Annotated in this window: 51 protein-coding genes and 2 pseudogenes (1 of these 53 cut by a window edge); 30 read left to right on the top strand and 23 right to left on the bottom strand. The window is 72.8% G+C overall.

Translation table 11 applies throughout. From position 1 onward, the window contains the following. Positions 1-598: the start of a phosphoenolpyruvate carboxykinase (GTP) gene (locus ACWCV3_RS17870; RefSeq protein ID WP_451224463.1), read on the bottom strand. Its footprint begins 1,235 nt before the window's first position; only the first 598 of its 1,833 coding nucleotides appear in the window; it begins with the start codon at positions 596-598; the stop codon falls past the left edge of the window. Positions 599-974: 376 nt separating this feature from the next. Between ACWCV3_RS17870 and trhA the strand changes: the two genes are divergently transcribed. Together trhA and ACWCV3_RS17860 are read left to right on the top strand one after the other, a co-directional pair. Continuing rightward, a complete protein-coding gene (gene trhA / locus ACWCV3_RS17865) occupies positions 975-1,658 on the top strand; it encodes a PAQR family membrane homeostasis protein TrhA (RefSeq protein WP_451224460.1) in 684 nt (227 codons plus the stop codon). Positions 1,659-1,690: 32 nt separating this feature from the next. Beyond that, positions 1,691-2,422 carry a Mut7-C RNAse domain-containing protein gene (locus tag ACWCV3_RS17860; RefSeq protein ID WP_451224457.1) on the top strand — a complete coding sequence of 244 codons (732 nt, stop codon included), beginning with the start codon at positions 1,691-1,693 and terminating at the stop codon, positions 2,420-2,422. Positions 2,423-2,485: 63 nt separating this feature from the next. On the opposite strand, the gene ACWCV3_RS17855 is transcribed toward ACWCV3_RS17860, so the two are convergent. The 3 genes and pseudogenes from ACWCV3_RS17855 to ACWCV3_RS17845 form a co-directional block, all read right to left on the bottom strand. After that, complete coding sequence (locus ACWCV3_RS17855; protein ID WP_451224454.1) at positions 2,486-3,373, bottom strand: prohibitin family protein; 888 nt, start codon at positions 3,371-3,373, stop codon at positions 2,486-2,488. A 103-nt stretch (positions 3,374-3,476) separates the two neighbouring features. Continuing rightward, positions 3,477-5,510: a thioredoxin domain-containing protein gene (locus tag ACWCV3_RS17850; protein ID WP_451224451.1), complete on the bottom strand. Its 2,034-nt coding sequence runs from the start codon at positions 5,508-5,510 to the stop codon at positions 3,477-3,479. 181 nt (positions 5,511-5,691) lie between these two features. Next, positions 5,692-5,817 (bottom strand): annotated as a pseudogene (locus ACWCV3_RS17845) (Uma2 family endonuclease); the annotation flags it as partial. 113 nt (positions 5,818-5,930) lie between these two features. On the opposite strand from ACWCV3_RS17845, the gene ACWCV3_RS17840 reads away from it, so the two are divergent. Continuing rightward, a complete protein-coding gene (locus ACWCV3_RS17840) occupies positions 5,931-9,134 on the top strand; it encodes a tetratricopeptide repeat protein (RefSeq protein ID WP_451224448.1) in 3,204 nt (1,067 codons plus the stop codon). 65 nt (positions 9,135-9,199) lie between these two features. Here the strand turns inward: ACWCV3_RS17840 and ACWCV3_RS17835 are convergent, their stop codons facing one another. Continuing rightward, positions 9,200-9,439, bottom strand: coding sequence for a hypothetical protein (locus ACWCV3_RS17835; RefSeq protein ID WP_451224445.1), 240 nt, complete (start codon positions 9,437-9,439; stop codon positions 9,200-9,202). After that, positions 9,432-10,313 (bottom strand): mycothiol conjugate amidase Mca, encoded by an 882-nt coding sequence (gene mca, locus ACWCV3_RS17830; RefSeq protein WP_451224442.1) that lies wholly within the window; start codon positions 10,311-10,313, stop codon positions 9,432-9,434. The genes ACWCV3_RS17835 and mca overlap by 8 nt, the downstream gene beginning before the upstream one ends. A gap of 157 nt (positions 10,314-10,470) precedes the next feature. Here mca and ACWCV3_RS17825 point away from each other — a divergent pair, with 157 nt between their 5' ends. Then, entirely contained in the window at positions 10,471-10,869 is a 399-nt protein-coding gene (locus ACWCV3_RS17825) for a DUF4307 domain-containing protein (protein ID WP_451224439.1), read from the top strand. A 171-nt stretch (positions 10,870-11,040) separates the two neighbouring features. Further along, the gene (greA, locus tag ACWCV3_RS17820; RefSeq protein ID WP_451224436.1) at positions 11,041-11,541 is read left to right on the top strand and encodes a transcription elongation factor GreA; all 501 of its coding nucleotides are present in this window, start codon (positions 11,041-11,043) and stop codon (positions 11,539-11,541) included. Between the two features lie 81 nt (positions 11,542-11,622). Here greA and ACWCV3_RS17815 read toward each other — a convergent pair whose 3' ends face one another. From ACWCV3_RS17815 to ilvA, 3 genes are all read right to left on the bottom strand, one after another. Beyond that, the gene (locus ACWCV3_RS17815) at positions 11,623-12,480 is read right to left on the bottom strand and encodes an ABC transporter permease (protein WP_451224433.1); all 858 of its coding nucleotides are present in this window, start codon (positions 12,478-12,480) and stop codon (positions 11,623-11,625) included. Further along, positions 12,477-13,475 (bottom strand): ATP-binding cassette domain-containing protein, encoded by a 999-nt coding sequence (locus ACWCV3_RS17810; protein ID WP_451224563.1) that lies wholly within the window; start codon positions 13,473-13,475, stop codon positions 12,477-12,479. Before ACWCV3_RS17810 ends, ACWCV3_RS17815 begins: the two co-directional genes overlap by 4 nt. A gap of 183 nt (positions 13,476-13,658) precedes the next feature. Further along, positions 13,659-14,888 (bottom strand): threonine ammonia-lyase, encoded by a 1,230-nt coding sequence (gene ilvA, locus ACWCV3_RS17805; RefSeq protein ID WP_451224430.1) that lies wholly within the window; start codon positions 14,886-14,888, stop codon positions 13,659-13,661. A 165-nt stretch (positions 14,889-15,053) separates the two neighbouring features. Here ilvA and ACWCV3_RS17800 point away from each other — a divergent pair, with 165 nt between their 5' ends. From ACWCV3_RS17800 to ACWCV3_RS17790, 3 genes are all read left to right on the top strand, one after another. Next, complete coding sequence (locus tag ACWCV3_RS17800) at positions 15,054-15,548, top strand: MarR family winged helix-turn-helix transcriptional regulator (protein ID WP_451224560.1); 495 nt, start codon at positions 15,054-15,056, stop codon at positions 15,546-15,548. 190 nt (positions 15,549-15,738) lie between these two features. Next, positions 15,739-16,224 (top strand): sigma factor-like helix-turn-helix DNA-binding protein, encoded by a 486-nt coding sequence (locus ACWCV3_RS17795; protein ID WP_451224427.1) that lies wholly within the window; start codon positions 15,739-15,741, stop codon positions 16,222-16,224. 35 nt (positions 16,225-16,259) lie between these two features. After that, on the top strand, positions 16,260-16,469 hold the full coding sequence (locus tag ACWCV3_RS17790; protein WP_451224557.1) for a hypothetical protein: 210 nt from the start codon (positions 16,260-16,262) through the stop codon (positions 16,467-16,469). A 19-nt stretch (positions 16,470-16,488) separates the two neighbouring features. Here the strand turns inward: ACWCV3_RS17790 and ACWCV3_RS17785 are convergent, their stop codons facing one another. Next, positions 16,489-17,646 (bottom strand): cystathionine gamma-synthase, encoded by a 1,158-nt coding sequence (locus ACWCV3_RS17785; RefSeq protein WP_451224425.1) that lies wholly within the window; start codon positions 17,644-17,646, stop codon positions 16,489-16,491. Between the two features lie 129 nt (positions 17,647-17,775). Between ACWCV3_RS17785 and ACWCV3_RS17780 the strand changes: the two genes are divergently transcribed. The 4 genes from ACWCV3_RS17780 (at position 17,776) to msrA (ending at position 22,620) form a co-directional block, all read left to right on the top strand. Then, positions 17,776-18,894: a hypothetical protein gene (locus ACWCV3_RS17780; RefSeq protein WP_451224422.1), complete on the top strand. Its 1,119-nt coding sequence runs from the start codon at positions 17,776-17,778 to the stop codon at positions 18,892-18,894. Positions 18,895-19,097: 203 nt separating this feature from the next. Then, on the top strand, positions 19,098-20,732 hold the full coding sequence (locus ACWCV3_RS17775) for a M48 family metalloprotease (protein ID WP_451224419.1): 1,635 nt from the start codon (positions 19,098-19,100) through the stop codon (positions 20,730-20,732). Positions 20,733-20,775: 43 nt separating this feature from the next. Continuing rightward, entirely contained in the window at positions 20,776-21,915 is a 1,140-nt protein-coding gene (locus ACWCV3_RS17770; protein WP_451224416.1) for a hypothetical protein, read from the top strand. 39 nt (positions 21,916-21,954) lie between these two features. Next, positions 21,955-22,620, top strand: a complete 666-nt coding sequence (gene msrA, locus ACWCV3_RS17765) for a peptide-methionine (S)-S-oxide reductase MsrA (protein WP_451224555.1) — start codon at positions 21,955-21,957, stop codon at positions 22,618-22,620. Between the two features lie 52 nt (positions 22,621-22,672). Here the strand turns inward: msrA and ACWCV3_RS17760 are convergent, their stop codons facing one another. Next, positions 22,673-23,716 (bottom strand): NAD(P)-dependent alcohol dehydrogenase, encoded by a 1,044-nt coding sequence (locus ACWCV3_RS17760; protein WP_451224414.1) that lies wholly within the window; start codon positions 23,714-23,716, stop codon positions 22,673-22,675. A 177-nt stretch (positions 23,717-23,893) separates the two neighbouring features. Here ACWCV3_RS17760 and ACWCV3_RS17755 point away from each other — a divergent pair, with 177 nt between their 5' ends. After that, complete coding sequence (locus ACWCV3_RS17755) at positions 23,894-24,781, top strand: helix-turn-helix domain-containing protein (protein ID WP_451224411.1); 888 nt, start codon at positions 23,894-23,896, stop codon at positions 24,779-24,781. Between the two features lie 63 nt (positions 24,782-24,844). Here the strand turns inward: ACWCV3_RS17755 and ACWCV3_RS17750 are convergent, their stop codons facing one another. After that, positions 24,845-26,107, bottom strand: coding sequence for a L,D-transpeptidase (locus ACWCV3_RS17750; protein WP_451224408.1), 1,263 nt, complete (start codon positions 26,105-26,107; stop codon positions 24,845-24,847). 659 nt (positions 26,108-26,766) lie between these two features. On the opposite strand from ACWCV3_RS17750, the gene ACWCV3_RS17745 reads away from it, so the two are divergent. Further along, complete coding sequence (locus ACWCV3_RS17745) at positions 26,767-27,132, top strand: hypothetical protein (RefSeq protein WP_451224406.1); 366 nt, start codon at positions 26,767-26,769, stop codon at positions 27,130-27,132. Between the two features lie 54 nt (positions 27,133-27,186). On the opposite strand, the gene hutH is transcribed toward ACWCV3_RS17745, so the two are convergent. The 3 genes from hutH to ACWCV3_RS17730 all read right to left on the bottom strand — a co-directional run bounded on the left by hutH (position 27,187) and on the right by ACWCV3_RS17730 (position 30,808). Beyond that, on the bottom strand, positions 27,187-28,725 hold the full coding sequence (hutH, locus tag ACWCV3_RS17740; protein WP_451224552.1) for a histidine ammonia-lyase: 1,539 nt from the start codon (positions 28,723-28,725) through the stop codon (positions 27,187-27,189). Between the two features lie 64 nt (positions 28,726-28,789). Beyond that, positions 28,790-29,944 (bottom strand): diguanylate cyclase domain-containing protein, encoded by a 1,155-nt coding sequence (locus tag ACWCV3_RS17735; RefSeq protein WP_451224403.1) that lies wholly within the window; start codon positions 29,942-29,944, stop codon positions 28,790-28,792. A gap of 69 nt (positions 29,945-30,013) precedes the next feature. Then, positions 30,014-30,808 carry an enoyl-CoA hydratase/isomerase family protein gene (locus tag ACWCV3_RS17730; RefSeq protein WP_451224400.1) on the bottom strand — a complete coding sequence of 265 codons (795 nt, stop codon included), beginning with the start codon at positions 30,806-30,808 and terminating at the stop codon, positions 30,014-30,016. 415 nt (positions 30,809-31,223) lie between these two features. Between ACWCV3_RS17730 and ACWCV3_RS17725 the strand changes: the two genes are divergently transcribed. Then, positions 31,224-31,883, top strand: a complete 660-nt coding sequence (locus ACWCV3_RS17725) for a hypothetical protein (protein ID WP_451224397.1) — start codon at positions 31,224-31,226, stop codon at positions 31,881-31,883. A 5-nt stretch (positions 31,884-31,888) separates the two neighbouring features. Here the strand turns inward: ACWCV3_RS17725 and ACWCV3_RS17720 are convergent, their stop codons facing one another. Further along, positions 31,889-33,013, bottom strand: coding sequence for an adenylate/guanylate cyclase domain-containing protein (locus tag ACWCV3_RS17720; protein WP_451224394.1), 1,125 nt, complete (start codon positions 33,011-33,013; stop codon positions 31,889-31,891). A 226-nt stretch (positions 33,014-33,239) separates the two neighbouring features. After that, positions 33,240-34,100 (bottom strand): biotin--[acetyl-CoA-carboxylase] ligase, encoded by an 861-nt coding sequence (locus tag ACWCV3_RS17715; protein ID WP_451224391.1) that lies wholly within the window; start codon positions 34,098-34,100, stop codon positions 33,240-33,242. Positions 34,101-34,210: 110 nt separating this feature from the next. On the opposite strand from ACWCV3_RS17715, the gene ACWCV3_RS17710 reads away from it, so the two are divergent. Genes ACWCV3_RS17710 through ACWCV3_RS17695 form a run of 4 tightly spaced genes read left to right on the top strand, consistent with a single transcriptional unit; the run spans position 34,211 to position 36,896 of the window. After that, positions 34,211-35,812 carry an acyl-CoA carboxylase subunit beta gene (locus ACWCV3_RS17710; protein WP_451224388.1) on the top strand — a complete coding sequence of 534 codons (1,602 nt, stop codon included), beginning with the start codon at positions 34,211-34,213 and terminating at the stop codon, positions 35,810-35,812. A 22-nt stretch (positions 35,813-35,834) separates the two neighbouring features. Next, entirely contained in the window at positions 35,835-36,044 is a 210-nt protein-coding gene (locus tag ACWCV3_RS17705) for an acyl-CoA carboxylase epsilon subunit (RefSeq protein WP_451224385.1), read from the top strand. A 60-nt stretch (positions 36,045-36,104) separates the two neighbouring features. Then, a complete protein-coding gene (gene mmpB / locus ACWCV3_RS17700; RefSeq protein ID WP_086693449.1) occupies positions 36,105-36,233 on the top strand; it encodes a morphogenic membrane protein MmpB in 129 nt (42 codons plus the stop codon). 48 nt (positions 36,234-36,281) lie between these two features. Further along, on the top strand, positions 36,282-36,896 hold the full coding sequence (locus tag ACWCV3_RS17695) for a Maf family protein (protein WP_451224381.1): 615 nt from the start codon (positions 36,282-36,284) through the stop codon (positions 36,894-36,896). On the opposite strand, the gene ACWCV3_RS17690 is transcribed toward ACWCV3_RS17695, so the two are convergent. After that, positions 36,868-37,410: a hypothetical protein gene (locus ACWCV3_RS17690; protein ID WP_451224378.1), complete on the bottom strand. Its 543-nt coding sequence runs from the start codon at positions 37,408-37,410 to the stop codon at positions 36,868-36,870. The two genes, ACWCV3_RS17695 and ACWCV3_RS17690, sit on opposite strands and share 29 nt — an antisense overlap. 376 nt (positions 37,411-37,786) lie before the next feature. On the opposite strand from ACWCV3_RS17690, the gene ACWCV3_RS17685 reads away from it, so the two are divergent. Next, on the top strand, positions 37,787-39,559 hold the full coding sequence (locus ACWCV3_RS17685; protein ID WP_451224375.1) for an acetyl/propionyl/methylcrotonyl-CoA carboxylase subunit alpha: 1,773 nt from the start codon (positions 37,787-37,789) through the stop codon (positions 39,557-39,559). A gap of 189 nt (positions 39,560-39,748) precedes the next feature. On the opposite strand, the gene ACWCV3_RS17680 is transcribed toward ACWCV3_RS17685, so the two are convergent. Together ACWCV3_RS17680 and ACWCV3_RS17675 are read right to left on the bottom strand one after the other, a co-directional pair. Beyond that, the gene (locus ACWCV3_RS17680; RefSeq protein ID WP_451224372.1) at positions 39,749-40,690 is read right to left on the bottom strand and encodes a DeoR/GlpR family DNA-binding transcription regulator; all 942 of its coding nucleotides are present in this window, start codon (positions 40,688-40,690) and stop codon (positions 39,749-39,751) included. Positions 40,691-40,833: 143 nt separating this feature from the next. Beyond that, complete coding sequence (locus ACWCV3_RS17675) at positions 40,834-42,282, bottom strand: NAD(P)H-quinone dehydrogenase (RefSeq protein WP_451224369.1); 1,449 nt, start codon at positions 42,280-42,282, stop codon at positions 40,834-40,836. 221 nt (positions 42,283-42,503) lie between these two features. Between ACWCV3_RS17675 and ACWCV3_RS17670 the strand changes: the two genes are divergently transcribed. Continuing rightward, positions 42,504-43,328 carry a purine-nucleoside phosphorylase gene (locus tag ACWCV3_RS17670; protein WP_451224366.1) on the top strand — a complete coding sequence of 275 codons (825 nt, stop codon included), beginning with the start codon at positions 42,504-42,506 and terminating at the stop codon, positions 43,326-43,328. A gap of 45 nt (positions 43,329-43,373) precedes the next feature. Then, positions 43,374-45,005: a phospho-sugar mutase gene (locus ACWCV3_RS17665; protein ID WP_451224363.1), complete on the top strand. Its 1,632-nt coding sequence runs from the start codon at positions 43,374-43,376 to the stop codon at positions 45,003-45,005. 456 nt (positions 45,006-45,461) lie between these two features. Here the strand turns inward: ACWCV3_RS17665 and ACWCV3_RS17660 are convergent, their stop codons facing one another. Next, positions 45,462-46,154 carry a PH domain-containing protein gene (locus tag ACWCV3_RS17660; RefSeq protein WP_451224360.1) on the bottom strand — a complete coding sequence of 231 codons (693 nt, stop codon included), beginning with the start codon at positions 46,152-46,154 and terminating at the stop codon, positions 45,462-45,464. Between the two features lie 148 nt (positions 46,155-46,302). Here ACWCV3_RS17660 and deoC point away from each other — a divergent pair, with 148 nt between their 5' ends. Genes deoC through ACWCV3_RS17645 form a run of 3 tightly spaced genes read left to right on the top strand, consistent with a single transcriptional unit; the run spans position 46,303 to position 49,620 of the window. Continuing rightward, the gene (gene deoC / locus ACWCV3_RS17655; RefSeq protein ID WP_451224549.1) at positions 46,303-47,301 is read left to right on the top strand and encodes a deoxyribose-phosphate aldolase; all 999 of its coding nucleotides are present in this window, start codon (positions 46,303-46,305) and stop codon (positions 47,299-47,301) included. Positions 47,302-47,306: 5 nt separating this feature from the next. Further along, a complete protein-coding gene (locus tag ACWCV3_RS17650; RefSeq protein WP_451224357.1) occupies positions 47,307-48,743 on the top strand; it encodes an aldehyde dehydrogenase family protein in 1,437 nt (478 codons plus the stop codon). Further along, complete coding sequence (locus ACWCV3_RS17645) at positions 48,736-49,620, top strand: aldehyde dehydrogenase family protein (RefSeq protein WP_451224354.1); 885 nt, start codon at positions 48,736-48,738, stop codon at positions 49,618-49,620. Before ACWCV3_RS17650 ends, ACWCV3_RS17645 begins: the two co-directional genes overlap by 8 nt. Before the next feature lie 58 nt (positions 49,621-49,678). Here ACWCV3_RS17645 and ACWCV3_RS17640 read toward each other — a convergent pair whose 3' ends face one another. After that, positions 49,679-50,101 carry a hypothetical protein gene (locus tag ACWCV3_RS17640; RefSeq protein ID WP_451224351.1) on the bottom strand — a complete coding sequence of 141 codons (423 nt, stop codon included), beginning with the start codon at positions 50,099-50,101 and terminating at the stop codon, positions 49,679-49,681. A gap of 160 nt (positions 50,102-50,261) precedes the next feature. Between ACWCV3_RS17640 and ACWCV3_RS17635 the strand changes: the two genes are divergently transcribed. Beyond that, positions 50,262-50,864 (top strand): uridine kinase, encoded by a 603-nt coding sequence (locus ACWCV3_RS17635; protein WP_451224546.1) that lies wholly within the window; start codon positions 50,262-50,264, stop codon positions 50,862-50,864. Positions 50,865-51,072: 208 nt separating this feature from the next. Here the strand turns inward: ACWCV3_RS17635 and ACWCV3_RS17630 are convergent, their stop codons facing one another. Beyond that, positions 51,073-51,861 carry a SigE family RNA polymerase sigma factor gene (locus ACWCV3_RS17630; RefSeq protein ID WP_451224348.1) on the bottom strand — a complete coding sequence of 263 codons (789 nt, stop codon included), beginning with the start codon at positions 51,859-51,861 and terminating at the stop codon, positions 51,073-51,075. Positions 51,862-52,133: 272 nt separating this feature from the next. Here ACWCV3_RS17630 and afsQ1 point away from each other — a divergent pair, with 272 nt between their 5' ends. From afsQ1 to ACWCV3_RS17610, 4 genes and pseudogenes are all read left to right on the top strand, one after another. After that, a complete protein-coding gene (afsQ1, locus tag ACWCV3_RS17625; RefSeq protein WP_158707462.1) occupies positions 52,134-52,811 on the top strand; it encodes a two-component system response regulator AfsQ1 in 678 nt (225 codons plus the stop codon). After that, positions 52,808-54,379, top strand: a complete 1,572-nt coding sequence (locus ACWCV3_RS17620; protein WP_451224344.1) for an ATP-binding protein — start codon at positions 52,808-52,810, stop codon at positions 54,377-54,379. Before afsQ1 ends, ACWCV3_RS17620 begins: the two co-directional genes overlap by 4 nt. Beyond that, the gene (locus tag ACWCV3_RS17615; protein WP_451224341.1) at positions 54,376-54,987 is read left to right on the top strand and encodes a hypothetical protein; all 612 of its coding nucleotides are present in this window, start codon (positions 54,376-54,378) and stop codon (positions 54,985-54,987) included. Before ACWCV3_RS17620 ends, ACWCV3_RS17615 begins: the two co-directional genes overlap by 4 nt. A gap of 92 nt (positions 54,988-55,079) precedes the next feature. Further along, positions 55,080-55,547: pseudogene (locus ACWCV3_RS17610) on the top strand (VanZ family protein); the annotation flags it as partial. Between the last annotated feature and the right edge of the window lie 154 nt (positions 55,548-55,701).

Below are 55,701 nucleotides of genomic sequence, written 5' to 3'. Positions count from 1 at the left end.
GCACGTCCTGCTCGCCCGCCGCCAGCGGGGCGCCCAGGGTGTGCACGGCCTTGACGAACTCGCCGTCCTCGCCCAGCTGCTCCAGCACGGCGCTGCCCATGCGGGTCATGGTGCGCATCGAGGCGGCGACGTAGGCGGAGTCGGTGATCTCCACGCCGAGCGCGGAAAGCGGGGAGCCGAGCGGGCCCATGCAGAAGGGCACGACGTACATCGTGCGGCCGCGCATCGAGCCGCGGAACAGGCCGCCCTCGCCGCCCGCCCCCTGGAAGATCTCCCGCATCTCGGCGGGGTCCTTCCAGTGGTTGGTCGGGCCCGCGTCGGCCTCCTTCGCGGAGCAGATGAAGGTCCGGTCCTCGACCCGCGCGACGTCGGTCGGGTCGGAGGCCGCGTAGTACGAGTGCGGACGCTTGACGGGGTCGAGCCGGGTGAAGGTGCCCTTGGCGACGAGTTCCTCGCACAGGCGCTCGTACTCGGCCTCGGAGCCGTCACACCAGACCACGTTGTCCGGCTGGGTCAGTTCGGCGATCTCGTCGACCCACGAGATCAGTTCCTGATGAGTGGTCGGGATGACGGTGGGAGCCGCGTTGTCGCGCGCCACGATCGCTCCTAAGTGAGGGTTTACGGCCCTGGATGAGGGATTCTCTCGGCCCCTTGGGGGCTGCGGCCCGGATGCCGCGCGGCGACCCCGGTCGGGGTCGACGCTCATCCGGTACCGACCGCACTCATTTGATCATCCGGTATCGAGTGCGCATATGTCCAGAGGGCGTCACAGGTGAGCGAGTACCCCCGGAACGGCGCGTTCCCGCGTCCGGCCTGCTTGCAAGCGCACATCTTTACGCGCGCCTGAGGCACACATGACGAAGTCTTTGCGTGCGGGGCGCGGGACGGGCGTGAGACCATGGATCTTGGTGCGGGCGTGAATCCGGCCACGTACCGAGCGGGACTGATCCGTAACTTACGGTCCCGTAGGTACGATGCCGTTCATGACTGCGTCCGTTTCCGCCGCGCTCAACCTGCCGGACCCGGTGAAGCCCCGGCTCCGTGGCTGGCTGCACCTGGGCATGTTCCCGGCCGCACTCATCGCCGGCCTGGTCCTCACCGCTCTCGCCGACTCCACCCGGGGCCGTGTCGCCTGCGGGATCTACGCCCTGACGGCGTGTCTGCTCTTCGGGGTCAGCGCGCTGTACCACCGGGGCAACTGGAGCCCGCGGGCCGACCGCATCCTGCGCCGGCTCGACCACTCCAACATCTTCCTGATAATCGCCGGCACCTACACCCCGCTCACCCTGCTGCTCCTGCCCGGCAGCAAGGGGCGGTGGCTGCTGTGGGGCATCTGGGCGGCCGCCCTCGCGGGGATCGCCTTCCGCGTCTTCTGGGTCGGCGCGCCCCGCTGGCTGTACACGCCGTGCTACATCGCCATGGGCTGGGCCGCCGTCTTCTTCCTGCCCGACTTCATGCGCACCGGCGGCATCGCCGTCCTGGTCCTGGTGGTCGTCGGCGGCCTGCTCTACAGCGCCGGGGGCGTGGTCTACGGCATCAAGAAGCCGAACCCCTCACCCCGCTGGTTCGGCTTCCACGAGGTCTTCCACTCCCTCACCCTGGCCGCGTTCATCGTGCACTACGTCGGCATCTCGCTGGTGGCCTACCAGCACGCCTGAGGGCCTTGGGGGGCGCGTGCCATCCTGACCGGGTGAACGGACCCCTGATCCAGCTCGAAGTCGCCCCGGAACTGCACCTGTTCGTGCCGCACGCGCACCGGGCGGGCCCCGCCGCACTCGGCACCGACGGCGTCTCCTCCCTCGGCCATGCCGTGGAGTCCCTGGGCATCCCGCTGACCGAGGTCGGCACCCTCACCGTGGACGGCCGCGAGGTTCCCCGCGCCCACGTCCCGGCCGCCGGCGAGTCCGTCCACGTCGGCCCGGTCCACCGCCCTCAGCGGGTGCCCGGCGCCCCCTTGCGCTTCCTGCTCGACGTGCACCTGGGCACCCTGGCCCGCCGGATGCGGCTGCTCGGCCTGGACACGGCGTACGAGTCCACCGACATCGGCGACCCGGCGCTCGCCGCCCGCTCGGCGGCCGAGCGCCGGGTCCTGCTCAGCCGGGACCGGGGGCTGCTGCGCCGCCGGGAGCTGTGGGCCGGGGCGTACGTGTACAGCACCCGGCCCGAGCAGCAGCTCCGGGACGTGCTGGAACGGTTCGCCCCAAAGCTGGCCCCCTGGTCCCGCTGCACCGCCTGCAACGGCCCGCTGCACCCGGCCACCAAGTCCCAGGTGGCCGACCGGCTCCAGGCCGGCACGCGGGACACCTACGACGTGTTCGCGGCGTGCGGGGAGTGCGGGCGGGCGTACTGGAAGGGGGCGCACCACGAGCAGCTGGAGGCGATCGTGGCGGAGGCGGTGCGGTTCCGCGCGGGGCTGGGCTAGGGCCTGCCGTTCGGATCAGGCCGGGCTCGCGGGGTCCGGTCCCCCGGCTCTCCCCGGGCGCCGTCAGTTCCTGGTGCCGTCCACGATGACCGGGGTGCCGCCGGAACCGGTGCCGCAGGGGACGGCGTACACCGGGTGGGCCCTGGCGGCCTCCCGGTAGGCGTCCAGGCACTGGTTGTAGAGGACCTTGTCGCTGAGGGAGCGCTCCAGGATCTTGTTGGCGCGGGCGGTGCCCTCGGCCTCGATCCGCTTGCGCTCCGACTCCGCCTTGGCGGTCCGCGCGGCCTCGACGGCGCGCTCGGTGGCCTGCTCCTGCTGGATCTTCTTGTCGATCTGGCCCTGCAACTGCTTCGACGGCCGCACGTTGCGCAGGTTGACCGTGGTCACGTCGATGCCGCGCGGCGCCAGCCGCTCCTTCACCAGGTGCTCGATCTCCGCGCTGATCCGCTCGCGGGCGGAGGCGTAACCCTCCTCGCTGGTGTGCCGGGCGAAGACGTTGCGGATGATCTCGCGGCTGTCCGGCAGCACCAGCCGCTCCTGCACCGCGTCCTCGCTCCCCGCCAGCCGGTACAGCTCGACCGCCTTGCGCGGGACGACGGCCCACTTGATGGTGACGTCGGCGTACAGCACCCCGCCCTGCGAGGAGCGCACCTCCACCCGGTCCTCACCGCCCAGGTCGAGGTCGACCGGCCGGGTGGAGAAGGAGGTGACGTCGGTGAACGGCGACTTCAGGTGCATGCCCGAGGTCAGCGGGGAACCGACTCGGCCGAACGTCACCGGGACGCCCACCTCGTAGGCGCTCACCACGTGCAGGCAGGCGAACAGGCCGGCCAGGATCCCGCCCAGGGCGCCGATCGCGGCCCCGGCCCTCCAGCCGGCCTCGGCTCTGCCACGTCCGACGAGGAACAGCACGACGGCCGCTGTGAGCAGCAGTACGGACAGCACGAACACGGGCTTCCCCCCACATGATGCGCCACCCCGTCCGGGTGGCGGGGTGGCGCATCGTAGCGGGCACGGGCGTACGGGAAGTAGCCGTACGGGGCGCCTGGTTCGCTCAGTCCCCGGCCAGCGCCGCGCGCAGCGCGTCGGGGTCGGTCACCGGGGCCTCGCAGGTGAAGTTCCGGCAGACGTACGCGGCCGGGGCGCCGTCCACCAGAGGGCGGTGGGCGAGGAGCGGGAACTCCTCCCCGTCCGGGGCGCCCGCGGCGACGACCGCGCCGGGGGCGCCGGTGAGGAGGGCCGCGCGGTGCAGGGCGGCGGTGCGCTCGTCGGTGAGGGACGGACCGACGACGGCCACCTCGCGGGGGCCGTCCAGCTGCGCCTCGGCGGCGGCCAGGCCCCAGCCGACGAACCGGGGCACCCTCGGCCCGAGCGCCTTGACCGCACCGAGTGCCTGTTCGGCGGCGGTCCGGTGGGCCTCGGAGCCGGTGTGGGCGGCGTAGGACAGCAGGGCGGCGGCCGCGGCGGACCAGCCGGAGGGGGTCGCGTTGTCGGTCGGGTCCTGCGGGCGGCGGATGAGCTGCTCGGCGTCGGAGGCGGTGTCGTACAGCGCGCCGCTCTCCGGGTCGGTGAAGCGGGTCATGACCTGGTCGAGGAGGAGCCCGGCGAAGTCCAGCCAGACGCCCTCGCCGGTGACGGAGGCCAGCGCGAGGAAGCCCTCGGCGACGTCGGCGTAGTCCTCCAGCACGCCGGAGTTGGCGCCGGCCCGGCCGTCGCGGCTGGTCCGGGTGAGGTGGCCGTGCTCGTCGAGGTGGACGCGGACCAGGTGGTCGGCGGCGGCGACGGCGGCCTCGACGAGGTCGGGGCGCTCGAAGTAGGCACCGGTCTCGGCGAGGGCGGCGACGGCGAGGCCGTTCCAGGCGGCGACGATCTTGTCGTCCCGGCCGGGCGCGGGGCGCCGGGACCGCTCGGCGCGCATCCGCTCCCTGACCGAGGCGATCCGCCCCGCGTCGAAAACCCGCTCGCTCTGCGGCAGTTGCAGCACGGAACGGCCGTGCTCGAAGGTGCCCTCGTCCGTCACGCCGAAGTACTCGGCGGCGAGGTCGCCGTCCTCGTCCCCGAGCAGGGCACGCAGCTCCTCCGGCGTCCAGACGTAGTACGCGCCCTCGACGTGCCTGCCGGTGCCGTCGTCGCTGTCGGCGTCCAGCGCGGAGGCGAACCCGCCTTCCCGCGTGCGCAGTTCACCGACGAGGAAGTCGGCGGTCTCCAGCGCGACGCGGCGGGCGAGACCGGAGCCGGTGGCCCGCCAGAGGTGGGCGTAGACCCGGCAGAGCAGGGCGTTGTCGTACAGCATCTTCTCGAAGTGCGGCACGACCCAGTCCCGGTCCACGGAGTACCGGGCGAAGCCGCCGCCGAGCTGGTCGTAGATGCCGCCGCGGGCCATGCGTTCGCAGGTGTCGCCCGCCATCTGGAGGGCACCCTCGGAGCCGGTGCGGGCGTGGTGGCGCAGCAGGAACTCCAGCGCCATGGAGGGCGGGAACTTCGGCGCGCCGCCGAACCCGCCGCGCTGGGGGTCGTACTCGCGGGTGAGGCCGAGCAGGGCCTGCGCGAGCTCCTCCTCACCGGGCACCCCGGCCGCCTGCCGGACGATCTCCCGCTGGGCGAGGTCCCGCGTGATCTTCCCGGCCACCTCGGTGACCTCGTCCCGCCGTCCCTCCCACGCCTGGTGCACCCCTTCCAGCACCTGCCCGAAGGAAGGCATGCCGTGCGCCGGGCGGGGCGGGAAGTAGGTGCCGAAGTAGAAGGGCTCGGCCTCCGGCGTCAGGAACACGGTCATCGGCCACCCGCCCTGCCCGGTCGCCGCCTGCACCGCCTCCATGTACACCGCGTCGACGTCCGGCCGCTCCTCCCGGTCCACCTTCACGCTGACGAAGTTCTCGTTCAGGTAGTCGGCGGTGGCCTGGTCCTCGAAGGACTCGTGCGCCATGACGTGGCACCAGTGGCAGGCGGAGTACCCGACGCTCAGCAGGATCGGCACGTCCCGCCGCCGCGCCTCCTCGAACGCCTCCGGCCCCCAGGGGTACCAGTCGACCGGGTTGTCAGCGTGCTGGAGCAGATACGGCGAGGTCACGTCGGCTAGCCGGTTCATACGATCCAGACTCTCACAGCACGTGCCACGGCCGGTGAAGCGCTGACGAGTCCGCCTCACAGGGGGGAATCGCACCACTAGTCGTACTGCTCCGCGCTGATCCGCGTACGCATCCACGCGGGCGCCACCATCTCGGCGGTCATGGTGCACCTCCTTCGAGGAGCCTGTGCGGGTCCGGTTCGTTCCGGTCCGGGCCCGCGGCGGCGTCCCGGGCGTCGGCCAGGACGGGGGCCGGCCGCTTGTGGCGCTTGGAGGCGCTCGGGCTCACGACGGCCATCCCGTCCACGATCTCGATGCCGGCGCACTGCGGGACCGGCCCGGCGTAGCGGCGCGCGCCGCGCCCGGTCCCCTCGGCCCCTCGCGCTCCCTCGTCCCCCGAAGCACACTGGTGCGCAACGGAGTTGGCGGGGAGGGGGACGTATGCGGGACGGGCATCGGGGTGAGGCCGAGCGCTTGGTGGTGCGGGCCGTGGAGGAGGAGGTGCGGCGGTCGGGCGGGCGGACCGACGGGCAGCTGCTGCTCACACGGGCGCGCGCCGCGCTGGACGGGATGGCGGGGGCGGCGGAGGAGGAGTACGCCGCGTACACCCGCGCGCTCGACGAGTGCGAGGCGGACCGGCTCAGCTTCGGCCGGCGCTACGCCCGTGAGGGCGCCGGCACCCCGCTGCTGGTGGCCGCCGTCGCGGCCGTCGCCGCGGCCGTCGCCGACCTGTCCCTCGGCACCGGGGCGGGCACCGCGCTCGGCGCGGGACTCGTCGTGGGGGTCGCCGGGGCCGCGGCGACCGTGGTGAAGGTGGCCGGAACACATCTGCCCGCCGCCCATCACCGCAAGGGCGCGCACCTCCAGCCCGGCGGCCCCGAGCAGTTGCGGCTGCAGTGGCTCACGGCGCTGGAGGTGCGCGGCATCCGCCCCTTCCTGGACCAGCAGCGGATGCTCGCCGCCTCCACCGCGCAGGGCAGGAAGGCCGGGCCGGCGCTGCGCGGCGCGGACAAGAGCGCGGCGGCCCGGCGCCGGACGGTACTGGAGCAGTCCTTCGGTCAACTACCCCAGCCCGGCGCACTGTTCACGGGCCGTACGCAGGAGCTGGCGCGGATCGGGCAGTGGGCGCTGGCCGCCCGCGCGGAGACCGAGACCCGGCCGACCGTGGTCGTGCTGCACGGCGAGCCCGGCTCGGGCCGCACCACGCTCGCCGTACGCGCGGCGCACGAGCTGCGCGACCACTTCCGGGGCGCCGTCGTCGTCGACCTGCGCGGCGACGGCCCCGAGACGCGTCCGCTGTCCACCCGCGACGCCCTGCTCCATCTGCTGAACCGGCTCGGCGCGCCCCGCGAGCAGTTGCTGTTCCGGGAGCACTCCTCCCCCGAGCAGCAGGTCAAACGGCTCGGCGAGCTGTACCACCAGCACCTGGCCGGACTCCCGGTGACGATCGTGCTGGACGACGCCTCCGACCCTGCCCAGGTCCGCGCGCTGGTCCCGGAGCACTCCGACAGCCTGGTCCTGGTCACCTCCCGCACTCCGCTGCGGCTGGACCCGGGCCTGCCCGCCTGGGTGCACCACCTGCCCGTCGAGGCGCTGGACGCGGCCGGTGCCGAGGAACTGCTGACCGCCTCCGCGCAGGACTCCGGCCACCCCTACGACACCGAATCAACCGCGCGCGTGGCGGAGTTGTGCGGTGGGCTGCCGCTGGCGCTGCGCTGCGCGGGCTCGGCGCTCGGAGCCCGTTCGGCGAGCGGACTGGCGACGGACCTGGCCGCGTACGGGCCCGTCGACCCGGTCGAACGGGCGCTGTGGCTGCGCTACGACGACCAGCCGGAGCCCGCCCGCCGGCTGCTGCGCCGGCTCGCGCTGGCGGGGCGGGCCTCGCTGGGCGTGGCGGCTGCCGCCGCGCTGCTGGGCACCGGCGAGGAGGAGGCGGACCGGCATCTCGCCGCGCTGGCCCGCGCCGGACTGCTGGACCATGTGCGCGGCGACCGGTACCGGCTGCACCACCTCGTCCGCGCCTTCGCCGGTGCCCGGCTGTCGGACGAGGAGGAGCAGGCGGAGCGCACGGCCGCGCAGGAGCGGCTGATCGTGAACTACGCCGAGCTGGCCGACTCGGTGCTGCGCCTGGTCGACGGCAACATGTCGACGCGGTCGGACCGCTTCGGCTCGCACGGCTTCGTCTCCGTGGAGGAGGCACTGCGCTGGCTGGACGACGAGACCAGCTTCATCACGGCCACCCTGCGCCAGGCCGAGGGCGTGGACCAGGGCGCGGTGCTGAACCTGCTGGGCGCGCTGTGCGATTACTGCCTGCTGCGCGGCGACCTGTACCGGCTCGGGGAGATCAACGAGCTGGCGCAGGCCGTGGACGAGGGGCTGCTGATGCGCTCGGTGCAGTGGCGCACCGGTATCGCGGCCCGGCAGCTCGGTGAGCTCGACAAGGCGCGCACCACGCTGGCCTCGGTGGTGGACCTGTACCGGGAGGCGCACCACGACGCGGGCGCCGCGCGTGCCCTGTGCTCCCTCGGCATCACCCTGCACCACCAGGGCAACCTGGCGGAGGCGGCGGCCAGGCTCCAGGAGGCGATGGACCTCCAGGCTCCGCCGCAGCTCGCCACCGACCGGGCCTGGACCATGCACGCGCTGGCCGCCGTACAGCGCGACCGGGCCCGGCTGCCCGAGGCGCTGGACCTGCTCGAGCGCTCGCTGGTGCTGCACCGGGCGGGCGGCTCGGTGCACGGCGAGGCGTGGGCCCACTACCAGCTCGGCCAGCTCGCCCTCTGCCTCGGCGACGTCCCCCGCGCGGAGGGCGAGCTCCGGGCCGCCCTGGAGCGGTACGGGCGCACCCGCGACGCGCGCGGCGAGGCGTGGGCGCTGACCCAGCTCGCGCGGGCCCGGATGGTCGACGGGGACGCGGGACCCGCCGTGGAGGGACTGCGGCGGGCGGCCGTGAGGCACCGGGACAACGAGGACGCGCGCGGTGAGGCGTGGACGCTGTATCACCTGGGGCAGGCGCTGGAGGAGACCGGCGACCTCGACCGGGCGGTGCGGGAGCTGGAGCGCTCGCGCACGATGTTCTCCCGGATGCGGGACGTGTACGGGCTGGCCTGCGCCCGGCACCACTCGGCCCGGGTGACCCGCGACCAGCGGGCCGCGCAGACCGGCTCGCTGCGCAACTCCGGGTTCGCCCGTCAGCTGCTGGCCGACGCCCGAGCCGACTTCCAGCGGGTCGGTGTCCCGCACGGCGAGGCGTGGACCTGCCTGGAACTGGCGGTGGTGGACGCGGGCAACGAGCGCACCCGGCAGGCGCTGGCGCTGTGCGACGAGGCGCTCACCCTGTTCACCGCCTACGGCGACCGGCGGGGTGAGGACTGGGCGCGGTTCCTGCGCTGCACCCTGCTGCCGTACGCGGCGCCGGGCGGCACCGAGGTGGGCACGGCGGTCGCGCAGGAGGAGCTGGCCCGCCTGGTCCGTGCCCCGCATCCGGCGCGGGACGAACGCCTCACCGACTGCGCCCCGGCCTACGCCCTGCTGCTGGAGCGGGGCGTAAGCCTGGAGTCGGGCTGGCAGGCGTGGCGGCTGCGCATGACTCCGGCCCGGCACGCCCGCGACGTGCTGGGGGTGCCGGTACCGAAGAAGGGGTGAGCGAAGTACCGGCGGGGCGCGGCCGCTGTCCCGGTCGCGCCCGCCGGGGATTCCGCCCGGGGGGGTCAGCCCTGCCGGGACTCGGTCTTCGTGGCGGAGGGGTCGCTCTCGGCGGGCGCCTCCTTGAAGTCGACCTTGCCCATGTGCTTGCTCATCGACTTCATCAGCCCCCAGACGGCCAGGGCCATCACCGCGAACACGATGAAGCCGAGGACACCGGGGGTGACCTTGTTTTCGTCGATCTCCTTGGCGAGAGGGACGAGGTGCGTCACTGCGAGGCTCACGCTTGCGCTCATGTCAGGCATTGTCCCGGATGCCCGCGAAGAGGTCGTCCTCGGGGAGGGAGGTGTCCACGAGGGACTTCGCCAGCTCGTACTCCTCGGTGGGCCAGACCTTCTTCTGCAGCTCCATCGGGACCTTGAACCAGCCGCCGTCGGGGTCGATCTGGGTGGCGTGCGCGATCAGCGCCTTGTCCCGGATCTCGAAGAAGTCCGCGCAGGGAACGTGCGTGGTCAGCGTGCGCTCGGCCCGCTCGAACTCGTTCCAGCGCTTGAGCCAGTCCCCGTACGGCGACTCCAGCCCGTTGTCCAGCATCGCCTGGTGCAGGGCCTCGGTGCGGGGGCGGTTGAAGCCCTGGTTGTAGTACAGCTTCTGCGGCTGGTGGGCGGGGCCGAACTCGGCCTCCGGGTACTTCTCGGTGTCCGCCGCGCCCTCGAACGCCACCATCGAGATCTTGTGGGTCATGATGTGGTCGGGGTGCGGGTAGCCGCCGTTCTCGTCGTAGGTGGTGATCACCTGCGGGCGGAACGCGCGGATCTTGCGGACCAGCTCGCCGGCCGCCTTGTCGACGTCCTCCAGCGCGAAGCAGCCCTCGGGCAGCGGGGGCAGCGGGTCGCCCTCGGGCAGCCCGGAGTCGACGAAGCCGAGCCACTCCTGCCTGACCCCGAGGATCTCGCGGGCCTCGTCCATCTCCTTCTTGCGCACCTCGTGGATGTGCTCCTCGATGTACGCGTCGCCCTGGAGCTTGGGGTTGAGGATGGATCCGCGCTCTCCACCGGTGCAGGTCACCACCAGCACGTCCACCCCGTCGGACACGTACTTCGCCATGGTGGCCGCGCCCTTGCTCGACTCGTCGTCGGGGTGCGCGTGGACGGCCATCAGTCGCAGCTGGTCAGTCAAGACTCGTTCCTTGTTGGTCGGCGCCCCGCGGTCGGTGGGGCAGTCAACGGGTGCCGTGCCTGGGGCACGTCGTCCATGGGGCGGCGGTCGGAGGGCGGGCGGCAGGCTTCTATAGTGACCGAATCGGGAGGCGAATAATTCCGCGGAGAGGACGATCATGGCTACGGCGAGCACGCGGCTGCCCGAGGGCCGCTACGGCCGCTCCTCGGACGAGCGTGCCGACCACCGGCTCAAGATCCTCGGCGCGGTCCTGGGCGTGGCCCTGCTCGCGCTGGTCGGCTACTTCGCCTACCACTATGTCGCCCGCAACGAGATCAGCGCCCAGGTCATCACCTTCCAGGCCTCCGACCACGCGGTCCGGGTGCACCTGGAGGTCCACCGGGACGCCGGCGTCGACGGCTACTGCACGCTGCGCTCCCAGTCGGCCGACGGGGCCGAGGTCGGCCGGGCCGACTTCCGCTTCTCCGGCCCGGACACCAGGGTCGACAAGGTCGTCACGCTGCGTACGACCGCCAAGGGCGGCACCGCCGAACTGCTGGGCTGCCACACGGGCTGAGGCGTCGCTCGGAATGCGTGCGGCGTGAGCTGCGTTGACGTGATTCTGATGGCTTATGTCCTCCCCCTTCCGCCCCTGAATTGTTAGGCTCGTGGTTTCGCCCATCCAAGAGAGAACATGCTTCTGGGGAGGGCGATGCTTTGTATCCCCAGTACCGACGAGGAGCACCCTGTGACCCAGACCAGCGAGAACGTCACCTGGCTGACCCAGGAGGCGTACAACAAGCTCAAGGACGAGCTTGAGTACCTTACTGGTCCTGCGCGCACGGAGATCGCGGCCAAGATCGCGGCTGCGCGCGAGGAGGGCGACCTGCGCGAGAACGGCGGGTACCACGCGGCCAAGGAGGAGCAGGGCAAGCAGGAGCTGCGCGTGCGCCAGCTCACCCAGCTCCTGGAGAACGCCCAGGTGGGCGAGGCCCCGGCCTCCGACGACGGGACCGTCGCACCGGGCATGGTCGTCACGATCGCCTTCGACGGCGACGAGGACGACACGATGACCTTCCTGCTCGCCTCCCGCGAGTACGCCAGCTCCGATGTCGAGACCTACTCGCCGCAGTCCCCGCTCGGCTCGGGCGTGATCGGCCACAAGGTCGGCGAGGACGCGGAGTACGAGCTTCCGAACGGCAAGAAGGCCACGGTGAAGATCCTCAAGGCCGAGCCGTACTCGGGCTGATCCCCGGCCCCTTGTCTCCGACCGGCCCCCGGCGCCCTCGCGGCACCGGGGGCCGTTGTCTTTCGTCTGGATCAGGCCGGGTCAGGCGGTGGCCGAGCGGTACTTGCGGACCGCCAGGCTGCGGAAGACCACGACGATGAGTACCGAGTAGATCAGCGACGCCCACACCGGGTGCTGCATGGGCCAGGCGGTGGACGTGGACACGCCGGGGTTGGCGAACAGCACCCGGGCCGCCTCGACAGTGGCGCTGAAGGGGTTCCAGTCCGCGATGTGCCGCAGCCACGGGGTCATGTTGCCGGTGTCCACGAACGCGTTGGACAGGAAGGTCACCGGGAAGAGCCACACCAGGCCCCCGGAGGTGGCCGCCTCCGGGGTGCGCACGGAGAGCCCGATGAGGGCGCCGATCCAGGTGAACGCGTATCCGAGCAGGAGCAGCAGGCCGAAGGCGGCGAGCACCTTCAGGGCGTTCGTGTCGCCGTCGGACCCCACCCGCCAGCCGACCAGCAGTGCGACCGCGGCCAGCACCAGCAGGGTGAGCGCGGTCTGCACCAGGTCGGCAAGGGTGCGCCCGGTCAGCACCGCGCCGCGGGCCATGGGCAGCGAGCGGAAGCGGTCCACCAGGCCCTTGTGCATGTCGTCGGCGATGCCCGCGCCGGCGCCCGCGGTGGCGAAGGTGACGGTCTGCGCGAAGATCCCGGCCATCAGGAAGTTGGTGTAGGCGGTGGCGCTGGTGCTGCCGCCGATCTTCATGGAGCCGCCGAACACGTAGGTGAACAGCACCACGAACATGATCGGCTGGATGAGCCCGAAGATGACCACCTCGGGAATCCGGACCATGCGGATCAGGTTGCGCTGGGCCACGATCAGTGAGTCGCGGACGGCTCTGCTGAACGGGTTGGCGGGCGCGACAGCCCGCGCGTCCTCACTGACGGCACTCACTTCACGGCTCCCTCGGTCTCGGTGTTCTCGGCGTCCCCGGCCGCACCCGGCCGGGCCTCGGCGGTGTGTCCGGTCAGGGACAGGAACACGTCGTCGAGGGTGGGGCGGCGCAGTGCGATGTCGTCGATCTCGATACCCCGGCCGTCCAGCTCCCGGATGACCTCCGCCAGCAGCTTGGCGCCGCCGGTGACGGGGACGGTGAGCTTGCGGGTGTGCTGCTCGATCGTGGTCTCGCCCCTGCCCAGGGCGCGCAGCACCTCGGCGGCGCCCGCGATCCGGTCCCGCTCGTGCACCACGACCTCGACCCGCTCGCCGCCGGTGCGGGCCTTGAGCTGGTCCGAGGTGCCCTGGGCGATGACCCGGCCGTGGTCGACCACGGCGATGTCGTGGGCGAGGTGGTCGGCCTCCTCCAGGTACTGCGTGGTGAGCAGGAGGGTGGTGCCGCCGGACACGAGCCGCTGGATGACCTCCCAGAGCTGCTGGCGGTTGCGCGGGTCGAGGCCGGTCGTGGGCTCGTCCATGAACATCACGGGCGGTGAGACCACGAGGGCGGCGGCCAGGTCGAGCCTGCGGCGCATGCCGCCTGAGTAGGTCTTGGCGGGGCGGTCGGCGGCGTCGGCGAGGTGGAACTGCTCCAGCAGCTCGTCCGCTCGCTGCTTCGCCGCCCGGCCGCGCATCTGGTAGAGCCGGCCGACCATCTGGAGGTTCTCCCGGCCGGTCAGGTACTCGTCGACCGCCGCGAACTGGCCCGACAGGCCGATGGAGCGGCGGACGGTGTCGGGGTGTCTGAGCACGTCGACGCCCGCGACGACCGCCCGGCCGCTGTCCGGACGCAGCAGGGTGGTCAGACAGCGGACGGTCGTGGTCTTGCCCGCGCCGTTCGGCCCGAGCAGCCCCAGGACCGTCCCCTCGGGCACGTCGAGGTCGACGCCGTCCAGTGCTCTTACGTCCCCGAAGGTCTTCACCAGACCCTCGGCATGGATGGCGCCCGGCATGATCTCTCCCCGTCGTCGGTGGTGCAGGCGGATGACTGGCACGCGGACCCGGCACCTCCGCCGAGCGGCGGTCCGGCCCCCACGACGCCCACCGTAACGCGATGTATCGCGTCCCTCAACGGGTTTTCGGATTCCCTCCCCGAACGGGTGAACGGCGGCCGGAGCGGTCCGTCCCGGCACCGCTCAGTCGATGATCATGTATCCCGACTCCCGGAGCGCGGCGGTGACGTCGCTGCGGTGGGCGGGGCCCTGCGTCTCCAGGTGGAGTTCCACCTCCGCCTCGGTCAGGCCGAGGCGCGGGTCGGTGCGGATGTGGCTGACGTCGAGCACGTTGGCGTCGGCGGCCGAGAGCACGCCGAGCAGGGTGGCGAGCGCGCCGGGGCGGTCGGTGAGCCGCAGCCGGACCGCGAGGTAGCGCCCCTGCGCGGCCATGCCGTGCCGCAGCACCCGCTGGAGCAGCACCGGGTCGACATTGCCGCCGGAGAGCACCGAGACCACCGGCCCGGAGAAGCCGCCCGGGTCTGCCAGCAGGGCCGCGACCGAGACGGCGCCCGCCGGCTCCACCACCAGCTTGGCCCGCTCCAGGCACAGCAGCAGCGCGGCCGAGAGCTGGTCCTCGCTGACCGTGCGCACCTCGTCGACCAGCTCCGCCACGATCGCGAACGGCACCGGGCCGGGCGTACCCACCTTGATCCCGTCGGCCATGGTCGCGGGGCTCCCCACGGTCACCGGGTGCCCCGCGGCCAGCGAGGGCGGGTAGGCGGCGGCACCCTCGGCCTGCACGCCGATGATCCGCACGTCGGGCCGTACCGACTTCACCGCCACCGCGATCCCGGCCGCGAGCCCGCCGCCGCCCATGCCGACGAGGATCGTGCCGGCCTCCGGGCACTGCTCCAGGATCTCCAGCCCGACCGTGCCCTGGCCCGCGATGATGTCGGGGTGGTCGAAGGGGTGGATGAACACCGCGCCCGTGGCGGCCGCGTACTCCTCGGCCGCCGCGAGCGCCTCGTCCACCACCTGGCCGTGCAGGCGCACCTCGGCGCCGTACTCGCGCGTGGCGCTGACCTTGGGCAGCGGGGCGCCCTGCGGCATGAACACGGTGGAGTGCACGCCCAGCAGGGAGGAGGCGAGCGCGACGCCCTGGGCGTGGTTGCCGGCGCTCGCGGCGACCACTCCGGCGGCCCGCTCCTCCGGCAGCAGCCCGGCGATGCGCACGTAGGCGCCGCGGAGTTTGAACGAGCCCGTCCGCTGGAGGTTCTCGCACTTGAGGTGCACCGGCGCGCCCACCGTGCGGGAGAGGTGTCTGCTGCTCTCCAGGGCGGTCGTGCGGGCCACCCCCGAGAGCATCTTCTGCGCCCCGCGCACGTCGTCGAGCGTCACGGAGCGCAAGGGGTGGGCCGTGCGGTAGTTCATGCCTCAAGTCTCGCAGTTCGGGCGCCCGCACGGCGCCCGCGACCGGACCGGCGCGCACCGGTTTCCCCAGCCCCCGTACGGGCCGCCGCCGGGCCGCGTACCCTGTCCCCCAACCCAGCAGCCCCTTCATGAAGCGAGCCTCCGGCCATGCCCACAACACCTGATATGTCGATGGACATGACAACTGTCGGTGACAGCGGTCTGCTCGACACGCTCCAGCACGAGGTGGCGGTGTTCGCGCGCCGCGCCGAACAGACGCGGCTCGGCGGGGTCGGGCAGGTGCGCAACTCCATGGACCGCGCCGCCTATCTGCTGCTCAACCGCCTCGACAACGAGGGCCCGATGGGCGTCAAGGCGCTCGCCGCGAGCATGGGCATCGACTCCTCCACGGTGACCCGCCAGGTGGCCCCGCTGGTGGACGCGGGCCTGGTCAAGCGCACCTCGCACCCCGAGGACGGTCGGGCGGTGGTGCTCCAGCTGTCCCCGCGCGGCGCGGCGCGACTGGCGGAAGTACGTTCTTCCAGGCGCCAGCTGATGGCCGAGCTGACCGAGGAGTGGACGCCGGCCGAGCGCGAGAGCTTCTGCGATCTGCTCAGCCGGTTCAACACCGCGCTGTCCGCGCGCATGACCGTCCAGCCGCAGCCGCCCGCCGCCTCGTAGGACCTCTCGTCCGGAGCTCGCCGGCCTCGCGGGGTCCGGTGCCGCCCGTGATTTGGACGGAAGACCCCGGGCCGTGCCGGTCCCGGCTCTTGACCCCTGGGGCGCCCCTGGCCTCATATGAGACCGGGTCCCACGGGTCCGGGTCCCACGGGTTCTTCTCGCGCCGCAGGGTGCGCTGGGGGGAGGCGGGGTGCGCGATCGGCGGGGCGTGGCGGACGCCCGCAGGGCACAGGAGTTCGAAGGGTTCGTCGCGGGCGCGGCGGGCCGGCTGCTGCACACGGCGACGCTGCTCACCGCCGAGACGCCGGACGCCAACCCGCGCGCGCGGCGTCTGCTGACCCGTGCGCTCGCCCACACCTACGCCCACTGGGACCACCCACGCGGCGAGGACCCCTACGACCGCGCCCGCGGGCACCTGGCGACCCACTTCGCGCACGAGGTCCGGCACCGTTCGCGCGCGCACGGCCCGCTGGCCGCGCTGAACCCGCGCGAACGGCTGGTCCTGGTGCTGCGCCTGTACGAGGGGCTGGCCGAAGAGCAGACGGCGGCCCTGCTGGGCCTGTCCGTCGACCGGGTGCGCGCGCTCTGCGACCGGGCGACGGCCACGGTGCTGCGTCCGCCGCCCGGCGCCGTCCCGCGCGCGGGAGGCCCGCTCCTGAGCCGGGTGCAGCCGTGATCCGGCCGGAGCGCGAGGCCGCGGTACGGCGGCTGATGGAGGAACTGCCGGTGGGCGTGCCACCGGAGCTGCCCGGTGAGGCGGTGCGCCGGGGGGCCCGGCTGCTGCGGCTGCGGCGGGCCGGCCGCCGGCTGCTGTGGCTGGTGCTGTGCGCGGCGGCGGTCGCCTTCCTCACCTGGGCCGCGCTGACCAGGCCGTGGGCGGAGCCGCCGTCGCTGACGACCCCGCCCGTGTCCGGCTGGTAGGCCGGGCCGTTCCGTCCGCCTACTTGTCGAGCGCCTGCTTGAGGTCCTCGACCAGGTCGTCCGCGTTCTCGATGCCGACGGAGAGACGGACCAGGTCGGAGGGGACCTCCAGCAGCGAACCGGCGACGGAGGCGTGCGTCATCCGGCCGGGGTGCTCGATGAGGGACTCGACGCCGCCCAGGGACTCGCCGAGGGTGAAGATCCGGGTGCGGTCGCACACGGAGACCGCCGCCTCCTCGCCGTCCTTGACCCGGAAGGAGATCATGCCGCCGAACGCCCGCATCTGCTTGGCGGCGACCTCGTGGCCCGGGTGCTCGGGCAGCCCCGGGTAGAGCACGCTGCTCACGCGCGGGTGACGGGACAGCATGTCGGCGACCTTCGTGGCGTTCTCGCTGTGCCGGTCCATGCGCACCGCGAGGGTCTTGGTGCCGCGCAGCACCAGCCAGGAGTCGAACGGCCCGGCGACGCCGCCCATCGAGTTCTGGTGGAAGCCGATCTCCTCGCCCAGCTCCTCGTCGGCGACGATCAGCGCGCCGCCGACCACGTCGGAGTGACCGCCCATGTACTTGGTCAGCGAGTGCACGACGACGTCGGCGCCGAGCGCCAGCGGCTGCTGGAGGTAGGGCGTGGCGAAGGTGTTGTCCACGACCAGCTTGGCGCCGCCGGCGTGCGCGACCTGGGCCACGGCGGCGATGTCGGTGATGCCGAGCAGCGGGTTGGAGGGGGTCTCCACCCAGACGACCTTGGTGCGCGGGGTCATCGCGGCGCGCACGGCGGCCGGGTCGCTGGTGTCGGCGACGGACCACTCCACGCCCCAGCGGGTGGCGACCTTGGCGAAGAGCCGGAAGGTGCCGCCGTAGGCGTCGTTCGGGATGACCACGTGGTCGCCGGGGGTGAGCAGCGTACGCAGCAGGGTGTCCTCGGCGGCGAGGCCGGAGGCGAACGCGAAGCCGCGACGGCCGCCCTCCAGCGCCGCGAGGTTCTCCTCCAGCGCCGCCCGGGTCGGGTTGGCGCTGCGGCTGTACTCGTAGCCGCCGCGCAGTCCGCCCACGCCGTCCTGCTTGTAGGTCGAGACCTGGTAGATGGGCGGGACGACCGCGCCGGTGAGGGGATCGGCGGTGTTGCCCGCGTGGATCGCCAGAGTCTCGAAGTGCTCGCTGATGTGCCTGTCGCTCATGTGTCCCGAGCGTAGTGCGCCCGCGGCGATGATGGCGGACGCCGAGCACGAAGGCCGGGCCGGCCGGAGTTCTCCACAGGCTCGGGGAGGGGTTGGCCAATTGCCTTCGGCATCTGGTTCGCTTGACGCATGGCGACTCTCTGGCTGCTCCTGGCGCTGGCCCTGCTGGCCTTCGCGCTGCTCCCGCTGATCCGGCGCGGGCGCGGCGGGATCGAGCGTGTGCATCCGGGCCACCCGGACGCCGCCGACCCCGAGCGGTACGGCTTCCTGCGCCAGGAGGAGCTGGACGTGCGGATGCCGGGCCCTGACCAGGATCTGCTCGACGTGCTGGACCTGGTCGGCCGCACCGGCGACTACCGCGCCGCCGCTCAGCTCCTCGCGGGTACGCAGGCGGAGGGCGAGACGCGCTGGCAGCGGGTGCAGGCGTTCGCGGGGGCGGCGTCGCTGGAGTTGCGCGAGCGGCCGGGCGGGGTGCATCTGACGCCGGGCGGCCAGTGGCTGCGGGTGTGGCGGGCCGAGCGGCCGGAGGACCCGGGCGGTGCGGCGGTGCACGCCGAGTTCCTGGCGCAGCAGGCGTGGCGGACCTCGGTGCCCGGCACGGACGACTTCCGGATCATCATGGAGGAGGCCCGCGACGCGTGCGAGCGGGCCGCGGCGGCCGCCCCCGGCGACCCGGTCCCGCACCTCGTGGCGCTGTCCGTGGCACGCGGGCTCGGCTGGTCCCGGCCGGAGTTCGACGAGCTGTGGGGAAGGATCATCGGCCTCGCCCCGCACCACATGGGCGCGCACTTGGCCGCGCTGCACTACACCTGCGAGAAGTGGCACGGTTCGCGCGAGGAGGCGTACGCCTTCGCCGAGGCAGCCGCCGCCCGCGCGCCCAGGGGTTCGCTGCTGGCCGCGCTGCCGCTGTTCGCGGTCTTCGAGCATCTGCCGGAGGTGAACCTGGTCGCGGGGTTCTACCGCAGCGAGGTCGTGGTCAAGGCGATACACGGCGCGCTGCACGCGGTGCACTCCGCCCGGCCGGACGATCCGATGCTGGCGCACGTGCGGCATCTGCTGGTGTTCTTCCTGGTGCGGGCCGAGCGCTGGGCGGAGGCCATGGACCAGCTCGTGCACGTGGACGGCCATGTGGGCGCCCTGCCCTGGAGTCTCTCCGAGGACCCGGCCGAGACGTTCGCGGTCTACCGGGCCCTGGCGGTCGCGGGTTACGAGGCAGGCGGCGGAAACCCGGCGACCCTGCCGGGCTGACCCCGGTCGCCCCCAGCGGCCCGGGCAATTCGTATTGCCCCGCTGACCTGCGGTGGGGCATACTCCGCTTGCCCCGGCCTTGCTCCTGCACGGCCCGGCCCCGAGTCCCCCCACACACACTCGGGCGGCGCCACCGCAGGGCGGTGTGCGCCGCGTTCGTCCTGTTCCGGCTCGCCCGGTTTCCTGTGGGGGGATCTGTTCCGATGGCCGCAACTCTGCGCGCGCTGCGCGCCCTCGTACTGTTGTCCGGCTTCTACCTGATCAGCCTCCTCCTGCTGGCGGCGCTGGCCGGAGTCGACGTCGCCCTGTTCCACTGGGGGCTGCGCGGCCTGGGGGCCGTCAAGATCGCCATCGTCACGGTGCTGCTCGCCGTACCCGTCGTACGCGGCATGTTCATGCTGCGCGTGCCCGCACCCGAGGACCCGGCCGCCGTCGAGGTGGGCGAGGCCGACGAGCCACGGCTGTGGGCGCTGGTGCGCGAGGTGGCCGACGCGAGCGGCACCCGCGCCCCCGCCCGCATCCTCCTCACCCCCGAGGTGAACGCCTCCGTGCGCGAGGACGCGAAGCTGCTCGGACTGCGTCCCGGCCCGCGCACCCTCACCCTGGGCGTGCCGCTGCTGACGGGGCTGAGCGAGGCCCAGTTGCGTGCCGTCCTCGGCCACGAGTACGGGCACTTCACCGCCGGCGACACCCGGCTGTCGGCGATCGTGGTGCGCGGCCGGGCCCAGATCGGACGGGTCGTCGAGCAGTTCCACGCCACCGCCGACGGCAAGGTGGCCGACGAGCGCGAGCGGCAGGAGCGGACCGCCGCCAAGCGGATCGCCAAGGGCAAGAAGGCCCGCGAGGTGGACACCCGGCACACCGGCGCGCTGTACCGGGGGATGGCGCGGCTCTACACGTGGTATGCCGGGCTCTACCTGCGCGCCTCGCTGAGCACCGCGCGCGGGCAGGAGTTCGCGGCCGATCTGGCCGCCGCCCGGCTCGCCGGACGCGACGCCACCGCCTCCGCGCTGCGCGAGATCCCGGTCCTCACGGCAGCCCACGGCTTCTACCTCGACTCGTACGCCACCCTCGGCCTGCCCGCCCGGACACTGCCGCCGCGCGGTCAGTTCTTCGGCGGCTTCGGCGCGCTGCTGACGGCCCGCGCGGCCGAGCTGCGAGAGCTGCGCGCCGGGCTGCCCGAGGAGCCGGAGTCCCGGTACGACTCCCATCCGCCGATGGCCGAGCGGGTCCGCCGTGTCGAGGCCCTGCCCGCCGACGGACGCGGCACCGAGGGCGACGGCCCCGCGCTGGCCCTGCTCACCGATGCCGGGCACACCCAGGCGGCGCTGGAGGAAGCCGTGCTGACCACCGAGACGCTCCGTTTCCGGCGCACCGCCGACTGGCCGGAGTTGCTGGACGTCGCCATGGCCGAGGGCGTCACCGCCGCCCGGACCCCCCTGCACCGCGCGCTCACCGCGTACACCGGACGCCCCGCGACCCTGACGGACGTGCTCGACGCCATCGACGAGGGCCGGCTGTGGCGGGTGGCGGAGCGGCTGCCGCTGTCCGAGGAGGCGGCCGCGGCGAAGGGGCGGGCGTTCCGCCAGTTCGTGCGGCCCGCACTGGGCGACTCGCTGCGCACGATGGTGCTGGCCGAGTTCAGCGCCCGTTCGCTGCTGAGCTGGGAGTTCTCCTGGTCCCGCCCGGCGGTCGTACGGCTGCCCGGCACGGCCGACGGCGCCGGGGCGAGTCCTGAGGACGCGCTGGAGGCGGCCGTGGGCGCGGCCCTGGCCGACGTGCCCGACACCGCCCCGCTGCGCGCCCTTCTCCCGCCGACGGTCGTCCAGCCCGCCTGAGCCTGCCGAACACCCCCCCGACCCGAACGGACCCCGCCCGCACATGACCGTCCTGCTCTGGATACTGGCCGCCCTGGCGCTTCCCTTCGTGCTCTTCGCCGCATGGATGGCGAAGGTGTTCCTGAAGGAGTTCTTCTCCGGCAACGCGGAGGCCGCCCTCGAGGCCGAGGAGGCCGCCACGGCCGCCGCCGCCTCGGCCGCGCTCGGCCTGTTGCCCGCCGAGCGCCAGAACACCGACTCGGCCGGCCCGCAGGCCCCGGAGACGACCGCCGCCCTCGCCGCGGTCCGGGGCGGCGACTGGCGCCCCGCCGCCGACCTGCTGGCGGCCGTCGGCCGGGACTGGGAGCGCCGGTCCCTGCTCACGTACCTGCTGGCCGACCAGGCGGCCTCCGACGACACCTGGCTGCTGGCCTGGGAGGCCGAGCGTCCCGAGGACCCGGACGCGGCCGTGGTCCGGGCCCGCAGCGCGGTGATCCTGGCCTGGCGGGTGCGCGGCGCACAGCGGGCGCAGCACACCACGAGCGAGCAGTTCGAGGGGTTCCACCGCACGCTGCTGGAGGCCCGCGAGGAGGTCGCGCGGGCGGCGGCGCTGAACCCGGACGATCCGACGCCGTACATCGCGGAGATCTGGCTGGCCCTCGGTCTCGGTTACCCGAACGCCAGGATGGACGACCTGTGGGCCGAGATCACGGCCCGCGCCCCGCACCACTACGAGGCGCACTTCTCGGCCCTCCAGTACTGGTGCGCCAAGTGGCGCGGGTCGGAGCGGCTGGCGACCGGCTTCGCCGAGCGGGCCGCCGCCGAGGCGCCCGTCGGGAGCCTGCTGACGGCGCTGCCGCTGATCGCGCACTTCGAGCACGACGACTCCGACGACACCGCCGCCGACAACACCCCGGAGATGGTGGCGCGGGTGGAGGCGGCCCTGAAGGACGCGGCCGCGGCCGACCCGGCGCACCCGCGCCTGCCGGAGCTGCGCCACCTGCTCGCCTACTACCTGCACCTCCAGGGCCGCGACGAGGCCGCGGTGGAGTACTTCAGGCTGGTCGACGGCCATGTCGACGCCCTGCCGTGGCGGTACCGGACCGACAAGGCGGAGTACTTCTGCCAGGTCCGCGACACCGCCGTGACGAAGGCCGGAGCGGTGGGCCGGACCGGAATGTCAGCGGCGGCCGAGTCGTTGTAGGCAGTGCCCGTCCGCACCGAGACCGACCAGGGAGACCACATGCTGTTCGGCCGCACCCCGCAGCTCCCCACCCCCGAGCAGGCGCTCACGGGGCGGGACGCGCCCGCCTACGAGGTCCCCGCCCGGCACACCGTCCTCGGCAACCCGCTCACCGGCCCCTATCCGGAGGGCCTGGAGGTCGCCGACTTCGGGCTGGGCTGCTTCTGGGGCGCGGAGCGCAAGTTCTGGCAGCTCCCCGCGGGCATCTACACCACGCTCGTGGGCTACCAGGGCGGTCACACCGAGAACCCCACCTACGAGGAGACCTGCTCGGGCCTGACCGGTCACACCGAGGCGGTCCGCGTGGTCTACGACCCGAAGGTCATCTCCTACGAGCAGCTGCTCAAGACCTTCTGGGAGTCCCACGACCCCACGCAGGGCTTCCGCCAGGGCAACGACGTGGGCACCCAGTACCGCTCCGCGATCTACACCCACACCCCCGGGCAGGCGGCCGCCGCCGAGGCGTCCCGCGCCGCGTACCAGAAGGTGCTCACCGGCTCCGGGCACGGCACGATCACCACGGAGATCCTCCCCGCCGAGGGCCGGCCCTTCTACCCGGCCGAGCCCTACCACCAGCAGTACCTGGACAAGAACCCCGCCGGGTACTGCGGGATCGGCGGCACGGGCGTCTCCTGCCCGATCGGCGTCGCCCCCGCCCAGGGCTGATCACATGAGGAAGGGCCGCCCGGCCGGGCGGCCCTTCCTCATGTCAGGCGCGTCAGATCGTCGCCGTGTCGATGACGAACCGGTACCGCACGTCGCTGGCGGTCACCCGCTCGTACGCGTCGTTGATCTCGCCCGCGCCGATCAGCTCGATCTCGGCGCCCACGCCGTGCTCCGCGCAGAAGTCGAGCATCTCCTGGGTCTCGGGGATGCCGCCGATGTTGGAGGTGGTGAGGTTGCGGCGGTTGCCGAAGATGGACTGGAGGGTGACCTGCACCGGCTCCTCCGGGAGGCCGACGTTGACCATGGCGCCGTCCAGGCGCAGCAGGGACATGTAGGCCGCGAAGTCCATCGGGGCCGAGACGGTGTTCAGGATGACGTCGAAGGTGCCGGCCAGCTTCTCGAAGGTCTCCGGGTCGCTGGTGGCGTAGTAGTGGTCGGCGCCGAGCCGCAGGCCGTCGTCCTTCTTGCGCAGGGACTGCGAGAGGACCGTGACCTCCGCGCCCATCGCGTGCGCCAGCTTCACGCCGACGTGGCCGAGCCCGCCGAAGCCCACCACGGCGACCTTCTTGCCGGGACCGACACCCCAGTGCTTGAGCGGGGAGTACGTGGTGATGCCGGCGCAGAGCAGCGGTGCGGCCACGTCCAGGCCGAGCCCGTCGGGGATGCGGACGACGAAGCCCTCGTCGACGACGATCTGCTCGGAGTAGCCGCCGTAGGTGGGCTCGCCGTCCTTGCCGACGGCGTTGTACGTCCAGACGGTGCCGCTGCCCGTGCAGTACTGCTCCAGTCCGGCCTTGCAGTTGTCGCACTCGCGGCAGGAGTCGACCATGCAGCCGACGCCCACCCGGTCGCCCACCGAGAACTTCGTGACCTCGGGGCCGACCTCGGTGACCACACCGGCGATCTCGTGGCCGGGCACCATCGGGAAGATGCCCTCGCTCCAGCCGTCGCGGGCCTGGTGGATGTCGGAGTGGCAGATCCCCGCGAACTTGATGTCGATCAGGACGTCGTGGTCACCGACCGGCCGCCGCTCGATCGTGGTCCGCTCCAGGGGGGCCTTGGGGGCGGGCGCGGCGTACGCAGCAACAGTGGTCATGCCAGGATTCTCCTCAGTTCGCCGTGGCCCGGACACGGTCAAGCCGGGCACCCCACCAGAGTGCCCCCATCTTCCGTTCCCACCCAGGTCACGGCTTTGCGTACGACCGCTGTGCCTACCACTGCCGGGGACAGGCTCCGGCGCGTACGTTCCGTCGCCGCGCTCGATAATTGGGGCATGGACGAACAGCCCGGGGCGGCCCTGAGCCGCCCGCTGGACCGGCGGGCCGAGCTGAGCGAGTTCCTGCGCAGCCGTCGGGCCCGCCTCAAGCCGGAGGACGTCGGCCTGCCCGACTTCGCCCGGCGACGCCGGGTGCCGGGGCTGCGCCGCGAGGAGCTGGCGCAGCTGGCCGGGGTGTCGGTGGCGTACTACACGCGCCTGGAGCAGGGCAACGGGCGGAACGTGTCGGCGGAGGTGCTGGACTCCATCGCCCGCGCCCTGCGCCTGACCGACGCCGAGCACGCCCACCTGACCCACCTGGCCAAGCCGGCGCCGCACAAGAAGCGCCCGCAGGCCCGCCGGCCTCAGGTGCGCACCGCGCTGCAGCACCTGCTGGCCTCGCTGGACGCGGTCCCGGCGTACATCACCGGGCGGCGCACGGAGATCCTGGCCTGGAACCGGATGGCGACCGCGCTGTTCGGCGACTGGGGCGGCCTCGCCCCCGAGGACCGCACCTGGGCCCGGCTGGTCTTCCTCTGCCCCGAGTACCGGGAGCTGTTCATCGACTGGGAGCAGAAGGCGATCGACATCGTGTGCGGGCTGCGCATGGACGCCGGACGCTTCCCGGACGACGCTCGGCTGGCCGCGCTGGTCGGTGAACTCTCGGTCAAGAGCGAGGAGTTCCGCCGCCTGTGGGCCACGCACGACGTGAAGGAGCAGTTCTACGGCGTGAAGCGGCTGCGGCATCCGCTGGTCGGTGAACTCGCCCTCGGCTTCGAGGGGTTGCGGGTCACCGGCGACACGGACCTCAACCTGATCGTCTACCACGCCGAACCGGACTCCGCCTCGGCCGAGTCCCTTCGCCTGCTGGCCAGTTGGGGCGCGGCGGCGGTGCCGACGCTCTGACGCGCGAACGCGGAGTGCCGCCCCTCCTCAGGAGGGGCGGCACTCGTCGCGCTCAGGCGGGAATCAGACGGCCGAGCCGGCCTTCCACTGCGCCCAGTCCATGTTCCAGCCGTTGAGGCCGTTGTCCGGGGCGACGGTCTTGTCACCGGTGTTCTTGATGACCACCACGTCACCGACCAGGGAGTGGTTGAACACCCAGGCGGCCGGGGTGTTCGGGTCCTTGGCACCCTTGGTGTCGGAGAGGCCCACGCAGCCGTGGCTGGTGTTCTCGTTGCCGAAGATGGACTTGGCGCCCCAGTAGTTGCCGTGCAGGAAGGTGCCGGAGCCGGTGAGGCGGATGGCGTGCGGCACGTCCTTGATGTCGTACTCGCCCTTGCCGTCGTCGTCGGTGAAGCCGACGGTCGCGCCGTTCATCCGGGTCTGCTCGAACTTCTCGGACATGACCATGGTGCCGGCGTAGGTCTTGTTCTCCGGGGAACCGGCGGAGATCGGGATCTGCTTGACGACCTTGCCGTCCTGCGTGACCTTCATCTGCTTGGTCTTGGCGTCGACGTAGGAGACCTGGTTGCGGCCGACGCGGAAGGTGACCGTCTTCTGCTGGACGCCGTAGACGCCGTCGGCGCCCTCGACACCGTCGAGCGCCAGCTTCAGCGTGACGGTGGAGTTCTCCTTCCAGTACGTCTCCGGGCGGAAGTCGATCCGGTTGGCGTTGAACCAGTGGCCGACGATCTCCTGGCCGCTGGAGGAGGAGACGGTGATCCCCTTCTGGACGGCGGCCTTGTCGGTGATCGCCTTGTCGAAGCTGATCGACACGGGCATGCCCACGCCGACGGTGCTGCCGTTGTCCGGGGTGAAGTTGCCTATGAAGCTGTTGGACGGCGAGACCGTGGTGAAGGACGCGTTCTCGTGGGCCACGCGGCCGTCGGAGTCCTTGGCCTCGGCGGCGAGCTTGTAGGTGGTCGACCGCTCGAGCTGTGCGGTCGGCTTCCAGCTCAGCTTGTCGGCGGAGAGGGTGCCCTCGACCGGCTTGCCGTCCGCGGTGGTCATGCTGACGCCGGTCAGAGTGCCCTTGGCGACCTTGACCGCGGCCGAGTTGTTGATGGAGGCGTTGTTCGAGCCGTCCTTCGGCGTGATCGTGATCTGAGCCTCGGAGGACTTCTGTGCCGCCGCCTCGTCGGCCTTGGCCTGCGAGCTCTCTCCGCCGTCGGACGCGCTGGCGTCACCGCCGCCGGAACAGCCCGTGAGCACGAGCACACCACCGAGCAGTGCGGACGCGACCGTCAGGCCCTTGCGCCGCTTACTGTCCGTCATCACACGCTTCTCCATCGTTGCCGAATCCGTCAAAACCCCGAGAATCCCCGTTGAACTCTCTCAACGCCACTGCCGCGCCTCACCGTTCCCCCGAGCGGGGCCCTGTGGGGTACGCCACGTCCCGTCTCCGGGAGGGAGGGTGCGCGGGCTTGTGCGCGTCACTTGTGAGACGAAGGAACCCGGGCTGCGGTTGCCGTCCGGGTCATCCGTGCCCCGAATCCCGCGGCCGATGCCGCCGGGCTACCGCTCGTTCCCGCCGCCTGCGTCGCCGGCCGGTCCGTCGTCGCCGACCATCATCGTCCCCGAAGTCCCTTTTGGGCTAGTCCGTGCCATGTGCGAAGTGCCCGCCGAACCGGGAAGCCTGCGCGAGCTCCACCACGGCCACCCCTCTGACCAGGCTGAACATGACGACGAGAGGGACCGGGGACTCTGCGGTGTCTTCCGTCACACCCCCCCGGCGGGCGCCCGCTCCACGTCCGGCGGGGCGGGGCCGGCGGCGGCGCGGCTCCGGCCGGCTCCACCCGAAGGCACACAAAACGTGATGTCTCTTCAGCGTCCATACGGGGAGCACAGAATCGAAACCTGTCGTGACTTTCCTGTGACCCGCGATTCTCACTAACATCGCCTCAGATCACACGGCCAATTCGCCAGCGTCACAAGGGGATCGATATTCCGTGGCATCCGCTCGCCGTCCGTTGCTGACCGCCACCGCCGCGGGCACGCTGCTGTGCGCCCTGTGGTTCGTCCCGTCCGCCAACGCCTCGCAGGACGCCCCCTCGACCGGCGCCATCGCCGCCGGCACGGCGGTCGCCGGGGCGGCGGACTCCGGGGCGGCGGACTCCGGGAACCTGGACTCGGGGATCACCGAGGAGGTCACCACGGTGTCCGGCCTCGCGGACCCGGCCGCCTCCGACCCGGTCCGGCTGGCGGACACGGGAAGCTTCGACACCACTCCGTACGTGGTCTCCGGCACCCTGTTCCTCGCCGTGGGCGCGGGCTTCGTGGTGTATTCGGTGCGCCGGGAACGGCTGGAGTTCTGACGGTTCCGAAAGGAGGGGCCCCACCCACCCATGGGTGAGGCCCCCCGCTGACGGTCAGCGCAGCGGTCCGGTGACCGTCTCGGCGGCCGCCACGAGGCCGCCCCCGCGTACGAAGGCGTCGGCGGCGGCCAGGTCGGGCGCCAGGAACCGGTCCGGGCCCGGACCGCCCACCCCGGCGGCCCGCGCGGCCTCGATCACCGCGCGCGAGGCGGGCGCGGGCTCCAGCCCCTCCCGCAGTTCGACGGCGCGGGCGGCCGTGTACAGCTCGACCGCGATGACCCGCGTCAGGTTGTCCACGGCGGTACGCAGCTTGCGCGCGGCCGACCAGCCCATGGAGACGTGGTCCTCCTGCATCGCGGAGGACGGGATGGAGTCGGCGGACGCGGGTACGGCGAGCCGCTTCAGCTCGCTGACCAGCGCGGCCTGCGTGTACTGGGCGATCATCAGGCCGGAGTCCACGCCCGCGTCGTCCGCGAGGAACGGCGGCAGGCCGTGGCTGCGGTTCTTGTCCAGCAACCGGTCGGTGCGGCGCTCGGCGATGGAGCCGAGGTCGGCGGCGGCGATGGCGAGGAAGTCCAGGACGTAGGCGACCGGGGCGCCGTGGAAGTTGCCGTTGGACTCCACGCGCCCGTCGGACAGCACCACCGGGTTGTCGACGGCGGCGGCCAGCTCGCGCTCGGCGACCAGGCGGGCGTGCGCCAGCGTGTCGCGGCCGGCGCCGGCGACCTGCGGGGCGCAGCGCACCGAGTAGGCGTCCTGGACACGGGGCGCGTCGTCCTGGTGGTGGCCGGTGAGCTGGGAGCCCTTGAGCACCGCGAGCATGTTGGCGGCGGAGGCGGCCTGGCCGGGGTGCGGACGGATGGCATGCAGCTCGGGCGCGAGGACCTTGTCCGTGCCGAGCAGGCCCTCCAGGCTGAGGGCGGCGGTGACGTCGGCCGACTTGTAGAGCGAGTCGAGGTCCGCGAGGGCCATGATCAGCATGCCGAGCATGCCGTCGGTGCCGTTGAGGAGGGCCAGGCCCTCCTTCTCGCGCAGCTCGACCGGCTCGATGCCGTGCTCGCGCAGCAGCTCACCGGCCGGGCGTACGGTCCCGTCGGGGCCCTCGGCGTCGCCCTCGCCCATCAGGGTCAGCGCGCAGTGCGAGAGCGGGGCGAGGTCGCCGGAGCAGCCGAGGGAGCCGTACTCGTGCACGACCGGGGTGATCTGGGCGTTGAGCACGTCGGCCATGGTCTGGGCGACCTCGGGGCGTACGCCGGTGTGCCCGGAGCAGACCGTCTTCAGCCGCAGGAACATCAGCGCCCGGACGACCTCGCGTTCGACGCGCGGGCCCATGCCGGCGGCGTGCGAGCGGACGATGTTGCGCTGGAGCTGCGCTCGCAGCTCGGGGCTGATGTGCCGGGTCGCCAGCGCGCCGAAACCGGTGGAGACGCCGTAGACCGGATCGGGTTTGGCGGCCAGCGCGTCCACGATCCCGCGGGCCGCGGCGAGCGCGGCCACGGCCTCCTCCGACAGTTCCACGCGGGCACCGGCGCGCGCGACGGCGAGGACGTCGTGCGCGGTGACGCCGGTGGTCCCCACCACCACAGAGTGCATATCCATATTCAGGAGCGTACGCATTGAATGCGGCGGTGTCACTAGTGGATCGCCTCCGCACCCCTTACCGGCCCTTGGCGCGGCGGCCCCGGAAGCGGCGGCGCTCGTTCCTCGCGGGCGGAGGCGTCTCGTCGGCCAGCCGGACCACCGGGTCGTCCGGCCCCTCCCTCCCCGCCACCACGGGCAGGTCGGCGCGTTCGGCCTTGGCCCGGTACTGCGCGGCGTCGGCCAGCCGGAACAGCCGCCGGGCGTCGCGCACCGGGCCGATGTCGTGCCCGGTGGACGCCACCCCGCAGGCCACCCCCTCACCCAGTTCCAGCGCGCCGGCCCGGCGGCACAGCTCCACGGCCGCCCCGACCACGTCCTCGGCCGAGGGCCCGAGCGCCAGCAGGCAGAACTCGTCCCCGCCGAGCCGGGCCGCGAGCGCGCCGGGCAGCATCGCGCCGCACAGCGACAGCACCGACCCGAACCGCTCCAGCAGCCGGTCCCCGACCTCGTGCCCCCGGGTGTCGTTGACCTTCTTCAGCCCGTTCAGATCGCACACGACGAGACTGACCACCGCCCCCTCCGCCCGATGCCGCTCCACCGCCTCCTCCAGGCGTACGTCGACCGCGCGACGGTTGGCCAGGCCGGTGAGGGCGTCGGTGAAGGCGAGGCGGCGGGCCTCCTCCAGCCGCTCGGTCTGCGCCAGCCCGGCCGCGACGACCGCCGCGAGTACGGTCGCGAAGTCGGCGTCACCCCGGTCGAAGACCGGCGCCCCCGCCGCACGGGCCACGTACAGCTCCCCCCACGCCCGGCCGTGCAGCACCACGGGCGCGACCACACAGCAGCCCCTGCCCCGGCGGCGCAGGGCGGCGACCCGCTGGTGGACGTAGCCGGGGGTGCCGGCGGCCGGGCCCTGCGCGGTCTCCACCCAGGCGTTGGGGCCGCCACCACCGGCCCAGCGCTCGTGCAGGAACTCGGTGATCTCCGGGAACTGGTGGACCGGGTACGCCTCCGCCTCCGGGAACTCCTCCTCGTCCTCGGCGCGCCTGCCGACGTTCACCAGGACCCGCAGGCGGCCCCGCTCGCGCTCCCACACCGACAGCGCGGCGAAGTTACCGGCCAGCGCCCGGCAGGCACCGAGCGCGGCCGCCCGCCAGGACTCCGGCGCGGTGTGCGCGGCCGCCATCCCCTGCGCCAGCCCCACCACGGCAGCGAGCCGATCATCCTCACCCATCCACCCAGGTTAGGGACGAATGGGCACATCAGGGGCATCGGCGCGGGCGATCAGGTGGTCACCGCGGACTCACTCGCCCGGCCACTCGGGCGCACGCTTCTCGTTGAAGGCGGCGACGCCCTCGGCGCGGTCACCGGAGAAGGCGGTGGCCCGCCAGGCCGCGTCCTCCACCTCCAGACCGGCCCGCAGGTCCAGGCCCTGGCCCAGACGGAGCGCCCGCTTGGCGGAGCGCAGGCCGACCGGCGAGTTCCTGGCGATCCCCGCTGCCAGCGCGAGCGCCTCCTCGCGGTCCCGGCCCGCCTCCGTGAGCCGGTCGACCAGGCCGAGGGCGGCCGCCTCCGGCGCCTCCAGCCGGCGCGCGGTGAAGATGAGCTCCGCCGCGCGGGCCGCGCCGACCCGCCTGGGTAGCAACTGCGTACCGCCCCCGCCGGGGATCACGCCCACGGAGACCTCCGGCAGCCCGACCACGGCGGTCTCGTCCGCCACGATCAGGTCGCACGCCAGAGCCAGTTCGAAGCCGCCGCCGAGCGCGAAGCCGTGCACCGCCGCGACCACCGGCACCGGCAGCTCCAGCACCCCGGTGTACGCCCCGCGTGCGACCGGGCGCTGCCGGAGGAGGTCCGCGTCGCTGAACGAGTTCCGCTCCTTCAGGTCCGCGCCGACGCAGAACGCGCGTTCACTGGAGGACGTCAGTACGACCACGCGGGCGTCGCGGTCCGCACCGAGGGCCGCACAGGCCGCCGCGAGCGACCGGGCCATCTCCGTGGACACGGCGTTCATGGCCTTCGGCCGGTCCAGCACCAGCTCGGCCACGTGCCCGTGCGTGCGCACCAGCACGAACTCCCCGTACCGCTCCTCGCCCATGACGTCCTCCGGTTAACGCGGGTTAACTGACTGTGCCCCGATCATCCCAGCAGACCCACCCCTTGGAAAAGCCCCGCCTCGACCCGTTCGGGTGACCCCCTTCGGGACTCGGCCCGCGCCACCCGCACGAGCGTCTAACGTCCCCCCCACGGCTGACGCGCCCGGCGCGCACCGGGAAGGAGCGGAGCGCATGTCCCCGAGGAACGAGCCCCTTCCGCCCTTTCCCGCCGAACCGGTTCCCCGGGTCTCGCCGGCTCGCGTCCCGACCGACCCGACGAAGCCGCCGGGAGTCTCGTTCCGGGTACGGACGGGGGTGGGGCGGCCGCGGGCGGAGGCGGAGGCCGCCGGGGCGGGCGGGCCGGCGGTGAAGGGGAGGACCGGGCCGGACGGCGGGAAAGACCGGCCGAAGGCGGTCGTGCGGGACCCCGGCGCCACAGCGGAGGTGGTGGAGCCCGCTCCCGCCGACGACCGGCCGGAGAGGGTCGCGGTCCCGGCCGCTTCCACGCCGAAACCCCCGCTGCCCCCGGCCTCCCCCACCCAGCGCGTCCTGGCCGTCCTGCGGCACGGCCACCATCGGCGCGGGCGGGGCCGGGTCGTGCCGCTTCTCGGACTGGCGGCCGCCCTCGCCCTGGCCGTGGCGAGTCTCGTGCGTGTCGTGCCCGACTCCGGGCCCGGCACCGCCGAGGCCGAGCCCCGCCGTCCGGCCCGGCTCACCGTCGAGCCCTCGGCCGGGCTCTCCGCGGCCGTCGGCCCCGTAGCGTCGGCATCGAAGGCGGCAGCGGCCGCCGCCCCTCGGTCCCCGGGACCCGCGCCCGGCGACCCGGGCAGCCGCCCCGGCGGTCCCGGCGGTCCCCGTGCCGAGGCGAGTCCCGCGCATCCCACGCGGCCCGGTGAGACCCCGTCAGCGCCCGGGCAGCAGAGCCCCGCCACACGCGAGGCCCCCACGCCCGCGGCACCAGCGCTCCCGTCGGCACCGGCCCCCGCGCCGACGGTGAGCGCCTCCCCGTCCCCGCCGGACGAGGAGGGCCTCTGCGTACCCGTACTCGGCCTGTGCCTGGAACTGCGGGGCCGGTAGGGGCCTCAGCCCGTCTCGCCCCGGCGCGCGAGCAGCCACGGCTCGACCATGCCCAGGCCGCGCACCGAGCGCTGCCACATGGGCTGGAGGGCGAAGCGGTAGTCGGGAGGGGTCTCGCCCTCCTTCTCGGCCGTCGCCGCGGCCTCGGCGGCCTGGGCCTCCGAGGCGGGGGCGACGCCCGTGCGGACGAGTTCCTCGGCGAAGGCGCTGTCGACGAGGACGGCGTCGCGCGGAGCGATCGAGGTCAGCCGGGAGGCGAGGTTCACGGTGGTGCCGAAGACGTCGCCCATGCGCGTGGTGACCGTGCCGAAGGCCATGCCGACCCGCAGCTCGGGCATCGTCTCGTCGTTGGAGAGCGTCTCGACCAGGCGGAGGGCGATGTCGGCGGCGGTGGCCGCGTCGTCGGCGACGTACAGGACCTCGTCGCCCAGGGTCTTGATGAGCCGGCCCCCGCGCGCGGCCACGAGGTCGGCGGCGGTGGTCTCGAACGCCTCGACCAGCTCGCCCAGTTCCTCCTCCTCCATCCGCCGGGTGAGCCGGGTGAAGCCCACGAGGTCGGCGAAGGCGACGGCGAGCCGGCGGTCGACCATCTCCGCGTCGTCCACGTTCTGCACCACCCGCCCCGCGGACGCGGCGAGCTGCCGGCGCCACACGTAGACGAGGAACTCCTCCAGCTCGGGCAGGAGCAGCTCGATGATCGGGTACGTGACCTCGGTCCGGGTCATCCCCGGCTCGGGTGGCTCGGTCAGCCCCTCCAGGAAGGAGTCGATCTGCCATTCCGCCAACCGGGCGGTGGTCTGTCCGGTGGAGCGCGCCACCTGCACCGCCATGGCCTCGCTGAGCAGCCCCGCCTCGACCAGACCGGCCAGCCTGCGGAGGGCGAGGACGTCGGCCTCGGTGAGCGCCTTCGCCTGCCCTATGTCGGCGAACCCCATCGCCCGCCAGAAACGGGACGCCAGTTCCATCGAGACACCGGCGCTGCGCGCCGCCTGGAAGGGGGTGTAGCGGCGCTCGGCGCCGAGGATGAGCTGTTCGAGACGGAGGGCGAGCGGGTCGTCGCCGGGGTCGGGGGCATCGGGGTCCACCCGGCCCTCCGCGCCCGCGCCGGAGCCCGTGTCGTCGACGCTCACGCCTGCTGCCCTTCCGATCTGCCGCGGCCGGGTACCGACCGGGCTCAACTCTACGGCAGGTGTGCGCCAGCTCACTCCGCCGGGACAGCCCACCCGGACGCATCCGTCACCCCCCGGGAGCACCGCCCGGCGCGCACCGCGCACGGCGGGCGCGGCCCGGTGCCCCACGCCCCTCCGCCCGCCTCCCTTCCCGGAGAACGCCCGTTCCACCGGCCGGGAACACGTCCTACGCCGGACGCAGGTGCACGATGTCCCCCGCGCCGACGGCCTCCCGTGCCCCCTCCGGCGTGGCGACGACCAGCCGTCCGTCGCCGTCGATCGCGACCGCCTCGCCCACCAGCGCACGGTCGCCGGGCAGCTCGGCCCGGACCCGGCGGCCGAGGGTGGCGCAGCCGGCCGCGTAGGTCTCCTGGAGCGTGCTGGTGACCGGGTCGCCACCGGCCGAGCGCCAGCGGTCGTACCAGGTCTCCACGGAGCGCAGCACCGAGCGGAGCAGGGTGTCGCGGTCGGTGGACACCGCGTCGGCCAGCGCCAGCGAGCCCGCCTGCGGGACGGGGAGTTCGTCGGCGCGCAGGGTGACGTTGAGGCCGACGCCGATCACCACGCCGTCCTCGCCGGCGCGCTCGGCCAGAATGCCGCCCGCCTTGCGCTCCTCACCGCCGACGGTGACCAGCAGGTCGTTCGGCCACTTCAGGGCGGTGTCGACCCCGGCCGCGCGGGACAGGCCGGTGGCCACGGCGACGCCGGTCAGCAGCGGGAGCCAGCCCCAGCGCTCCAGCGGGATCCCGGCCGGGCGCAGCAGGACGGAGAAGAAGAGGCCCGAGCGCGGCGGAGCCGTCCAGCGCCGGTCCAGCCGACCGCGTCCGGCCGTCTGCTCCTCCGCGACCAGCACCGCCCCCTCCTCCGCCGCGCCCGAGCCCGCGCGGCCGACGAGGTCGGAGTTGGTGGAGCCGGTGCGCTGGACCACGTCGACCGAGGTCCACAGCCCGCCCTCGCGAAGGAGCCCGCGGCGCAGCGCGGTCGCGTTGAGCGGCGGACGGTCCAGGTCGGACCAGCGGCTGGGACCTGAGGCATTGTGCGGCGTCATGCAAGTAACCCTAGGTGTGGGAAAGACCGCACTCCTGAGAGGTGGGCCCCGCACTACGCTACGGATGAGTAATCGTCCCCCCTTTTGAGCAGGCAGGGAGCCGCATCCCGATGTCCGAGCCGGAAGAGCGTCACGACACCGACATCCACACGACCGCCGGGAAGCTCGCGGATCTCCAGCGGCGCGTCCACGAGGCGACGCACGCCGGTTCGGAACGCGCGGTGGAGAAGCAGCACGCCAAGGGCAAACTGACGGCCCGTGAGCGCATCGAACTCCTCCTGGACGACGATTCGTTCGTCGAGCTGGACGAATTCGCCCGCCACCGTTCCACCAGCTTCGGCCTGGAGTCGAACCGCCCGTACGGCGACGGTGTCGTCACCGGGTACGGCACGGTGGACGGCCGCCCCGTGGCCGTGTTCTCCCAGGACTTCACCGTCTTCGGCGGAGCCCTCGGCGAGGTGTACGGCCAGAAGATCGTCAAGGTCATGGACTTCGCGCTGAAGACCGGATGCCCGGTCATCGGCATCAACGACTCCGGCGGCGCCCGCATCCAGGAGGGGGTCGCCTCGCTGGGCGCGTACGGCGAGATCTTCCGCCGCAACACCCACGCCTCCGGGGTGATCCCGCAGATCAGCCTGGTCGTCGGCCCGTGCGCGGGCGGCGCGGTCTACTCCCCCGCGATCACCGACTTCACGGTGATGGTCGACCAGACCTCGCACATGTTCATCACCGGACCCGACGTGATCAAGACGGTCACCGGTGAGGACGTCGGCTTCGAGGAGCTGGGCGGCGCCCGCACCCACAACAGCAACTCGGGTGTGGCCCACCACATGGCGGGTGACGAGAAGGACGCGATCGAGTACGTAAAGCAGTTGCTGTCGTACCTGCCGTCCAACAACCTCAGCGAGGCCCCGGTCTACCCGGAGGAGGCGGACCTCGCGCTCAGCGACGAGGACCGCGAGCTGGATGTCCTGGTGCCGGACAGCGCCAACCAGCCGTACGACATGCACACCGTGCTCGAACACGTCCTGGACGACGGGGAGTTCTTCGAGACGCAGGCCCTGTTCGCGCCGAACATCCTCACCGGGTTCGGCCGGGTCGAGGGGCACCCGGTGGGTCTGGTCGCCAACCAGCCGATGCAGTTCGCGGGGTGCCTGGACATCAAGGCGTCCGAGAAGGCCGCCCGGTTCGTGCGCACCTGCGACGCCTTCAACATCCCGGTGCTGACCTTCGTGGACGTACCCGGCTTCCTGCCCGGCGTGGACCAGGAGCTGGACGGCATCATCCGGCGCGGCGCCAAGCTGATCTACGCCTACGCCGAGGCCACCGTCCCGCTGATCACCGTCATCACGCGCAAGGCGTTCGGCGGCGCGTACGACGTGATGGGCTCCAAGCACCTGGGCGCCGACCTCAACCTGGCGTGGCCCACGGCGCAGATCGCGGTGATGGGCGCGCAGGGCGCGGTCAACATCCTGCACCGCCGCACCATCGCCGAGGCGGAGTCGGCCGGGACGGGCGAGGAGACGCGGGCACGGCTGGTCCAGGAGTACGAGGACGCGCTGCTCAACCCGTACGTGGCGGCCGAACGCGGCTACGTGGACGCGGTGATCATGCCGTCGGACACCCGTGCGCACGTCGTCCGGGGGCTGCGTCAGCTCCGTACGAAGCGGGAATCCCTCCCTCCGAAGAAGCACGGCAACATCCCCCTGTAGGACAGCGCCGACGGGAGCCGTCATGAACATCAAGGTCGTACGAGGCAACCCGACCCCGGAGGAGCTGGCCGCCGCTCTGGCGGTGGTCCGCGCCCGCGCCGTGGCGGCGGCCGAGCCGTCGTCCGGCGCGCAGGGCCCGCGCGACGCGTGGTCGGACCCGGCCCGCATCGCCGGCCGGCGCCTGCCCCCGCCGGGGCCGGCCTCCTGGTCCCGGACCTACTGGCCGGGCTGAGCCGGAACCTGAGTACGGGTACTCAGGCGCGCGGGCCGGGCCGCGCCCCACGCTGGAGCCATGCTGTGGTCAGACCCGGAGAACGAGCCGCCCGAGGAACTCCGTCACATGGAGGAGAAGCTCAGGCGGCTCGGCCTCTTCATGGCCCTGGCCATGGTGCTGGCGATGATCGTCATCGGGCTGAGGTGAGCCTGAGGTGAGCTGAGGCGAGGAGAGGTCCGGCGCTAGGCTGATCGCATGACAGACCAGCGGCGCCGCCTCGTACTCGCCTCCCAGTCCCCCGCCCGGCTGGGTCTGCTGCGGCAGGCCGGGCTGGCCCCCGAGGTGATCGTCAGCGGATTCGACGAGGACGCCGTCACCGCGCCCACTCCGGCCGAGCTGGCGCTCGCCCTCGCCGAGGCCAAGGCGTCCGTGGTGGCGGCCCGGCCGGAGGTCCAGGGCGCGCTGGTGATCGGCTGCGACTCGGTGCTGGAACTGGACGGGCAGGCACTCGGCAAGCCCGCGGACGCCGAGGAGGCCACCGCCCGCTGGAAGGCGATGCGCGGCCGCGCCGGGGTCCTCCAGACCGGGCACTGCGTCTGGGACACCGCCGCCAAGCGGTACGTCTCCGCGACCGCCTCCACCGTGGTCCGCTTCGGCGAGCCCACGGACGAGGAGGTCGCCCGCTACGTCGCCTCCGGCGAGCCCCTCCATGTCGCCGGCGCCTTCACCCTGGACGGCCGCTCGGCGCCCTTCATCGAGGGCATCGACGGCGACCACGGCAACGTGATCGGCATCAGCCTCCCCCTGGTCCGCAAGCTGCTGCGCGAACTGGGTGTGGGTATCACGGAGTTGTGGGCGCCGTCCGAGTGATGTTCCGGGTGTCGGCCGTACGGCTCTGAGGGTCACCCGTAGGGGTGGACATGGGCTGTGGTTCGGCGGCCTCCGGGGCGTCTTTGTCACCGGGCGGCCCGGCCGGGCCGGCGCCCGTGTCCCGCGGACGGTCGTACGTCACCAGCAGCAGCACCAGCAGCGCGAGGACGGCCATCATCGCCAGGAACGCGCCCGTGCCCACCAGGCCCCAGGCGACCGCGCCCAGCAGGCCGTTCACCACGGCGGCGCTGACCAGCAGCACGCGGCCGAGGCCGGCCGGGGCGCGGTCGCGCACCGCGACCAGCAGGGCCACCAGGGCGCAGAGGGCGAAGTAGAGCCCGAAGAGCACGCCTCCCGCCTTCGAGGACGTCGCCATCACGTCGGGGTCGAGGCCGGCCAGGGACATCCGCTGGTTGTCCACCACCACGCCGAGCAGCCAGTTCACCGCCGCCACGCCGACCGCCTCGGCCAGCAGCACGACCGTCACGATCCAAGCCACCGGTCTGCGCGCCACCGGCCCCACCCCAACCTTCGCCGTCACCCCCGCGGGGATCGCCTGTTACCGGCAGTACGCCGGCTCAGCGCGAACGCTACTCATGGGCATGACAGGGGACAAGACCCGGGTCCGCGGCAAAGATTCATTGGGCCATTCGTAGGGACTCCACAAAGAAACCGCGTGGCCCGCAGCACGCTCTCATAGAGACCTTGACCACATGGCGGGGCTAGGGTTTCCCGGTGGAGTCCTGCGTATCGAGGTGCGACAAGGGCTTTCGTGGGTCGAGCGGGCCACGCATCACGCTCCGTGTGGGCAAGCTCACCATTGGGGACGGGTCGATGTGCCGTGTCGGCTGTCCCTAAACTCGGCTTGTTTCAAGGAGGGAGCCTCAATCGTGCGCAAGGTGCTCATCGCCAACCGTGGCGAAATCGCTGTCCGTGTGGCGCGGGCCTGCCGGGACGCAGGTATCGCGAGCGTGGCCGTGTACGCCGACCCGGATCGGGACGCTCTGCACGTCCGGGCCGCGGATGAGGCGTTCGCCCTGGGCGGTGACACCCCGGCCACCAGCTACCTGGACATCGAGAAGGTCCTGAACGCCGCGCGGGAGTCCGGCGCGGACGCCATCCACCCCGGCTACGGCTTCCTCTCGGAGAACGCCGAGTTCGCCCAGGCCGTGCTGGACGCGGGCCTGACCTGGATCGGCCCGCCGCCGCAGGCGATCCGGGACCTCGGTGACAAGGTCGCCGCCCGGCACATCGCGCAGCGCGCGGGTGCCCCGCTGGTCGCCGGCACGCCGGACCCGGTCTCGGGCGCGGACGAGGTCGTGGCCTTCGCCGAGGAGCACGGCCTGCCGATCGCGATCAAGGCCGCCTTCGGTGGTGGCGGTCGTGGCCTGAAGGTCGCCCGCACCCTGGAGGAGGTGCCGGAGCTGTACGACTCGGCGGTCCGCGAGGCCGTCGCCGCCTTCGGCCGTGGCGAGTGCTTCGTGGAGCGCTACCTCGACCGTCCCCGGCACGTGGAGACCCAGTGCCTGGCCGACAAGCACGGCAACGTGGTCGTCGTCTCCACCCGCGACTGCTCGCTCCAGCGCCGCCACCAGAAGCTCGTGGAGGAGGCCCCGGCGCCGTTCCTCTCCGAGGCCCAGGTCGCCGAGCTGTACCGCGCGTCCAAGGCCATCCTCAAGGAGGCGCGCTACGAGGGCGCCGGCACCTGTGAGTTCCTGGTCGGCCAGGACGGCACGATCTCCTTCCTGGAGGTCAACACCCGCCTCCAGGTCGAGCACCCCGTGACCGAGGAGGTCGCCGGGATCGACCTGGTCCGCGAGATGTTCCGCATCGCCGACGGCGAGGAACTGGGCTACGGCGACCCCGAGCTGCGCGGGCACTCCTTCGAGTTCCGCGTCAACGGCGAGGACCCGGGCCGGGGCTTCCTGCCCGCCCCCGGCACGGTCACCCGCTTCGACCCCCCGGCCGGCCCCGGTGTCCGCCTGGACGCGGGCGTGGAGGCCGGCTCGGTCATCGGCCCGGCGTGGGACTCCCTGCTGGCCAAGCTGGTCGTGACCGGCCGCACCCGCAAGGAGGCGCTGGAGCGCGCCGCGCGGGCGCTGGACGAGTTCCAGGTCGAGGGCATGGCCACGGCCATCCCGTTCCACCGCGTGGTGGTCCGGGACGCGGCCTTCGCCCCGGAGCTGACCGGCTCCAAGGACCCCTTCACGGTCCACACCCGCTGGATCGAGACCGAGTTCGTCAACGAGATCAAGCCCTTCATCGCCCCCGCCGACGCGGACGCGGAGGAGGAGCAGGGCCGTGAGACGGTCGTCGTCGAGGTCGGCGGCAAGCGCCTGGAGGTCTCCCTCCCGTCGTCGCTCGGCATGTCCCTGGCCCGCACCGGCCTCGCGGCGGGCGCCAAGCCCAAGCGCCGCGCGGCCAAGAAGTCCGGCCCCGTGGCCTCCGGCGACACCCTCGCCTCCCCGATGCAGGGCACCATCGTCAAGGTGGCCGTCGAGGAGGGCCAGACCGTCCAGGAGGGCGACCTCGTCGTCGTCCTGGAGGCCATGAAGATGGAACAGCCCCTCAACGCCCACCGGGCCGGCACGGTGAAGGGCCTCCTCGCCGAGATCGGCGCCTCCATCACCTCGGGCGCCCCGATCTGCGAGATCAAGGACTGACGCGACGTCATCATCCCGACGCCCGGCGACCGGCCACGGTCCGCCGGGCGTCGGCCTTCGACCGGCCGTCCTCGAACGACACGCTCGGCCCGGCATGGCCCGGCACCGGCCGAAGGAACGGTTCCCCCCGGAAAGATGCCCGGTACGGCGCAAGCCGCACCCAGTACACCGCGACGCCCCGTCGAGACACTACCTGCGACGCAGGTCCGCCACTCGGGCGCGGTCCGGGGGCTGTTCGCCCAGGACTCCGCGGAGGGCGGCGCCGGGGACCTGGCCCCGGCGGGGGCCGGGGAGCTGGGAGGCGCGCTGACCACGGGGGGCCTGGGGCTGGTCGGGCGCCGGGACGCCGCCCGCTCCCGCCACCGTGATCTGCACGCCCTGGTCAGCCAGGGCCTGGAGTTCGGTGGCGGCGCGGTCGTCGTGCGCCGGGGGCTCGTCGGTGACCAGGCGGGTGATCGCCTCGGTGGGCACCGTACGGAACATGGTGTCCGTGCCCAGCTTGGAGTGGTCGGCGAGGACCACGACCTCGGAGGCGGCCTGGACCAGGGCCCGGTCCACGGAGGCCGACAGCATGTTGGACGTGGACAGCCCGCGCTCGGCGGTCAGGCCGCTCCCCGAGAGGAACGCCTTGGAGACGCGCAGACCCTGGAGGGACTGCTCGGCGCCCGAGCCCACCAGGGCGTAGTTGGAGCCCCGGAGGGTGCCGCCGGTCATGACGACCTCCACCCGGTTGGCGTGAGCCAGCGCCTGCGCCACCAGCAGGGAGTTGGTGACCACGGTCAGGCCCGGTACCCGGGCCAGTCTGCGGGCCAGCTCCTGGGTGGTCGTTCCGGCGCCGACCACGATGGCCTCGCCTTCTTCGACCAGCCCTGCGGCGACGTCGGCGATGGCCGTCTTCTCCGCTGTCGCGAGATGGGATTTCTGCGGAAAGCCGGATTCTCGCGTGAATCCACCCGGCAGTACCGCACCGCCATGCCGGCGGTCGAGGAGTCCTTCCGCCTCCAGCGCGCGCACGTCCCGCCGTACGGTCACTTCGGAGGTCTGGACGACGCGGGCGAGTTCACGGAGCGACACGGCCCCATTGGCTCGCACCATTTCGAGGATCAGTTGACGACGTTCTGCAGCGAACACGAAACTGACAGTAACCCCAACGACCGTCTGCTTTCAGCAGTTTGCGCCGAATAGCAGAAGTTGTTCACAACCGGACCTCGGAAGTGATATAGGGATCTACCGGCCGACTATGCCGCCCGCATGGGCCGCGCGGACCCCGCCGGTCAGCCCTCGCCGCCCGCCTTGCGGGTCTGCAACTGCCGGGCCACCTCGGCGATCGAGCCGGACAGCGACGGGTAGACCGTGAACGCCTTCGCGATCTGCTCGACCGTCAGATTGTTGTCGACCGCGATCGAGATGGGGTGGATGAGTTCCGAGGCGCGGGGCGCGACGACCACACCGCCGACCACGATCCCGGTGCCCGGCCGGCAGAAGATCTTGACGAAGCCGTCCCGGATGCCCTGCATCTTCGCGCGCGGGTTGCGCAGCAGCGGCAGCTTCACCGCACGAGCGTCGATCTTGCCCGCGTCCACGTCCGCCTGGCTGTAGCCGACGGTGGCGATCTCGGGGTCGGTGAAGACGTTGGAGGAGACCGTCTTGAGGTCCAGCGGGGCCACCGCGTCGCCGAGGAAGTGGTAGACCGCGATCCGGCCCTGCATCGCCGCGACGGAGGCCAGCGCGAAGACGCCGGTCACGTCACCGGCCGCGTACACGCCGGGGGCGCTCGTGCGGGAGACCCTGTCGGTCCAGATGTGCCCGGAGTCGCGCAGCCGGACCCCGGCCTCCTCCAGGCCGAGCCCCGCGCTGTTGGGGATCGCGCCGACCGCCATCAGGCAGTGCGTACCGGTGATCACGCGGCCGTCGGCGAGGGTGACCTCGACCCGGTCGCCGACCCGCTTGGCGGACTGGGCGCGGGAGCGGGCCATCACGTTCATGCCCCGGCGGCGGAAGACGTCCTCCAGCACGGCGGCGGCGTCCGGGTCCTCGCCGGGCAGCACGCGGTCGCGCGAGGAGACCAGGGTGACCTTGGAGCCGAGCGCCTGGTAGGCACCGGCGAACTCGGCGCCGGTGACGCCGGAGCCGACCACGATCAGCTCTTCGGGCAGCTCGGTGAGGTCGTAGACCTGGGTCCAGTTGAGGATGCGCTCGCCGTCCGGCTGGGCGTCGGGCAGCTCACGCGGGTGGCCGCCGGTGGCGATGAGCACGGCGTCGGCGGTGAGGGTCTCCTCGGTGCCGTCGGCGGCGGTGACGACGACCTCGCGGGAGCCGTCGAGGGCCTGCATGCCCTTCAGCCGGCCCCGGCCACGCATCACGCGGGCGCCGGCGCGGGTGACGGAGGCGGTGATGTCGTGGGACTGGGCGAGCGCCAGCCGCTTCACCCGGCGGTTGACCTTGCCGAGGTCCACGCCGACCACGCGGGCGGCCTGCTCGATGTGCGGGGTGTCGTCGGCGACGATGATGCCCAGCTCCTCGTAGGAGGAGTCGAAGGTGGTCATCACCTCGGCCGTGGCGATGAGGGTCTTCGACGGGACGCAGTCGGTAAGCACCGACGCCCCGCCCAGACCGTCGCAATCCACGACGGTCACCTCCGCGCCGAGCTGGGCGGCCGTCAGCGCCGCCTCGTATCCGCCGGGTCCGCCACCGATGATCACGATCCGAGTCACGTCCCCCATTGTCCCGCACCCGGCCGGAGGCCTGCGCGCCGGGGGCACGAGCGCCGGTACGGGCTGGTGGGAGCCGGGTTTTCACAGCGCCGGACGGGATGTGAGCCGCCGCCCGTCAGCCGGGCGCAGCCGTTTTGCCCACCCTTTGCCGAAATCTGCATGACAACGATCGCATTCCCATGGGCTCCGTCATCTACGCGCGTAGGAGAACACCGGCTACCCTCATCCGCGTGAACGCATCTCTCCTTCCGGACGACCGCCAGGGCGACCCGCACGCCGCCGCCGACGCCGCCGCCGCGCGCCTGCGCGAACTCACCGGCGCCGAGACCCACGACGTCGCCCTCGTGATGGGCTCCGGCTGGGCACCGGCCGTGGACGCCCTGGGCGAGCCCGACGCCGAGTTCCAGGTCACCGAGCTGCCCGGCTTCCCGCCGCCGGCCGTCGAGGGGCACGGCGGCAAGATCCGCTCGTACTCCTTCGGTGACAAGCGCGCCCTGGTGTTCCTGGGCCGCACCCACTACTACGAGGGCCGCGGGGTCGCCGCCGTCGCGCACGGGGTCCGTACCGCCGTCGCCGCCGGCTGCAAGACCATCGTGCTGACCAACGGCTGCGGCGGCCTGCGCGAGGGCATGCGCCCCGGCCAGCCCGTGCTGATCAGCGACCACCTGAACCTGACGGCCACCTCCCCGATCGTCGGCGCCAACTTCGTCGATCTGACCGACCTGTACTCGCCGCGCCTGCGCGCCCTGTGCAAGGAGATCGACCCCTCCCTGGAGGAGGGCGTCTACGCGCAGTTCCCCGGCCCGCACTACGAGACCCCGGCCGAGATCCGCATGGCCCGCGTGATCGGCGCGGACCTGGTCGGCATGTCCACGGTGCTGGAGGCCATCGCCGCGCGCGAGGCCGGCGCCGAGGTGCTGGGCATCTCCCTGGTCACCAACCTCGCCGCCGGCATGACGGGCGAGCCGCTGAACCACGAGGAGGTCCTCCAGGCGGGCCGCGACTCGGCGGCGCGCATGGGCGAGCTGCTGGGCAAGGTACTGAACCGCCTGTAGCCCGACGGCGGCGGCGGACGGAATCGAGAGAGAGGTTCACCCGAGGTGCAGGACGAAGTGATCGCACGGGCAAAGGCGTGGCTGGCCGAGGACCCCGACGCCGAGACCCGCGAGGAGCTCGCGAAGCTCATCGACGCCGGGGACACGGCGGAACTGACCGCCCGGTTCAGCGGCACGCTCCAGTTCGGCACCGCCGGGCTGCGCGGCGAGCTGGGCGCGGGCCCGATGCGGATGAACCGCGCCGTCGTCATCCGCGCCGCCGCCGGTCTCGCCGCGTACCTGAAGGCCAAGGGCGAGACCGGCGGCCTGGTGGTCATCGGCTACGACGCCCGGTACAAGTCGGCCGACTTCGCGCGGGACACCGCCGCCGTGATCACCGGCGCCGGGCTGCGCGCCGCCGTGCTGCCGCGCCCGCTGCCCACCCCGGTCCTCGCCTTCGCCGTACGGCACCTGGGCGCGGTCGCGGGCGTGGAGGTCACGGCCAGCCACAACCCGCCGCGCGACAACGGCTACAAGGTGTACCTCGGCGACGGCTCCCAGATCGTGCCGCCCGCCGACGCGGAGATCGCCGCCGAGATCGACGCCGTGCGCGCCCTCGCCGACGTGCCCCGCCCGGAGTCGGGCTGGGAGGTGCTGGGCGACGAGGTGCTGGACGCGTATCTGGCGCGCACGGACGCGGTGCTGGCCAAGGGGTCGGCCCGTACGGCCCGTACCGTCTACACGGCGATGCACGGCGTCGGCAAGGACGTGCTGCTCGCGGCGTTCGCGCGGGCCGGGTTCCCGGAGCCGGTGCTGGTGGCCGAGCAGGCCGAGCCCGACCCGGACTTCCCGACCGTGGCCTTCCCCAACCCGGAGGAGCCCGGCGCGATGGACCTCGCCTTCGAGCGGGCGACCGTCACCGAGCCGGACCTCGTGATCGCCAACGACCCGGACGCGGACCGCTGCGCGGTGGCCGTGCGCGACGGCGGCGACTGGCGGATGCTGCGCGGTGACGAGGTGGGGGCGCTGCTCGCCGCGCACCTGGTGGGCCGGGGTGTCACCGGCACCTTCGCGGAGTCCATCGTCTCCTCCTCCCTGCTGGGCCGGATCGCCCGGAAGGCCGGGCTCGGCTACGAGGAGACCCTGACGGGCTTCAAGTGGATCGCCCGCGCGGAGGGCCTGCGGTACGGGTACGAGGAGGCGCTCGGCTACTGCGTGGACCCCGAGGGAGTGCGGGACAAGGACGGCATCACGGCCGCCCTGCTCGTCACCGAGCTGGCGTCGGAGCTGAAGGAGTCCGGGCGGAGTCTGCTCGACCTCCTCGACGACCTGGCGCTGGAGCACGGCCTGCACGCCACGGACCAGCTCTCGGTACGGGTGGAGGACCTGTTGGTCATCGCCGACGCGATGCGCCGCCTGCGCGAGCACCAGCCGGCCTCCCTGGCGGGCCTCGCGGTCGGCTCGGCGGAGGACCTCACCCGCGGTACGGCCACCCTCCCGCCCACGGACGGCCTGCGCTACACCCTGGACGGCGCCCGCGTCATCGTCCGGCCGAGCGGCACCGAGCCCAAGCTGAAGTGCTACCTGGAGGTGGTGGTCCCGGTCGCGGACCGCTCCGCGCTTCCGGCGGCGCGTGCCCGGGCGGCCGAACTGCTGACGGCGATCAAGCGGGACCTGTCGGAGGCGGCGGGAATCTGACGGAGGGTTCCCTCCGGTCGCTGAGGGCTGGGCCGTCCACACCACGTCCTTCGGCCTCGACGGCACGGCGAACAACCCCACGACGGGCTGCATCGCCGGCACCCGCGCGGCGGCGGACCCCAGCGAACCGGAGGGAATGGTGATCTACACCGGCGCGGGCGGCCCCCGCCTGTGCTTCGGCATCACGAACCACTCGGGGAGCAACAGGCGGTTCGCCCTTTCTCAGAAGGTCTCAGCCGACCACTCGCAGACGGAGGAGAAGCGCGACGAGCCCTGCCGGCGTCCCGTGCGTCCAGGCGGAAGGCGGAGGAGGGAGTCGACGCGGAGCGTCGGCGAGTGACGACAACGCCGCAGATGGGCGTGCCGGGCCCCGCGTCCCCGGCCTCACAGCCCTCCGGGGGCAGAAGAATCGGCGGCGGCCGGAGTCCGTCCGTCCGCCGCCGTTCCTGGCCGGGGTCAGCCCGTGATCAGCAGGACGGCCAGGAGTACGGCGCCCGTCAGGGCCGGGATCAGGATCTCGTAGGCCCAGCGGGTGGTGATCCCACCCTGGGCGTGCTCCGCCCCACCGTGGCGTTCGTGGAGGTCGCGGAGGTCGTCCATGATCTTGTCGGTCTCGGCGCGAGCCATGCCGCCCGAGACGTCGGGGGTGGACGCGTTCCCGCCGAACATGTTGGAGCGGGGTCCGGCGAAGGGTCCGCCGTTCCCGCGGGCCGCCTGCGCCGCCGCATTCGCCCGCTTGTTCGCCGCGCGTTTGCGGGCGCGCAGGGAGACGGGGATCGCCCAGAGCTGGAACTTGGTGCCGGAGGCGGCCAGCGCCTCGTTGGAGTAGCCCGAGCGGAGGGCGGCCAGTTCGCCCCAGGGCAGGACGATCACGCGGAAGGGGTTGCGGACCCGGAGGCGTTCCTGGTTGGCGAAGACCGCCGGGCGCAGCGTGAACGCCGTCACCAGCGGCACGACCAGGATCATCCCGGCCAGCGCCAGCCACGGCACCCGGCCGTGGCCGCGGAACAGCGCGTCGCAGCCGAGCCAGACGACGAGGGCCAGCATGAGCACACCGCCCACGAGTCCCATCGGCGAGCGGTAGATCCGGTCCCTGGCGGCGGGCACCACGGGCCGCGTAGCTGGTGACTGGTGGTCCGGGGTCGTCATGGCCCCGATTCTGCACGAAGGGGACGCGGCCGCCACCACCTGGCCCCAGAGAGGAACGCATCCGTGACCTGCGGTGGTGAGACCCCGCACAACCCGACCCCCGGGGCTATACAGTCGCTACGCGCGTAGATATGCTCGTCTGGTGACCATGCCCTCCCCCAAGTCCTCGGCTTCGCTCGAACAGGGCGGTGCCCCCCTCGCGCCCCCCGCACAGTCTCTCGCCGACGTCACCGCGTCCGACAGCACGCTGCGCCGCTTCCTCCACGGGCTGCCCGGCGTCGACGCGGTCGGCCTGGAGGCGCGTGCCGCGTCGCTCGGTACCCGTTCCATCAAGACCACCGCGAAGGCGTACGCCATCGACCTCGCCATCTCGATGGTCGACCTGACCACACTGGAAGGCGCGGACACCCCGGGCAAGGTCCGGGCGCTCGGCGCCAAGGCGGTCCACCCGGACCCCACGGACCGGACGGCCCCGACGACCGCCGCCGTCTGCGTCTATCCCGACATGGTGGCCGCCGCCAAGGAGGCCGTCGCCGGCTCCGGCGTCAAGGTCGCCTCGGTCGCCACCGCCTTCCCGGCCGGCCGCGCCGCCCTCGGCGTGAAGCTGGCCGACGTGCGCGACGCGGTCGCGGCGGGCGCCGACGAGATCGACATGGTCATCGACCGGGGCGCGTTCCTCGCGGGCGACTACCTCAAGGTGTACGACGAGATCACCTCGGTGAAGGAAGCCTGTGGGACCGGCGCCCGTCTGAAGGTCATCTTCGAGACCGGCGAGCTGTCGACGTACGACAACATCCGCCGCGCGAGCTGGCTGGGCATGATGGCGGGCGCGGACTTCATCAAGACCTCCACCGGCAAGGTCGCGGTCAACGCCACCCCCGCCAACACCCTGCTGATGCTGGAGGCGGTGCGCGACTTCCGCGCCCAGACCGGCGTGCAGGTCGGCGTGAAGCCGGCGGGCGGCATCCGCACCACCAAGGACGCCGTCAAGTTCCTGGTGCTGGTCAACGAGACCGCGGGCCAGGACTGGCTGGACAACCACTGGTTCCGCTTCGGCGCCTCCTCGCTGCTGAACGACCTGCTGATGCAGCGTCAGAAGCTGGCCACCGGCCGCTACTCCGGCCCCGACTACGTGACGGTGGACTGATCACCATGGGTTCCCTCTTCGAGTACGCACCGGCGCCGGAGTCCCGCTCCGTCGTCGACATCGCCCCCTCCTACGGCCTCTTCATCGACGGCGAGTTCACCGACTCCGCCGACGGCAAGGTCTTCAAGACCGTCTCCCCCGCCACCGAGGAGGTCCTCTCCGAGGTCGCCCAGGCCGGCGAGGCGGACGTGGACCGTGCGGTCAAGGCCGCCCGCAAGGCGTTCGCGACGTGGTCGGCGCTGCCGGGCTCCGAGCGCGCGAAGTACCTGTTCCGTATCGCCCGCATCATCCAGGAGCGCAGCCGCGAGCTGGCCGTGCTGGAGACGCTGGACAACGGCAAGCCGATCAAGGAGACCCGCGACGCGGACCTCCCCCTGGTCGCCGCCCACTTCTTCTACTACGCGGGCTGGGCCGACAAGCTCGACCACGCCGGTTTCGGCGCGAACCCGGCCCCCCTGGGCGTCGCCGGCCAGGTCATCCCCTGGAACTTCCCCCTGCTGATGCTGGCGTGGAAGATCGCCCCGGCGCTGGCCACCGGCAACACGGTCGTCCTCAAGCCGGCCGAGACCACCCCGCTGTCCGCCCTGTTCTTCGCGGACATCTGCCGCCAGGCGGGCCTGCCCAAGGGCGTCGTCAACATCCTGCCGGGTTACGGCGACGCGGGCGCGGCCCTGGTCGGACACCCCGACGTGAACAAGGTCGCCTTCACCGGCTCCACGGCCGTCGGCAAGGAGATCGCCCGCACGGTCGCGGGCACCAGCAAGAAGCTCACGCTGGAGCTGGGCGGCAAGGGCGCCAACATCGTCTTCGACGACGCCCCCCTCGACCAGGCCGTCGAGGGCATCGTCACCGGCATCTTCTTCAACCAGGGCCAGGTCTGCTGCGCGGGCTCCCGGCTGCTGGTCCAGGAGTCGATCCAGGACGAGCTGCTGGACGCCCTCAAGCGCCGCCTGTCCACGCTGCGCCTCGGCGATCCGCTGGACAAGAACACCGACATCGGCGCGATCAACTCCGCCGAGCAGCTGGCCCGGATCACCGCGCTGGCGGAGAAGGGCGAGGCGGAGGGCGCCGAGCGCTGGTCCCCGGCGTGCGAACTCCCTTCGTCCGGATACTGGTTCGCCCCGACGCTGTTCACCGGCGTCACCCAGGCGCACACCATCGCCCGCGACGAGATCTTCGGCCCGGTGCTGTCGGTCCTCTCCTTCCGCACCCCGGACGAGGCGGTCGCCAAGGCCAACAACACCCAGTACGGGCTGTCGGCGGGCATCTGGACCGAGAAGGGCTCCCGCATCCTGGCCGTGGCGAACAAGCTGCGCGCCGGGGTCGTCTGGTCCAACACGTTCAACAAGTTCGACCCGACCTCGCCCTTCGGCGGTTACAAGGAGTCGGGCTTCGGCCGCGAGGGCGGCCGCCACGGCCTGGAGGCGTACCTCGATGTCTGACCGTCTGAGTGTCTTCAAGACCTACAAGCTGTACGTCGGGGGCAAGTTCCCCCGCTCCGAAAGCGGCCGGGTGTACGAAGTGACGGATACCAAGGGCAACTGGCTGGCGAACGCGCCGCAGTCGAGCCGCAAGGACGCCCGTGACGCGGTCGTCGCCGCGCGCAAGGCGTTCGGCGGCTGGGCCGGCGCGACCGCGTACAACCGCGGTCAGGTGCTGTACCGGGTGGCCGAGATGCTGGAGGGCCGCAAGGAGCAGTTCGTCCGCGAGGTCGCCGAGGCCGAGGGCCTGTCAAAGGCCAAGGCGGCGGCGGTCGTGGACGCGGCCGTCGACCGCTGGGTCTGGTACGCGGGCTGGACCGACAAGATCGCCCAGGTCGTGGGCGGCGCCAACCCGGTCGCGGGCCCGTACTTCAACCTCTCCTCGCCCGAGCCGACCGGCGTGGTCGCCGTACTGGCCCCGCAGGAGTCGTCCTTCCTGGGCCTGGTCTCGGTGCTGGCCCCGGTGATCGCCACCGGCAACACCGCGGTCGTCGTCGCCTCCGCGAAGGCCCCGCTGCCCGCGCTGTCGCTCGGCGAGGTGCTGGCCACCTCCGACGTGCCGGGCGGTGTCGTCAACATCCTGTCGGGCGGCACGGCCGAGCTGGGCGCGCCGCTCGCCGCGCACCAGGACGTCAACGCGATCGACCTCGCGGGCGCCGACGCCGAGCTGGCCAGGGAACTGGAGATCGCGGCGGCGGACAATCTGAAGCGCGTCCTGCGTCCACAGCCTGTGGACCACGCGGCGACTCCCGGAATCGACCGTATGACCGCGTTCCTGGAGACCAAGACGGTCTGGCACCCGACCGGGGCGCTGGGCGCGTCGGGCTCCTCGTACTGAGCACGCACGAGAGCCGCGCCGTCCCCTCACCTCGAGGGGCGGCGCGGTTTCGCGTCGGTCAGCCCTTCGGCGTGAGCAGCCCCAGGGCCTGCCCGACGACCGGGACCGCGCCGAAGGACGGCGCCTGGGCGATCGGGGCGGTCAGCGCCAGGGTGTTGAGCGGCTTGAAGTCGGCGACGGTGGTGCCGATGCCGTTGTTCAGCGGGTCGGTGCCGGTGCCGGCCAGCGGGTTGGGCTTGAGGCCGGCGATCGTGCCGGTGGCGTAACCGACCGACGTGGTCAGCGCGTTCACCCCGGACTGCGGGTTGACGTCGCCGATGTCGGCGGAGCGCAGCGGCGGCACGTCCACCAGCGGCGCGGCCGTCTCGGCGTGGGCCGCGCTCGCGCCCGCCGACAGGGCGGCTCCGGCCGAGGCGAGGGCGATCAGGGCGCGCCGAGCGGCGGGCTGACGGGGAGACCGGGGTGCGGAGTGTCGGGCCATCGGTGGTGCCGCCTTCTGGTGCGCAGGGTAATACGGTCGACACGTAGGGTAGTTGACATGTGACGCGCGCTCCAATGCGGACCCGCGGGGTCGGCAGGACGGCCACCATGCGTCAAACTGGTGTTCCGTGAGCATCCATCCCCCGTCCCCCGCCCGTGTGGTGCTGCTGTGCGGCCCCTCCGGTTCGGGCAAGTCACTCGTCGCCGCCCTCTCCGGGCTGCCCGTGCTGCGTCTCGACGACTTCTACAAGGAGGGCGACGATCCCACCCTGCCGCTGGTGGACGGAAGCTCGGACATCGACTGGGACCATCCGCGGTCCTGGGACGCCGACGCGGCCCTCGCGGCGATCGCCCGCCTGTGCGCGTCCGGCACGACCCCGGTGCCGGTGTACGACATCTCGCTGAGCGCCCGTACCGGCGAGGACACCCTCAGCATCGGCCGTACCCCGCTGTTCATCGCCGAGGGCATCTTCGCGGCGGAGATCGTCGGGCGCTGCCGGGAACTCGGGCTGCTGGCGGACGCGCTGTGTCTGACCCGGGGTCCGGTCACCACCTTCCGGCGCCGCTTCCTGCGCGATCTGAAGGAGGGGCGCAAGTCGGTGCCGTTCCTTCTGCGCCGGGGCTGGCGGCTGCTGCGCGCGGAACGCTCGATCGTGTCCCGCCAGGTGGCCCTGGGCGCCCACGCCTGCGGCCGGGACGAGGCGCTGAGCCGGATGGCGGCGGCCGCCGCGGGCCGGCAGACCCGCCAGCAGACGGCGGCCTGACCGGGCGCGGACATGCGGAAACGGGACCGTACGGCCCCCCAGCCGTCCGGCCCCGCTTCCGGGTGTTCCCCCGTGTTTCCCCTCAAGGGCGCTCGCGCGGACCCTCCCCCCGGTGGGCCCGCGCGCTTCCCCGTTTCCCCTCGGGCCGAGCCGTGACGGCTCGTTCCCCCCGTTCCCCCGTGGGTCCGTCCCCCGGCGGACCCGTCCTTCAGGCCACCAGCTCGCCGAAGGCGTCCTCGTGGTCCCGGCCGAAGCTCAGGACCTCGTCCTCGCGCAGGCGCCGCAGCGAGCGCCAGATGCTGGACTTCACCGTGCCGACACTGATGCCGAGTATGCCGGCGATCTCGGGGTCGGTACGGCCCTCGTAGTACCGCAGCACCAGCATGGTGCGCTGCGGCTCGGGCAGCCGGGCGAGCGCCTGCCACAGCACGGCGCGCAGCTCGGTGCCGCGCATCGCGTCCGTACCGGCCGGCGTCTCCGGCAGTTCCTCGGTCGGGTACTCGTTCAGCTTGCGGCGGCGCCACGCGCTGATGTGCAGGTTGGTCATGGTGCGGCGGAGGTACCCGCCGACCGCGGCCTTGTCGCTGATCCGGTCCCACGCCCGGTAGGTCGAGAACAGCGCGCTCTGCAGCAGGTCCTCGGCCTCGAAGCGGTCACCGGTCAGGTGGTAGGCGGTCGCGTACAGGGAGGCGCGGCGCTCCTGGACGTAGGCGGTGAACTCCGCCTCCGTCAGCGAGCGACGCTCCCCCGGTTCCTCCCTGTGCGCGCTTCCCCCGTGCCCCTCCCCCGTGCGGGCGTCGATCACCGTCACGTGACCGGTGTGCTGACGCCCGGTGCCGCGGGCGCACCCCCGTACCCCCTGGGACTCGCGGCCGCGTGGCGACAGCGTGGTCCCGGCACCGGACTTCCCGGAACTCCCAGAAGCCGCAGTCCCCCGGTGCGCGTCGTGCAGACGCGTGACCACTGCGCTGGTGCTCATGCCGTGTGGCGTGTTCATCTCGCGCTCCCCGTCGTGGACTTCCGGTGCTCTGCGTGGCCGGTGGTGCTCTCCCGCCTGCAGAAGAGCTTGCCGACCGTCCTTCATCGCCGTGTCCGCCGACTGTCACAGACCTGTCACAGGGACCGGAGCCGGCGGGTCGTACCGCCTCACCGCGGGCGGGATCCGGCACGAAGCGGTTTGGTACGCGGTGTCCGGCTCGTGTCCGCCGAGGAGGAACCCGCCAGCGGCACGGGTCGTACGACGGGCGGTACATGGGCCAGAATGAGCCTGTGCCTTCCCTGTTGCTGATCGAGGACGACGACGCCATCCGTACGGCCCTTGAGCTGTCCCTGACGCGCCAGGGGCACCGGGTCGCCACCGCCGCGAGCGGCGAGGACGGCCTGAAGCTGCTGCGGGAGCAGCGCCCTGACCTGATCGTGCTGGACGTGATGCTGCCCGGCATCGACGGGTTCGAGGTGTGCCGCCGCATCCGGCGCACCGACCAGTTGCCGATCATCCTGCTGACCGCGCGCAACGACGACATCGACGTGGTGGTCGGGCTGGAGTCCGGCGCCGACGACTACGTGGTCAAGCCGGTGCAGGGCCGCGTGCTGGACGCCCGTATCCGGGCCGTGCTGCGGCGCGGGGAGCGCGAGTCCAGCGACTCGGCGACCTTCGGCAGCGTCGTCATCGACCGGTCCGCGATGACCGTGACCAAGAACGGCGAGGACCTCCAGCTCACCCCGACCGAACTGCGTCTGCTGCTGGAGCTGAGCCGCCGGCCGGGGCAGGCACTGTCCCGGCAGCAACTGCTGCGACTGGTGTGGGAGCACGACTACCTGGGCGACTCGCGCCTGGTGGACGCGTGTGTGCAGCGGCTGCGGGCGAAGGTCGAGGACGTGCCGTCCTCGCCGACCCTGATCCGTACGGTCCGTGGTGTCGGCTACCGCCTGGACGCCCCTCAGTGAGCGAGCGCGGGGGGTTCGGCCGCTGGACGGCCGAACGGGGGAGGAAGCTGGCCGGACTGCGGTTCACCAGCCTGCGGCTGCGGCTGGTGCTGGTCTTCGGGCTGGTCGCGCTGACCGCGGCGGTGTCCGCGTCGGGCATCGCGTACTGGCTCAACCGGGAGGCGGTGCTCACCCGCGCCCAGGACGCGGTGCTGCGCGACTTCCGGCAGGAGATGCAGAACCGCGCGGGCGCGCTGCCCTCGCGTCCCACCCAGGACGAACTCCAGCGTGCGGCCGGACAGATGGCGGGCAGCAGCCAGCGTTTCAGCGTGCTGCTGGTCGCCCGGGATCCCGACGGCCGCACGGTGTACGGCGGTTCGGGCGGCCTGAGCGGATTCTCGCTGAAGGACGTGCCCCCGTCGCTGCGCGCGGCGGTGAACAAGCGGCAGAAGCCGGCCGGCTCCGACAGATCGCCGTACCACCTGTACTGGCAGCGCGTCACCGAACACGGCACGCCGTTCCTGGTGGCCGGGACCAAGGTGGTCGACGGCGGTTCGACCGGTTACATGGCGAAGTCGCTGGAGCCGGAGGCCAAGGACCTCAACTCGCTCGCCTGGTCGCTGGGTATCGCCACCGGGCTCGCCCTGATCGGTTCGGCGCTGCTCGCGCAGGCCGCCGCCACGACCGTGCTCAAGCCCGTGCACCGGCTGGGAGTCGCCGCGCGCCGGCTCGGCGAGGGCCGGCTCGACACCCGGCTGCGGGTCACCGGCACGGACGAACTCGCCGACCTGTCGCGGACGTTCAACAACGCGGCCGCGGCGCTGGAGAAGCGGGTCGCGGACATGGCAGCCCGTGACGAGTCCTCCCGCCGCTTCGTCGCCGACATGTCACACGAGTTGCGCACTCCGCTGACCGCCATCACCGCGGTGACCGAAGTACTGGAGGACGAGCTGGAGTTCGAGGGCGGCGGCATCGACCCGATGATCGAGCCCGCGGTTCGCTTGGTGGTCAGCGAGACCAAGCGGCTGAACGACCTGGTCGAGAACCTGATGGAGGTCACCCGCTTCGACGCGGGCACCGCCCGGCTGGTCCTGGACGACGTCGATCTCGCGGACCAGATCACCGCCTGCATCGACGCCCGCGCCTGGCTGGACGCGGTCGAGCTGGACGCCGAACGCGGCATCCACTCCCGTCTCGACCCGCGCCGCCTGGACGTCATCCTCGCCAACCTGATCGGCAACGCCCTCAAGCACGGCGGCTCCCCGGTACGGGTGTCGGTCCGTATCGACGGCGACGACCTGCTGATCGCGGTACGCGACCACGGTCCCGGCATCCCCGAGGAGGTGCTGCCGCACGTCTTCGACCGCTTCTACAAGGCCAGCGCCTCCCGGCCGCGTTCGGAGGGCAGCGGGCTCGGCCTCTCCATCGCGCTGGAGAACGCCCACATCCACGGCGGCGAGATCACGGCCGCCAACTCTCCCGACGGCGGTGCGGTGTTCACGCTCCGGCTGCCGCACGACGCCTCCCGCCCGACGGAGGACGACGAGAAGGACCCGCCGGCCGAGGACGGCCAGGGAGCGGCCACGTGAGCGGGCGGACGGTACGAGGGCTGCTGGCGCTGCCGCTGCTGGGCGCGCTGCTCGCCGGCTGCGGCATCCGGCCGACGGAGGTGCCGACCGACTTCGGCGGCGCGCCGTCGCGGGTGCCCTGTTCGCCGGCCGGGTCCGGGCGGGCCGCCGCGTCGCCGGAGGGGGTTGCGGTGCAGGTGTTCCTGCTGTGCGGGGCCTCGCTGGTGACGGTGGACCGCACGGTGCGGGTGCCGGAGGGTACGCCGGACGCGCGGCGCCGGGTCATGGTCGCCCAGGGCCTGCTGGACCAGCTCGCCTCGGCGCCGTCCGCCGGGGAGCGGGCGGCGGGCTACCAGACCCGGGTACCGGGCGGCCTGACCGTCACCGGCCCCGGGCGTGAGGAGCCCGAGGAGGCGCTGCGGCTGAGCACCGCCCCGGAGAAGCTGGGCTTGCCCGCGCTGGCCCAGGTGGTGTGCACCTTCTCCGACTCGGCGGCGGCGGAGGGCGACGGATCGGTGATCCTCGCGGGTCCGGCCCCGGCCGCGCCGCGCCGGTACGAGTGCACGGAGGACGTGCGCGACCGTCCGGGCCGGGTCCGGCCCCCGTCCGGTTCCGTCGCGTCGAACTGAGGCGGACCCGCGCCCGCGTGTGGCGCACGCCTCACCGGGGCGGGTGGCGCCGGAGCGGAACCGATCGAGCGCGGCGTGGCGTCTTGGGGGACGTGCAGCGTCAAGGCTCCATCGGCGGCACCGCCGCGAACCGCATCCGAGTGACCGGGGCAATCCTCCTCGTCGCGCATCTCGCGCTCGTCGCCTGGCTGACGCTGCGGCCCCTGGACGTGCCGTGGGTACGCCCCGCGAACCTCCACCCGCTGGCCGGGCTGCGCGCCGACCTGGCGCTGGGCTGGCCCGAGGCGGCCCTCCGCATCGGCCGGGGTCTGGGTCTGCTGGCGCCGCTGGGCGTCCTGCTGCCGATGGCGGACGGCAGACTGACCGTCTCCAAGCTGGCGTCCCTGTTCCGTACGGCCGCGGCCGGCGCCCTGATCTCGCTGGGGATCGCCCTGTTGCAGACAGGGGTGCCCGGGCGGGTGGTGGACGTGGACGTGCTGCTGCTGAACACCGCGGGGGTGCTGCTGGCCCATCTGACGGTGGTTCCGGCGGGACGGGCCTGGCTGCGCCGACGGCGGGGCGGCGGCGTGCCGGAGGACGAGTACGGCGGCCGCGGAGGACGCGGCGGACTGGGGGGTGTCCCCGAGGGCGTCTCCGGGGGCTTCGCCGCGGGCTGGGACGGTTACCAGGCCGGGGGGACGCGGGGGACGGACCGGCTCGCAGGGGCCGGCTTCG

The sequence above is a fragment of the Streptomyces sp. NPDC001781 genome (assembly GCF_053596035.1).
The sequence above is the reverse complement of the archived record's forward strand: the minus strand, read 5'-3'. Positions and strand labels throughout refer to the sequence as shown.

What these genes read in the sequence shown, in the direction of transcription:
- ACWCV3_RS17790 (WP_451224557.1), top strand. Translation starts at nt 16,260, where the DNA reads ATGGAGGAACTGCCGGTGGGCGTGCCACCGGAGCTGCCCGGTGAGGCG.
- ACWCV3_RS17640 (WP_451224351.1), bottom strand. Translation starts at nt 50,101, where the DNA reads ATGGCCCGACACTCCGCACCCCGGTCTCCCCGTCAGCCCGCCGCTCGG.
- ACWCV3_RS17770 (WP_451224416.1), top strand. Translation starts at nt 20,776, where the DNA reads ATGACCGTCCTGCTCTGGATACTGGCCGCCCTGGCGCTTCCCTTCGTG.
- ACWCV3_RS17735 (WP_451224403.1), bottom strand. Translation starts at nt 29,944, where the DNA reads ATGGGTGAGGATGATCGGCTCGCTGCCGTGGTGGGGCTGGCGCAGGGG.
- ACWCV3_RS17785 (WP_451224425.1), bottom strand. Translation starts at nt 17,646, where the DNA reads ATGAGCGACAGGCACATCAGCGAGCACTTCGAGACTCTGGCGATCCAC.
- ACWCV3_RS17835 (WP_451224445.1), bottom strand. Translation starts at nt 9,439, where the DNA reads ATGCCTGACATGAGCGCAAGCGTGAGCCTCGCAGTGACGCACCTCGTC.
- ACWCV3_RS17645 (WP_451224354.1), top strand. Translation starts at nt 48,736, where the DNA reads ATGTCTGACCGTCTGAGTGTCTTCAAGACCTACAAGCTGTACGTCGGG.
- trhA (WP_451224460.1), top strand. Translation starts at nt 975, where the DNA reads ATGCCGTTCATGACTGCGTCCGTTTCCGCCGCGCTCAACCTGCCGGAC.
- ACWCV3_RS17760 (WP_451224414.1), bottom strand. Translation starts at nt 23,716, where the DNA reads ATGACCACTGTTGCTGCGTACGCCGCGCCCGCCCCCAAGGCCCCCCTG.
- ACWCV3_RS17755 (WP_451224411.1), top strand. Translation starts at nt 23,894, where the DNA reads ATGGACGAACAGCCCGGGGCGGCCCTGAGCCGCCCGCTGGACCGGCGG.
- ACWCV3_RS17705 (WP_451224385.1), top strand. Translation starts at nt 35,835, where the DNA reads ATGAACATCAAGGTCGTACGAGGCAACCCGACCCCGGAGGAGCTGGCC.
- ACWCV3_RS17675 (WP_451224369.1), bottom strand. Translation starts at nt 42,282, where the DNA reads ATGGGGGACGTGACTCGGATCGTGATCATCGGTGGCGGACCCGGCGGA.
- ACWCV3_RS17840 (WP_451224448.1), top strand. Translation starts at nt 5,931, where the DNA reads ATGCGGGACGGGCATCGGGGTGAGGCCGAGCGCTTGGTGGTGCGGGCC.
- ACWCV3_RS17780 (WP_451224422.1), top strand. Translation starts at nt 17,776, where the DNA reads ATGGCGACTCTCTGGCTGCTCCTGGCGCTGGCCCTGCTGGCCTTCGCG.
- ACWCV3_RS17695 (WP_451224381.1), top strand. Translation starts at nt 36,282, where the DNA reads ATGACAGACCAGCGGCGCCGCCTCGTACTCGCCTCCCAGTCCCCCGCC.
- ACWCV3_RS17660 (WP_451224360.1), bottom strand. Translation starts at nt 46,154, where the DNA reads ATGACGACCCCGGACCACCAGTCACCAGCTACGCGGCCCGTGGTGCCC.
- msrA (WP_451224555.1), top strand. Translation starts at nt 21,955, where the DNA reads ATGCTGTTCGGCCGCACCCCGCAGCTCCCCACCCCCGAGCAGGCGCTC.
- mmpB (WP_086693449.1), top strand. Translation starts at nt 36,105, where the DNA reads ATGCTGTGGTCAGACCCGGAGAACGAGCCGCCCGAGGAACTCCGTCAC.
- hutH (WP_451224552.1), bottom strand. Translation starts at nt 28,725, where the DNA reads ATGCACTCTGTGGTGGTGGGGACCACCGGCGTCACCGCGCACGACGTC.
- deoC (WP_451224549.1), top strand. Translation starts at nt 46,303, where the DNA reads ATGCCCTCCCCCAAGTCCTCGGCTTCGCTCGAACAGGGCGGTGCCCCC.
- ACWCV3_RS17850 (WP_451224451.1), bottom strand. Translation starts at nt 5,510, where the DNA reads ATGAACCGGCTAGCCGACGTGACCTCGCCGTATCTGCTCCAGCACGCT.
- ACWCV3_RS17750 (WP_451224408.1), bottom strand. Translation starts at nt 26,107, where the DNA reads ATGGAGAAGCGTGTGATGACGGACAGTAAGCGGCGCAAGGGCCTGACG.
- ACWCV3_RS17810 (WP_451224563.1), bottom strand. Translation starts at nt 13,475, where the DNA reads ATGCCGGGCGCCATCCATGCCGAGGGTCTGGTGAAGACCTTCGGGGAC.
- ilvA (WP_451224430.1), bottom strand. Translation starts at nt 14,888, where the DNA reads ATGAACTACCGCACGGCCCACCCCTTGCGCTCCGTGACGCTCGACGAC.
- ACWCV3_RS17775 (WP_451224419.1), top strand. Translation starts at nt 19,098, where the DNA reads ATGGCCGCAACTCTGCGCGCGCTGCGCGCCCTCGTACTGTTGTCCGGC.
- ACWCV3_RS17730 (WP_451224400.1), bottom strand. Translation starts at nt 30,808, where the DNA reads ATGGGCGAGGAGCGGTACGGGGAGTTCGTGCTGGTGCGCACGCACGGG.
- ACWCV3_RS17710 (WP_451224388.1), top strand. Translation starts at nt 34,211, where the DNA reads ATGTCCGAGCCGGAAGAGCGTCACGACACCGACATCCACACGACCGCC.
- ACWCV3_RS17825 (WP_451224439.1), top strand. Translation starts at nt 10,471, where the DNA reads ATGGCTACGGCGAGCACGCGGCTGCCCGAGGGCCGCTACGGCCGCTCC.
- ACWCV3_RS17650 (WP_451224357.1), top strand. Translation starts at nt 47,307, where the DNA reads ATGGGTTCCCTCTTCGAGTACGCACCGGCGCCGGAGTCCCGCTCCGTC.
- ACWCV3_RS17715 (WP_451224391.1), bottom strand. Translation starts at nt 34,100, where the DNA reads ATGACGCCGCACAATGCCTCAGGTCCCAGCCGCTGGTCCGACCTGGAC.
- ACWCV3_RS17800 (WP_451224560.1), top strand. Translation starts at nt 15,054, where the DNA reads ATGTCGATGGACATGACAACTGTCGGTGACAGCGGTCTGCTCGACACG.
- ACWCV3_RS17630 (WP_451224348.1), bottom strand. Translation starts at nt 51,861, where the DNA reads ATGAACACGCCACACGGCATGAGCACCAGCGCAGTGGTCACGCGTCTG.